The following is a 57,671-nucleotide window of genomic DNA, read 5'->3' as shown; positions in this document are numbered from 1 at the left end:
AATCTCACGCTGAGCGGCGACACACGATTTGATCGTGTGGCTGAGCTTGCAGATACGGCAGCGCAAATTCCTCTTGCAGCGCGTTTCTCTATGGGGCAACCTGTACTCGTTGCCGGAAGCACCTGGGAGGCCGATGAAAACCTGCTCTTCGAACTGGTTCAGGCATACCCCTTATGGAAATTCATTATTGCGCCGCATGAGGTAGGAGCGGCTAATATCGGGCGACTGTTAAAACAGTTTCCGGACAGCAAAACCTTTACCCAGCTTCAAGCAGAAGAATCTGTCGCGGAAAAACTGGACACGCAAGTACTTATTATTGATAGCATCGGTATGCTGTCGTCACTCTACCGCTATGGAAATATTGCCTATATCGGGGGGGGCTTTGGCGCTGGTATTCACAATACGCTTGAAGCCGCAGCTTTCGGTCTCCCAATAATATTCGGACCTAAATACCAGAAATTTCAGGAAGCAAAAGACCTGATCAAGGCCGGGGCAGCCGTAAGCATTCATGATGCAAGCGACCTTAAATTGGCCTTTGAACACTTTATTCAGACGCCCGAAGTTGGCGATATAGCAAAAACTTATGTAGAAGATAATACCGGTTCAACCAGACAAATCACCGGTCACCTGAAAACGCTGCTCAAGCCTTAACCATTCCGATCAGCGCATCCACAAAGCGCGGATCGTCGTTCAGGCTCTCCACAAGCTGCACATGCTCTCCGCCCAGGGCCTTGAATTCTTCGTGATATTCTACAGTGATCTCATAAATCGTCTCGAGGCAGTCGGCCACAAAAGCGGGACTAAACACCAGCAGACGTTTCTTGCCTTCAGCGGCCAGTCGCTTTAAAACATCGGTGGTATAAGGCTGAACCCAGGGCTCCTTGCCCAAGCGCGACTGGAAGCAGACGGTATAACCGCTGCGCGGAATACCCAGCTTAGCCGCAATCAGACGGGCGGTAGCATAGCCTTGTGCTGAGTAACAAAACTTATTCACCTCGGTGATCGTATCGCAGCAGTCCTCTTTCTTCAGGCAGTGCGAACCGGTGATATCGCATTTCAGCAACTGACGTTCCGGGAGTCCGTGAAAACTGAACAAAACATGGTCGTAAGTTTCCGGCTGATACTTTCGGGCGTTGTCGGCAAAGGTCTCAATAACCAGATCATTATCGTAAAAAGAATTCACGAAAGATATCTCCGGTATCGTTGGCCACACACTCACCTGCTCCATCACATTCTGAATCACTGATCCCGTACTTGCCGAAGCATATTGTGGAAACAAAGGAATAACCTTAATACTATCCACCAGGCCAGCCCTCAGCTTTTCAAGCGCAGCGCCAATGGAAGGGTTCTGGTACCGCATGGCGAGTTCAACCTGGTACTCATCGCCCAGCTTTTGCTGAACCAGATCGGCCTGTATTTTACTGTAATAAAGAAGCGGAGAACCGTTCTCGTCCCATATCTCCCGGTAAAGCTTGGCTGTTTTCGGGCTTCTGAAAGGAACGATAATGCCCTTTACCAGCAGCGTCCTTTTAAAAGCGTTGATATCAATAACCCGACCGTCCATCAAAAATTGGTCGAGATATTTACGCACGTCGCTCACTTCCGGACTGTCCGGAGTCCCCAGGTTCACCAACAAAACACCCTTTTTTCCCATAATTGCGTGCGAATTTAAATTTTAAAGGCTATAAGAAGCTGTGTTAAAACAATAATTACTTTTTAATGATCGAGCAGGTAAGTTTTTACCTCCTCCATGAGCCACATCGGTGTGGAAGTAGCCCCGCAGATACCCACCTTGTCATGCGGATTGAACCAGGACATATCTATTTCTTCCCTATTCGAGATGAAATAAGTATTGGGATTGTATTTTTTGCAAACGTCGAAAAGCACCTTACCATTAGAAGACTTCTTTCCGGACACGAATATGATCTTATCATAGTTCACCACAAACTTCTCCAGATCCGAATAACGGTTAGACACCTGTCTGCATATCGTGTCATTCGCTTTCACCTCATATCCGCGGTTTTGCAATTCCTCCTTGATCTGATAAAATTTATCCGTGCTCTTGGTGGTCTGGCTATAAAGTGTAAACCGCTGAGGCAACTCCATCTGGTCCAGTTCGGCAATGTCCTGGAAAACAATGGCCTTTCCGTCTGTCTGGCCCTGCAGACCGATCACTTCGGCATGCCCGTGCTTGCCAAAAATAAGGATCTGCTCCTCCTCATCATGGGAGTTTTTGATACGGTTCTGAAGCTTCAGCACTACCGGACAAGACGCATCAATCAGCGTAAGCTCATTCTCCAGGGCCAGCCTGTACGTATCCGGAGCCTCCCCATGCGCCCTTATAAGTACCTTTTCCCGGCGAAGCTCTTTCAGCTTATCATGATCAATGATCCGCAAACCTTTGTCGGTCAGACGTTTTACCTCCTCATCGTTGTGCACGATATCGCCCAGGCAATACAAATGATCTTCATGATCCAGGATATCCTCTGCCATATCAATAGCATAAACCACCCCAAAGCAGAAACCTGAACCTTTATCAATGGTAACCGTCAAATCGTATTTCATGTGCAAATCAGCTGATGCTAACTACAAAAATAAAGAAAAAGAGTTTGATATCATTGAATACAGCATCATAACCTGCGGATATCTACATAAATACGACGAAGCAGTCGCCCTGCAAGCAAAAGCATCTGCAAAGGATGCAGCACCAGATTGAGCAGCGGGTTCTGCCTGGTCATAAACGACACCATGATCCTGCTGAGGAAGATCAACCCGAACGGCAAGGCCAGCAAGTTAAGATCCGATACAAGGCCCAACGCCACCGGTCCGCCAATGAGCAGCACCACATAGATAAGCGCTGCAAGCATATTATGACTCAGAAAACCATACATCCGCTCCCCTTGCTTCCCAGCATCGGCAAGCGGGGCTGAGTATGCGAACTTATTTGCGAGGAGTACTTCCGAGCGCTCGCCCTTACTGCTGGTCATGACCACACTGCGTTCCAGACCCGGCGAAATAGGCAGCCTTACGTACCTGGCCAAACGAAGCGGGACGAGATTGAGCAGCATAAAATCACTTAACGGATCATATAAGTAGTCGCGCCAACGCCTTAACGACCGGCGGGGAACTAAGGACAGAGAACCTAAACCGAACAATTTCATGCGGTACAGCATGTTGTTGATCAAGCCTTTCTGAATCAGGATATCTGCGTCGAGGGTAAGCGTATAGCCGGCCCGCCTTTGCGGCTCCACCTGCTCGTCCGGAGCGTTGCGCACCACCACCTCTATATGCTGATAGTCCTGCTCACGGATAGAAGCCAGCAGCTTTTCCGGCGAGGCAGCCGAACCATAATTACGTATCACGATAAGCACATGGTCGGTAAAGTGCCGGCCGTAATAGCCTAGTCTGGGGTTCGACAAAAAATTAAATAGCGTTACTGAGAATCTCAGCACGAGGAATAATAATGCGATATATAGGAAAAGGATCAACTCAGATACACTCTATCCTCCTCGCCTTCCACATCCATAACCACATCCACATGTTCTTTAAGTACGGTAGCCAGCTGCAGGCCAACGTAATCAGTAGCAATAGGAAATATTTTATGGCTACGGTCTACCAGCACTACCGTACGGATCTTCTTATGAGGCGTATTCAGAAAAACACCTAAGCCATAGGCCAGCGTCTTGCCGCTGTTCAGCACATCATCCACCAGGATGATGACCTTGTCCTTCCATTGCGTTTCATCCAGGTCGGTCGCCGCTACAAGCTTGCTGTTGTACCGGTCCAGATCAATTTTCAGCAAAGTAATTTTTAAAGAAGATATCTCAGAAAGCACCTTTTGCAGGCGCTGCGCCAACTTGTACCCGCGTTCCCAGATACCCGCAAGCACTACTTCTTCCTCCTCCAGGTTATCTTCCAGGATCTGATAAGCAATGCGGTTAATTTTTTGCTGTATCTGCGTTTTATTAAGAATCAGTAATTGAGAATCTGCCATGCTTTTTACGTTTATGCGCAGTACAAAAGAACGATTTTCGGCAGTATTATCAAACACCCCGGCAACGAATTGAGAGGCCTCAGCCTTTATTTCGTTTTATAAGGATAGAAGATAAAGTTTGCACCCTCAGGTACGATCACAAAAACACACATAAAAGCCTTTGGATCCTTATAGTTTTTCAAAAACAACGCTTTTTTGTCGGCCGCGATAATGCCCTTCTCTACAAACTCCTCAAAAGTAGAAGCCTGTATGGTCCAGCCTGTGTTCAGTTCCGTGCGGTCCAGGATCACCTCACCAATACTCACGGTATGCTGGTGCGCAATAAAGATCGGCTGTGCAGATATGCCTTCAACCATAATATCGACAGCCACTTCGCGGATGGAAGGAGCATAAAACTCCAGATCCTTTTCCAGGCTTACCAAGGGACTCACCGGCTTAGCCTCCGGCTTGTTCTGTTCCGGCTGCTGCGGAAGTAATTCTTCTAAATCCATGTCTTAACCATTTACCGCTGCTCCCTTTAAACGAAGCAACACCACATTTTCTACATGCTGCGTATGCGGGAACATATCTACCGGCTTAATCCGCAGCACCTCATATTTCCCCGTCAGCAAGGCCAGGTCTCTCGCCTGGGTAGCTGCATTACAACTTACATATACGATCCTTTCCGCTTCCATCTCCAGCAGGCGCTCCACCACATCAGCATGCATACCCGCCCTCGGCGGATCCGTGATCACCACATCAGGCTTACCATGCTGCACAATAAAATCGCGCGTCAGGATATCTTTCATATCGCCTGCATAAAACAAGGTATTACCAATACCGTTCAGTTCCGAATTGAACTTCGCATCCTCAATGGCTGTTGGCACATACTCAATACCTACCACCTGCTTCACACTGCGTGCCACAAAGTTGGCTATCGTTCCGGCGCCGGTATACAGATCGTATACCAGCTCGTCGCCTTTAAAGCCGGCAAACTCCTTCGTGATTTTGTACAATTCAAAAGCCTGCTCAGAGTTGGTCTGGTAAAAAGACTTCGGCCCTATCTTAAATCGAAGTCCGTCCATCTCCTCAAAAATATAGTCGCGCCCAGCATAGGTGATCACCTCCTGATCGAAGATCGTGTCATTCCTTTTCTGATTGACGATATACAGCAGCGACGTGATCTCAGGGAAACGCGTCTGAAGGAAAGCCATCAGTGCCTCGATCTGTTCCTGCTCCACATAGGCAAACACCACGGCCACCATAATTTCTCCCGTAGAAGACGTACGGATAATCAGGTTACGCAGGTTGCCCTCATGATTGCGGAGGTCATAAAAACTAAGTTTATGCGTCAGCGCATAATCGCGCACCGCATTCCTGATATCATTTGAAGGCTCTGCCTGCAGATAGCAATGCTGAATATCCAGAATCTTATCAAAGCGCAACGGTACGTGAAAACCCAGGGCATTCATCTCCAGTTCAGGAGCGGGACCATCATAACCTTCGGTGCGCTCTGTCATGTCCTGTTTATCAAGCCAGCGCTTATTAGAAAATGTATACTCCAGCTTGTTGCGGTAATAGGTATTCTGCGCCGAGCCCAGAATAGGCTCCATGGCCGAAGTATCTATCTTGCCGAGGCGCTGCAAGGCAGCCTCTACATTCTTTTGCTTAAACTGTAGCTGCGCATCGTACCCCATATGCTGCCATTTGCAACCCCCGCAGGTACCGAAATGCAAACAGAAGGCAGGCATACGCAGATCCGAGGCTTTTGCCAACCGCTCAATAACACCCTCGGCAAAATTCTTTTTCTTTTTCGTCAGCCGTACATCAACCACATCGCCGGGAACAGCCCGTTCCACGAAAACCACCAGTTCATCAGCCTTTGCCACACCCTTACCTTCTTCCGCAATATCAATAATGCTAAGATTGGGAATGATGGTTACCGTTCCCGATTTTCTGTTTCTACTCATTATCCGGCAAATTTAGCCAAAACAACGGAGCAATTATGAAATAAAAATAAACTAGAGCGCGGCCTTGACCAGGAAGGGCAGCATCTCCTTCTGAAAGCTCACGAAATTCTTACGCACGTCGGCATCGCTCACCGAGGTAAAGGCGAAGGAGAACACGATGCTTTTGCTTGCCTTGAGCAAGAAAGCGAGCCCCTCTTTTCTCGAAGGATTATGTTTAAAATGGTCAAGTTCAAGATAAGCCGAAAGGAGAAGCGACTCCAACTGGTCGGAAAGATGTTTCAGAAACTCCTGCGAGTTGGCATTCTCCCGCACAAAGTCCCAGCCAATAAACTCATTGCACACCGTATAGGTCAGCCGGCAGGTCTTCATCACCAATGCCTTCAGATGCTCTTCCTCATTGGCAAACTGCACCTTGTTCTGCAAAATCTCCCGCAGGTTCAGGTCAAGATAGTTCATCAAAATGGCATCCAGGATCTGCACTTTGCTTTCGAAGTACTTATACATCGTTGCCTTGGCTATACGCGCCTTCCGTGCAATTTCGTTGACACTGGTTTTATGATAACCGTATTTCCTGAAAAGCTCTTTCGCAGCCCTGATAATACTTTCTTTAATTTTATCCGGTTCCATCAGTTACGCACGTTTATCATCTGTCCGCCCAGCAGCACGGTTCTGTATTTTTTTAAATATTTAACGGCTGGTGCCTTTTGCGGACTGCCGTCCGTCAGCAAAAACTTAGCCCCTGTACATGGGTCGGTAGCCGTCACGCCGCTTTCGTCGGGCGACACCTGGCAGCCCTCCTGCGGGTTCACAGAACTGCAGCGGTCGAACGCCACATACTCCCCGCCGATCGCTACGATCATCAGCCCCTTTACGCCCTGATTAGGCACCAGCACCACATTATTCACCTTTTTCAGGTTAAACTCCTGTATGGTAATATTGAAATTTACCGGAACCTCCGGAATATAGTTTTCTGCCTTTCCGCAACTGCACAGCAGCGCCAGACCTAAGAAAACCATACCCCATGCCCGGTTCATCAAATTAAAGCCGATTTATATTGCTTAAGGAAGCGCACGTCATTCTCAGAGAACAAGCGCAGGTCCTTAATCTCAAACTTCAGGTTCGAGATACGTTCTATACCCATGCCAAAAGCAAAACCGCTGTATTTCTTACTATCTATACCGCAGTTTTCCAGCACGTTGGGATCAACCATCCCGCAGCCCAATATCTCTACCCAGCCGCTCTGCTTACACATCTGACAGCCATCGCCTTTGCAGATTGTACAGGATATATCCATCTCCGCAGAAGGCTCCGTAAAAGGAAAATAAGAAGGGCGGAAACGTACCTTGGTACCTTCACCGTACAACTCCTGAACGAAATAGAACAAGGTCTGTTTCAGATCAGCGAACGACACGTTTTCGTCGACATACAACCCCTCCACCTGATGGAAAAAGCAATGTGCCCTGGCCGAAATAGCCTCGTTGCGATATACCCGCCCAGGCATAATAGCGCGGAAAGGTGGCTTGCCCGATTCCATCATACGCACCTGCACAGATGAGGTATGCGTACGCAAGGCGATATCCCCCTTGCCATCATCTTCTCCCGGCTTCGCTTTGCGGATAAAGAACGTATCCTGCATGTCGCGCGCCGGATGCTCCTCCGGAAAGTTCAACGCAGAGAAGTTATGCCAGTCGTCTTCGATCTCCGGCCCTTCGGCCACCACAAACCCAAGTTTGTTGAAGATCTCCACGATCTCCCGGCGTACCAGGGCCAGCGGGTGTCGCGTACCCAGTTCGAAACCCTCTCCGGGCAGTGTCAGGTCCATGTCGGCCGACTTCCCGGTATCCACCGCGCTGCTGCTGTCCTTAAGTTCCGCATACTTAGCCTCGGCAAGCTGTTTAAACTCATTTAAGACCTTACCAAGTGTACGCTTTTCTTCGGGTGAAACCGCTTTAAACGCATCGAACAAATCCTTAATGATCCCTTTCGTTCCCAAAAACCTGATCCGGAACTGCTCCAGTTCGTCTGCATTGTTCGTCGTAAAGGCCGAAACCTCCGAAGTATATTGTGTTATCTTATCTTGCAACATGGGGTCAAATATACGCTTTTACAATCCTATATCACGCCTAAAGCCTTACCAACCTTGGTAAAGGCAGCAATAGCCTTATCCAGGTGATGCTGCTCATGCGCTGCAGAAAGCTGCACCCTGATCCGGGCCTTGCCCTGCCCAACTACCGGATAGTAAAAACCGATGACATAAATGCCCTCTTCCAGCATCTTTGCGGCAAACTCCTGCGCCAGTTTGGCATCATAAAGCATCACGGGAACAATCGGGTGAACGCCCTCTTTAATATCAAAACCGGCAGCTTTCATGTTTTCGCGGAAATACTGTGTATTGCGCTCCAGCTTGTCGCGCAGATCAGTCGTCTCGCTCAGCAGGTCGAGCACCGCCACAGAAGCACCCGCAATAGCCGGAGCCAGGGTGTTTGAGAACAGGTACGGACGTGACCGCTGCCTGAGCATATCAATAATTTCCTTTTTCCCCGATGTGAAACCGCCTGAGGCACCACCTAATGCCTTACCCAGCGTACCGGTAATGATATCTACCCGGTCCATCACGTTGAAATGCTCGTGGGTACCGCGACCAGTCTTGCCAATAAAACCTGTACAGTGCGACTCATCGATCATGACCAGTGCCTCATATTTGTCGGCCAGGTCGCAGATCTTATCCAGCGGTGCAATAACACCGTCCATCGAAAAAGCACCATCGGTAACGATAATGCGGTGACGCGCATCCTTCGCTGCGATCAGCTGCTGCTCCAGGTCGGCCATGTCCGCATTCTTGTAACGGAACCGCTTTGCTTTACACAAACGCACACCGTCGATGATCGACGCGTGGTTCAGTTCATCAGAAATGATCGCGTCCTGATCGCCAAACAAAGGCTCAAATACCCCGCCGTTTGCGTCGAAAGCCGCAGCATATAAGATCGTATCTTCTGTACCCAGAAATTCCGAAAGTTTAGCCTCAAGCTGCTTATGCACATCCTGGGTTCCACAGATGAACCGCACGGACGACATACCGTAGCCATATTGATCGATCGCCTTCTTGGCAGCCTCGATCACAGCCGGGTGCGATGAAAGTCCCAGATAATTATTTGCACAAAAATTTACGACTTCCTGACCGGTACTGACCTTGATATCGGCGCCCTGAGGGGTTACAATAATACGCTCGCGCTTATATAGACCGTCTTTTTCTATTTGTTCAAGTTCCTGTTGCAGTGCAGGCTGTAAAGTTTTGTACATAATAAGTTGTTTTTTGTTGGCGGCAAAGTTATGAAATTATACCTTTAGGTGGTACTGTCAGCGCAGCGTCATCAAACTTTAATCAAATATTACTGTTACCTTGTTAATGAAACACATCTGTACCGCACTATTTTGCTTTTTTACTACCATTGGAGCGCTTGCCCAGCAGCTTAAACTTAGCGGATACATCACCGATGACGCCGGGAAACCCGTACCTTTTGCATCCGTGTACATCCGGAACACGACCAAAGGCACCTCCGCTAATGTCGACGGCTATTACAGTTTTACCATACCTGCAGGAACCAGCACCATCGTTTACAAAGCCATAGGCTATAAGCCTGTAGAAAAAGCGCTCAATCTGAGCGGCAACCATACCGAAAACACCGTACTGAAGGAAGAAAGTTACAGCCTTGCGGGGGTTACCATACGGAGCGATGGTCGCGATCCCGCCTACCGGATCATCAGGCAGGCCATCAGAAGACGGCTGGGGCATAAGACAGAGGTTAAAAGTTATACGGCCGATGTCTACATTAAAGGTGCCCAGAAGCTTGTAGGCGCTCCAAAAAAGTTCTTCGGCCGCGATATTCAGAAAACGCTCGACCTGGATACCAACCGCAAGGGCATTATCTACCTTTCGGAGTCGACCTCCAAACTGGCTTTTGAGCGACCAAACAAGATCCATGAAGAAATGATCTCTTCGAAGGTAGCGGGTCAGAACAATGCTTTCAGCTTTAACAAGGCTTCCGACCTGATGGTCAATTTCTACGAGAATGTGGTGATGGAGAACATCCTGAGCGCAAGAGGATTTGTATCGCCCATAGCCGAGGATGCCATGCTCTATTACCGGTATAAATTGTTGGGTACCACCACAGAAAATGGTGCCACGGTCAATAAGATCCAGATTATCCCCAGGCGTGAACACGACCCGGTTTTCAGGGGCGTTGTTTATATCCACGACGAAACCTACCACTTGCTCAGCGCCGATGTGTATCTGACAAAAAGCACCGGAATAAATCTGCTCGACACGCTCAACATCTCTCAGCAGTTCCTAAAGACCGGGGAGACTTATATGCCTTCCAGCATCAACCTGCAATTCAATGGCGATGTGCTCGGCTTCCAGTTCCAGGGCTATTATATCGGGGTGTACAGCAATTATGATATTGACCCGGAACTGCCCAAGGGGTATTTCAATGGAGAGCTGCTTCGCGTAACCAAGTCGGTCAACAAGAAAGATTCCTCCTTCTGGAACATGGCCCGGCCTATACCGCTTACCGCAGAAGAGCGGGCCGATTACCGGCGTAAGGACAGCATTGCGGCATATCGCAACTCCGACCACTACCTGGATTCTGTAGAACGGGCGGGCAACAAATTCAATGCACTTAAGTTTGTGGTGGCCGGCCATACCATCAGCAACCGCCGGAAGGAGTCTACCCTCCGGTTCGATCCGCTTTACAAGTCTATTTTCTATAATACAGTGGAGGGCGTTACGCTGCGGCATGGGGTTACGTATACCAAGCAGTTGGAAGACTGGCGCTATCTGACTTTACGGCCTGAGCTTCGCTATGGCTTTTCTAATGAAACCCTAACCGGGAGTCTCACAGCTACCTACCACTACAAGCCCGAGAAGCGTGCAAGTTTAAGTGTGAGCGCGGGAACCGGGATATACGACCTCAATAACTTTGGTTCCATGAGCCTGTTTGGCAACAGCATCAACTCCCTGTTCTTCGAGACCAACTTCTCTAAATTCTATAAAAAAGCCTTCGCGAATGTGTCGACCACCAGGGAATTGTTTAACGGTTTTCAAGCAACCTTAATGGCCGACTTCTCGGAAAACTACAACCTGGTGAATACCACACGCTTTAAGATCAAGGACCTGAAGGGGGAAACCTTTACCTCCAATAACCCCTTTACACCCGACTCAGAAACGCCGCTTTTTCCAACATATAACGCCTTTAACCTGAGCGCTACCTTAAGTTACACGATCGGACAAACCTATATCACCCACCCTGAAGGGAAGTTTTACCAGCCAGCAAGATATCCGGTTATCGACCTCCACTTCCGGAAAGCGGTAAAAGGCATATTGGACAGCGAGGTAGAGTACGACCTGCTGGCGCTGGAAGTTTCACAAAACCGGATCCGGACAGGCATGTTTGGCTATTCCTCTTTCGTTGTTGGCGTAGGAAAGTTCCTGAACCGGAACACCATCTACTACCCCGAGTTTAAGCATTTCAGGGGCAATAACAGCTTACTGGGACAACCCGATCTGCGCAAGTTTCTTTTCCTCGATTTTTACCTGTACAGCACCGATCAGCAGTATGCGGAACTGCATTACGAACATAATTTCAGCGGAATGCTCAGCAATAAAGTACCATTTCTGCGCAAACTTAAACTTGAGGAATTTATTGGCGCGAGCTACCTTACCCAGCCCGTGAAACGCAACTACACTGAGTTCTATTTTGGCTTGCAGCGACTCATCCTGCGTGTAGCCTATGGCTTTGCTTACGACGGCAATAAGAAAGTCGACCACGGCTTCAGGTTGTCGTATGGCTTCTAGCTAACCAGGCTTTAAAATAAAAAATCCCTTGCCTACCGTCAGACAAGGGATTTTTTACGTCTTATTGATAAGAACTCGTAACGCTTCTTAAATGCTTAGTTTCTTTTTGATATCAGCAGGGATACCTTTTTTATGCAGTAGAAACGCAGTGGTCTTATACTTTACGAAGTTCTTGGTAACGTACAAATAACCCTTATAGTCGTTTGTAGCGCCCCATGAGTTTTTCACCACGTAGTACTCTTTACCGTTCTGATCTTTCGCAATACCGGTAATCTGCATACCATGGTCGTCGGTCGTCTTATAGTTATCGAAAGCTTCCTGACGCATTTCCACGGTAATTTCCCTTTCAGGTTTTGGTCCGTTAAACAGGTTTCTCTGCTCTTCGCCGCTCATGTTTTCAAATTCCTTTTCAGGAACGAAAGCGATACCGTTCTTCCAGCTGAAATATTTTTCACTCACGTCTGTAGCCCATGCCACGGTGAATCCGCCTTTCAGTGCGTTATCTATGATTTTGGTGATATCATCCATAGGCACATTATATACCTGATCGAACGACCAGTTGTCCGGAACCATCAGAACAGCCTTGGTGTAATACGGCGAGGTATTGAAAGAAGAAAGCTCCACATAGTCGGCCGGATTGATGCCTACCACCTCTTTCGCAAAAGTCTGCGGCGTATACTCCTTACCTTCAAAAGTGAATTTCTCAGGAACTGCACCCATGCAAGAATCGATGGTGCGGATATATCTTGCTTTCCAGGTGGCGTCAAACTTACCGTCAGGTGCGTTAACCGCCTTTTCAAGGATCGCCTTGGTCAGCTTGTTCATACGGTCGGACGAGCCAGGGCTGCCATAATCATTACCATTATATACTTCCTGTGGCAATGCACCATATTTAGCAAACATGTTGATTACGTCGTGACAAGCACCGCCGTCGCCCAAAGTAAGCGCGCCGTGCATACGTACATAATTCATCCCTTTTTCGATGTAGGCGTTTCTTGCGGTAAACAAGTCGGCCAGATCCACAGGCTTTTTACCCATACGGATCATTTCCGATTCCAGGAAAGAGTTGGTGCTGTAGCTCCAGCAGGTACCTGATGATTTCTGGTTCTTTACCGAAGTAGCTTCTGTGCTCACCACCGGTGTAAAAGTAAAACTGTTCTTGCTGGCCTCGCTTTGGTTGTTTTTAAGCGAATTTACCAGGTTGTCTTGCGCAAAGCCCGAACCGGTGGCCAACAGCAATGCTGCGCCTACCCAGGCAGATTTCATAAAGTTTGTAGTCATTTGTATGTTTAACAGTTAGTTTGTTGATTTATAAACGCAGCAAACTTAATAATAATCTGGCACATCAAACAGATTTGCAATAATGTTACATCTGCCCTGAGTTACCACTGTCGCACTTGACCATTCTCTACCAGCAGCACCGCAGAAAACACCCGGTCGGGGTCTAATGCTGCTGCCGTCTGCGTTATGACCTTTTTATCGCGCTTTACCCGCTTGTTGAACAGCGTTTTTCCCTGATATGTCACTTTCACCTTTTTATCGAGGTTTAGCAGTTCATCGTTCAGGTAGATCAGCAAAGCCGGGTGTGTATTGTGTTCGATCTGTACCGTATTCCCCGAAACAGAAACCGTAGCCAGAGCGCCGGCCTGTCCCTTTCCGCGCGGTGCGCCCAGCCAGTAAAACTGATCGCGAAGCACATCATCCTGCTGCCAGGACACCCGCGAAGGCAAAGCTTTTCTGCGGAAAGAAGCCAGCCATGGCATGGCAACTGTATCCTTTCTGTTCATCCAATGCGGCATATCCGGATAAATCTGCACCTCATGGACAAAATCTCCCGGATTGGCCGCAGCCAGGCTATCCAGTTTTTTGCCCCATACCGCGGCCAGCTCATTACGCTTGTAAGCCGCGTCTTTACCACCCATGTAGATGGCAAAAGGAAGGTTGCGGAGATTAATGGCCGCCGCATCGCCGGGGTGACCCGCCATCATGGCTGCAGCAGCCCAGTAGGGCGCTAAGCGAGGGGCAAGCTGAAAAGTGCCGTCGCCCCCCGCCGAATAACCCGTAATATATATCTTATTCGGATTTACGTCCTCCATCAGCATCGCCGCCTTAATCACTTCCGTAAACAGGGTGTCGATATGCTCCTGATGCCACAGGTTCCAGGTATCTGTAGGTGCCCTTGGTGCCAGATAGATACCCTCTTTCGGGGTATACAGCCCAATTTGATTCTTCCACTGCTGATCATTGGCCGCAGCGGTTGTGCCCCCGCCCCCATGCATGGAGATGTAAAGGCTCCGCCCATCCGCAGGCTTCTCGCCCAATACCCGGTACTGAAACTTAAGGGTATATTCACCATTGCGTGCCACCTTCTGTTGCCACACAGATGCCAGATGCGCCTTCTGAAGCGCCTTTTGCTTCTCCAGTTCCGCCGTGGCGAACTGCTCCGCCTCTCTTTTTTTAAGTTGGGCGTGCAGGCTTATCGGAGACAGCAAAAACAACATCACTATGGCCACGCACAGGCACGGCAAGGTGTAAATACGGAAAGACATCATACGAGCTAGAGTTTAACAGCCTAAAATAAACAATTAAAGCCCGTATTATAAAATCAAAGCACCGGCATATACCGTGTCGCCCGTCCTTCTGCCGTCCGCGGAATCAAAGTTCATGTAACAATGCAGGGTAACGCCCGCAAGGTACCGTGGCACCAATACATCGCAGATGCAAGCACGACGGCTTACCACATGAACACTGCTGACTCCTGCATTCTTTTCCGGAGAATAAATCAGGAAAGTACCCCGGTCGGCATACTGGCAGTTGGGCGACTGCGGCTGCTCTGCCCAGGTAAACCTGAGCTTATGCATCCCACCGGTACCCTCATCGGCCAGGCGCGTAACCTGCACCCCGCAAGGCATGGACACCGGTCCGCGACTGTAAACCAGCCGTGTATAATCCAGATAGTCTTCCTTGAAAACCCGCGGGTAATTGTAAGAAAACGCCGTGCCTAGTATCTCTTTGCCCTTGGCGGCCGACTTAAACCCCGCCGCAATAAGGTCAGCGTTTCTATGAAGAAAACGGCCTAATTCCGCGAAACGTTCCTGCTGTTCAAGTTGTGTTTCTGTTGCTTTCGCTTTACTCCGCTTATGCAGCCCGGTCATAACATTTCTGCGCTTGCCACGGCGACCGATCACGACTCCGGCCTTTTTAAAAAAAGTGCCGAGCAATCCATTATTTACAATAGCCATGTGCTTACAGATTAAAGTTACCCAGATACGTGCTATTGGCCGTTGCCTTGCGGTCGGCCGACACGAACGAAATATACACTTCCATATAGCTTCCCTGAAGCGCATCCGGTATCACCAGCAGATCTCTGCCCGCTTCGCGCCTGTTTCCGAAGAAACTAAGATAGCTATCCCCTGTTTCAGGAAAGTACGCCAGCATCATGACCTGGTCAGAACTTCGCTCCCAGGAGAGTTCCGTATCTACAGCCCAGCTGAATTCCAGTCCGGCAGACACCTGCGTCACTGCCGGATCCTGCGCAGGTAAAAGCGTTCCCTGACTGACCCTCAGCCGATCATAAGCGACCGTAGCATTCGGATAACCGCCCTGAAGAGCATGCCTGCGGTTATAGCTCATCGCTTCATTAAAACAATTTAAATCTTTCCCTAAAATCTCCGGCGCAAAGCCGACATTAATAAACGGAAGCAGTTTGCTCAGTAGCGGACTCATTAGCTCTACCTGCTGTCGCGATGCCAACTGCTTTTCCGTCGGCGGATTTAAATTCACCCCTATCGTCCGTGCAACATTTTTTCCCTTCCTGGTATAGTAGACCAAATTGCCTACCTTCCCGGTTACCTCCCCGTGGAGGCCGTTTTTAATAATACCCATGTTTTTTTAATAGATTGTTAATTACCCAGGATACTGGGATTTTTGGTAAATATAACTAAAAAGCGTTTAACTGGCCAAGTGAATGTTCGGGAAAATTAAAAATAATATTCTGATAATCAACAATAAAACCTCCGGCCTACATGACCATTGCGTTATGTTTGGGAGGGGTTTGGAATACCCCCTGGGGTATATCAAACCCCTCCCAAACCCCAGCCAATCATAATTCAATTCTCCTGATATAAGAAGCTTTATAAATAGTTACGATATAAAATTGCCGTGCTTATCCCAAACAAGGAGAGCACTGTGGTAAATGCAATGAAATTCCTACATTCGGGTACGATGAAGAAACTGGTGGTATTAACGGGCGCTGGCATCAGCGCAGAAAGCGGATTAAAAACGTTCAGAGACTCTGACGGGCTGTGGGAAGGCTACGACATTGAAGAAGTAGCTACGCCCGAAGGCTGGAGGCGAAATCCGGAACTGGTACAGCGTTTTTATAACGAACGGCGCAAATCGGTACTGGATGCGCAGCCAAATGCCGCGCATCTGGCCCTGGCCGCAATGCAGGAGCATTTTGAGGTACAGATTATTACACAGAATATTGACGACCTGCACGAACGTGCGGGCTCAAAAAATGTCTTGCATCTTCACGGACTCATCACCATGTCGCAGTCGGACGCCGATGCCAGCCTGACCTACCCTATTGATGGCTGGGAAATTAAGATGACCGACCTGTGTGAACACGGTAAGCCCTTGCGCCCGCATGTCGTTTGGTTTGGCGAAAACGTCCCTAACCTCCTGCCTGCAGCGGAACTATGCGCCGGGGCCGACGTGTTTGCTGTGATCGGCACATCACTGGCCGTGTACCCGGCAGCGGGGCTTACCGACTATGTGCCTTACGATATCCCGAAATATGTGGTCGACCGCAAAGTACCTTACATTAGCGGCGACTATATCAAGATTGAAGCTCCGGCGACCGTCGGTGTTCCGCGACTGGCGGAGTTGCTCCGTACCTTACCAGCTTAGACTCACGCGCACGCCCTCCGGACTATTATCAAAACCCAAATGCAATGTACGGGAAGCCGCATGCCAGTTATGTTTTGCACCGGAAAGTTCCGCGCCCGATGCGTCGGTAACCTTCACACTACGTGGTTCGGCTGGTAACAGCACACGCATGCTGTTGATGGTGTTGGCGGGACTCTTACAGGTAAAGGTGTAGGTCTTATTGCCTATCACCTCATCATATACACGTGCCGCAGCAGCAAGTACCTGGGGCTTGTTCTTATCTGCGATCCTGTTCAGATTATATAAGAATGCCTGCTCTCCTGGTTTCACTACCTTTTCGGTAAGCACAGGAAGCTCTGGATCAAAAAGATCGATGATGAGCCCCTTGACGGTATGAGGATCTGTGTTTACGCTTTCGTCCATCACGGCAACGATATCATAGGGTCCTCTTTGCAGGAAAAGGTTGTTCTTAAAGTTCAGTTTACCGGCGCTGGCTTCCTGTTCAAATGCCTGCTTCACGGTATTCAGAAAGATAGCGTCGCCATTGGCTTCCATAGCAAATTCCTTAGGGTTCTTTCTGATCACGTACACCGCGCCTTTGCCTGCTTTGAAATATTGTGCGCTATTGTCGTCAGCTGCCGCAGCGCCGGTCTGTGCAGGCTGAATGCCGAGCAGCTTAAAGAGGTGGTCGGACGGCGCCTTGAAAGCATTTCCCTTGATATTCCACCATTCCATGACGCTTTGGTAGGGGTCGTTATCGCGACCGCAGTACACGAGTACACCACCCGCTTTAACCCATTCGGCTAAATGTTCATGTGCCGCCGCAGCATCGGGCTTCATGTTGGCATAGCTCATGATAAGCACTTTAATGTCTTTAAGGGTGTTCCTGAAGGCCAGGTTTTCCATGTGTACGGTTTGTACCGGCACACCATTTTTGAGCAGCGGCAAGGTCTGTCCGTAGAAGTTAGAGAAGCGCGGATCGCTGTACCCTGCGTGTTCAGGAAACTGCTGGAACATAAGGCTGTTGCCCATCAATACACCAATGGCATTGGTACCGTTGACGCGGTTGGCCGACAAAGGCATATGGTTTAGCGCGTTGACCATCACCTGCATCTGGGTAGAATAGTATTTGGGGATCAGCACTTCCTCTTCGCTGTTGGCCAGCCGGTACGGGCGGGTATAAATGCGCTCGGGCCATGGCATCACCTCATAATCGGCCACCATAGGATATAGCAGTTTGGCGGTGAAAGTGGCCTGGTAGTTCAGTTTATAGTCTAACCAGTCCTTCGGCCTGTCTTCAATAGGATCGGTAAGAAAAAAGACTTTACGCCCGGTTGGCGCGGTCATGGACACCATAGAACCATACTCCAGAAATGCATTTTCGAAGACCCGCTCCCTGACCTTGCCTTTATAAAAATTCGGTTCGCGCGAAGTACCGGTCCACACCTGTGCAATATACCCATCTATGCTCTTTAATGAAGCCAGGCTGGCTTCGGGACTGACGATTCGCCAGGAGGCGTAGTTGACCAGCGAGTGTGTGGGAATATAGACTTTGACGTCGAGCCCTTTGCTTTTGCCGTAGGACTTAGCATATTCTGACACCTCTTTAATGGCGTTATAGTAAAGCTGATATTTGAGCTTTTGCGACAAATAGGTGTTTTCGGGTGATTCATGCTGCGGGCGCCAGTCGAAGCCATAAAACTTTTTCCATTCCTGTTTGAAGACCTCACTGTATCCGGCCCTTGCCCAAAACTCAGGCTCCTCGAGATGAATGGCCGTGATGCCGGCATCGATCACCTTTTTTACAACCGCAGTTTTCATATAGTCGATATAGGAGGCCACAGGTACGATGTAAGGCACCACATCCTTATCGTGCCAAATGATTTCGCCGTTGCGTTCTACCTGCCCAATGTCCTGGTGGTTCTTGCCATCCCATTTGCCGAGGAAGTAATCCTGATAACCGCCCCAGGCTATGCCTGTCATAAAATGCGTCTGATAGCCCCGGTCGCGCCACGATTTAACACGCTCTTCAAAAGTCATTCCCCGGCGGTCGCCCGCCCCATACACAATGGCAATGTCCGACCGGACATCTATTTCTGGTCGCCAGGCACTGCCGGTTTGAAACGCGGTTTTTTCAGCAGGTTTCGGATCGGTTTGAGCCACAGCATGCCTCATTAGGGCGGGCATGGATGCAGCAAGGCATAAAGAAAAGAGTTTGGTGTTCATGGTTTATCTGGTTACAGTTGTGTTGCCTAAAAATAGTATTTAAAAATAGGATTGCTATTTTTTTTATATTTGCAGCGCATTAAACGCCGTATGCAACGGTATCAATGATTTTATGACAACTTATCAGACTTTACTTTACTACTGCTATACGCCTATAGCAGATGCGGAGCAGTTCGCCGCAGATCACCTTGCTTTTTGTAAATCATTAAACCTTACGGGCCGTATTATTGTGGCCGATGAGGGGCTGAACGGTACCGTTTCGGGTACACGTGAGGCTTGCGAGGCTTATATGGCCGCCGTTAAGACCGATGAGCGTTTTTCAAAGATCGACTTCAAGGTTGATGACGTGGCTGAGCCTTCTTTTATTAAAATGCACTGCCGCTACAAAGCGGAGATTGTGCATTCGGGCCTGCGCGATCCGAATATTATTGACCCGAACAAGCAGACCGGCAAACATCTGGAGCCTGCGGAGTTCCGGGATATGATAGACCGCGACGATGTGGTGGTGTTGGATGTGCGTTCCAATTATGAGCACAATCTGGGTCGGTTTAAGAACGCGGTAACGCTGGATATCGAGAACTTCAGGGATTTCCCGGAAAAGATCAATGAGCTGGCGCAGTATAAAGACAAAAAGGTGCTTACTTACTGCACCGGCGGTATTAAATGCGAAAAAGCTTCTGCCCTGCTTCTTCACCATGGCTTTAAAGATGTGTACCAGTTGCACGGCGGCATCATTAAATATGGCAAGGAAGTAGGTGGACAGGATTTTGAAGGCAAATGTTATGTTTTCGACAACCGCGTGGCGGTAGACGTAAATACGGTAAACCCAACTGTGGTATCGCAGTGCTACAACTGCGGCAAGACGACGCCTAAGATGATCAACTGCGCCAACCCGGAGTGTAATAAACACATTACCCAATGTGATGAGTGCGGCGAGGCCTTGCAGGGCTGCTGCTCTGAAGCTTGCACCACGCATCCGCGCAAGAGAAAATATGATGGAACGGGTTATTATGTAAAAGTGCCGCAGCCGGTTGCTGCCGCCAAATAATACGTGACTGAACAGGTATTAACCGACCTGTTTTTTTGAAACAACTCCTCATTTCGGCTGTTTATAGTTAGCGGGCATTTGGCCGGGCTTGCCCCGGTCTGTCCGTCTATTTTTTTACTAAAACTAACTTAAACAGCATGAAAAGAATCCCTACTAAGCTTTCTGTTTTTGTATTCCTTTTACTTTTGTTTGCCGGAACTGCCTCAGCGCAGAACATCACCATTACCGGTACGGTGATTGATGCGGCCGATAAGAGTCCGCTGCCCGGTGTAGGCGTATTGGTAAAGGGAACACAGATCGGAACTACGACAAGTTCATCGGGTGCATACAGCATTAACGCACCTGCAGACGCAACGCTCGTTTTTACTTACATCGGTTTTACCACGCAGGAAGTGGCTGTGGGCAACCGAACAACGATCAATATCACGCTGGCCGAATCGGCCCAGGACCTGGAGGCCGTGGTGGTTGTGGGTTACGGTACGCAGAGAAGGCGCGACGTGACAGGGTCTATTTCGACGGTGAGCGGTGAGACCATCGCCAGGCAACCCAACGTAAACCCGCTCTCCTCCCTGCAAGGCCAGGTAGCAGGTCTTACCATTGTAAACAGCGGTAGCCCGGGCGCCTCTCCTACAGTGCGGATCAGGGGCATTAACAGTGTGAACGGCGCTGCACCCCTTTACGTGGTTGACGGAGTTCACCAAAGCAATATAGATTACCTTAACCCGGCCGACATCGAAAGTATAGAAGTACTTAGAGATCCTTCTTCGATAGCCATATTCGGTCTACAGGCAGGTAACGGGGTGATTGTAGTTACCACGAAAAGAGCCGCAAGGGGCGAAACGAGGGTAACGTTACAGAGTTCCGCTGGAATACAAAAAGTTCAGAAACTGATTGATGTAACGAATGCTTCTGAATTTCGCAAGCTATACGATCAACTTTTGGCTGCAACACCTAATGCGACTCCATTCGATTATAGTAATTATACCGGGGACACCGACTGGCAAAAGGAGATACTCCAATCTGCTTTTCAAAGCAACAACAGTTTGACGATCTCTAATAATGGTGAGAAGACGTCTACACTTATAAACCTGGGATACAATACCCAGGAAGGCGTTATTAAGTTCGGGCGGTTTCAGCGTTTTGTGGCTCGTGTAAACGAGGAGATAAACGTTACAGACAAGATCAAGGTAGGTGCCGATATCACAGGTACACATTGGATTCTGAATGCTTCTAGCGGAAACCTGAACAATGCGCTTTGGGCTGCGCCAATAGTTGGCATACGGGAGAGCGAAACAGCATACTATGCAATGCCTTCATTTCAGCGTGCCCAGGTTGGTAATCCTGTAGCGACGATTTACCAGAATGACCGGAACAGTATCAATAAGGGCTACCGCGCTGTGGGAAGTTTATTCGCAGAAATCGGCTTTTTGGATAAGTTCAAATGGCGCTCACAGGTGTATACCGACCTCGGGTTTAATAACAGCAGAGGCTATACTCCGCTTCCTTTTACCATGATATATCTGGGTGAAAATGGCGAACCAACAGAGTATTTCAATAACCCGCAATCCCGAACCAGCGTGAGGCAGGCCGCAAATGAGTACAGGAAGTTTCAACAGGACCATACCCTTACGTACGATAATACTTTCAATGAATCGCACAAAGTTACCGCTGTAGCGGGTATGACTTCTATAGTAGAAAGCAGCACACTTTTGTCGGGCAGCCGGACAGACGTAGGCCTTAACATTCCCGACGATCAATCGTTTTGGTACGTAGGACTTCCCGAGTCCACTAATCCTACAAACTTAGATGGCAGCGGGACCGAGCGAGCTTCTTTAGGTTTTTTTGCGCGGGTGAATTATGCTTACAACAACAAGTACCTTATCAACGCAACATTCAGACGGGATGGAATTTCAAGGCTTGCGCCTCAAAACAGGTGGGGCAACTTTGGCGGCATCGGACTGGGCTGGGTAGTTTCTGAAGAGAACTTCTTTAAGATTAATGGAATAGATTTCCTGAAAATCCGTGGTGCCTGGGGTACTGTGGGCAACGCTCAAGGCATCAGCGACGCCATATTCCTACCAGGGCTTACCACTTCGAATTCAGGTGTTTTCGGCGATAACGTTTATCCGGGCGTGGCTCCCGCCTATATCCCCGACCCAAGGTTAAGGTGGGAAGTGGTAAGAGGTGCCGATATAGGATTGGATATCCGTGCGCTCGACAACAGGCTGACGAGTGAGATTAACGTATATGATAAAACTTCCAAAGACATCATCACAGATATCACGCTTCCAAGTGCTAACGGAAGTTACCGTTACAGAACAAATCTCGGAACCATCACCAACCGTGGTGTGGAAGTAAATATTGGCTGGAATGATAAGCTAGGTGAGAATTTTACTTACGGTATTTCCCCAAATTTTAGTTACAATAAAAATAAGGTGGTATCAATTGGCAATAACATAAATTATTTGCTGATAGGAAATGGCGGCGCTAACCGGACTATCACCGGCGAATCGATTGGTCATTTCTATGGTTACAGGCAGGTCGGTATATATCAGTCGACCGCTGATCTGGACCGGATGCCGCGGATGAATAGTTCACTTCCGGGTGATATTGCTTATGCAGACTTAGATGGAGATGGTAGGATCACCGAAGCCGACCGGGAAAATCTGGGTTCCCCCTTCCCTGCCTGGAACTATGGGATCAATCTGAATATGGGCTATAAAGGGTTTGATCTCGTACTACAGGGCCAGGGTGTTGCAGGTAACCATGTTTATGTCCAACGCCGCAATGTGCAGTTTACAGACATTAATTTTGAACGTAACAGGTTAAATGCCTGGAATGGTCCTGGAACCAGCAACGTAGAACCTGCGCTTGTTAAGGGACGTGGAAATAACTATTTGATGAGCACCTATTTCCTGGAACCTGGCGACTATTTCAGGCTGCGTACGGTTCAACTTGGGTATACGATGAACGCAGACGCCCTTAAGTCAACAGGTTTAAAAAGTGTAAGATTTTACTTAAGCGGACAAAATTTACAGACATGGAGCAGGACAACGGGTTATACTCCAGAAGCGCCGATTGAGAGTATCCTAGGAGGGGGAGCAGACAATGGAACATACCCTGTACCAGCTGTCTACACCTTCGGAATCAACGCAACATTTTAAAACAATTAATGATCGACCATGAAAACTAACATATTCAATTTTAAAGGTGCCCACATGCTGCTGATGCTTACAACAGTACTGTTTGCATCCAGCTGTAAAAAGGATTTTCTGGATCGGGATCCTCAGGGCGAATATACATCTGATACCTACCCCTACCCTAAGGGCTCAGGACCATTCGATGGAGAGATATTTGCGGCTTACGACATTCTTAGATCGTATGATGCCTCTGGAAGCGGATTTATCGCGGCAACAAGTATACGCAGTGATGATGCGGACAAAGGCAGTTCGGCGACTGACGGCCCTACCTCCCTGGAGATGGACAACTTCACCATTACTCCCAACAACGTACTCGTAAACGATTTGTGGCGGGGCTATTTTAATTTGGTGAACCGGGCTAATATTGTTCTGGACAAAGTTGCCAACGACCAGGATCCGGGAACACCGCCTGAATCGAAGGTATATGCAGAGGCTGAAGCGAAATTCCTGAGGGGATACGCTTACTTTATGCTGGTGCGTTTTTTCGGACGTGTACCACTGATCGACAGGCTGTTTGAAGATCCGGTTGCTCAAGCCAACGTTCCGCAGAGTGAGCCAGGAGCTATCTATGCATTGATTGAAACCGACCTGCAGTTTGCTGCGGCTAACTTGCCGCCCAGTTGGGATCCGTCAAAGTTTCCCGGAAGAGCAACTTCCGGTGCAGCCAATGGCATTTTAGCTAAAGTATATCTTACTCGTCAAAACTGGTCGATGGCTATGAGCAGAGCTCAGATGGTTATGAACTCCGGACAGTATGACCTTTCGGTTCCGTACGATGAGATTTTTAAAGAAAGCGGGGAGAATAGCAAGGAATCTGTTTTTGAAATACAGGCTACGGCTAATCTTCAGGAAAAGCGCGCATATGGCAGTCAGTTTGCGAGTATACAGGGAGTGAGGGGCACAGGGAACTGGAACCTTGGCTGGGGGTTCAACGTTCCTAGCACGCGTCTTGAGGCCGCTTTCGAACAAGGCGACCCGAGACGGGGAAGAACAATACTTTACACTGGAGGTACTTCTGTGTATGGTGAGGCTGTGCCTACCGGCCTACCCAATCCAAGATATAATCATAAAGTGCACAGTAATCCGGCGACCCGGGCAGCGTTACTTGATAACTTCAGCTATTGGATGAATATACGCATACTACGTTATGCTGATGTGGTACTGATGTACGCAGAAGCAGCAAACGAACTTGGCGGTCCGGCAAACACCACAGCGGCTTTAAATGCGTTGAATAGCGTAAGGGCCAGAGCGAGGGCGGGGCGGGCAGATGTGCTGCCGGACGTTACCACTACAGATCAGGGCGAACTAAGGGATGCGATAAGGCATGAGCGGCGTATTGAATTGGCTATGGAGCACGACAGATTTTTCGATCTGGTTAGATGGGGCATAGCTGCAGAGGTTTTTCAACAGGCTGGAAAACCATTTGTACCTGGTAAACACGAAGTCCTGCCTATCCCTTTCACCCAGATCGACATTAGTAAGGGAGTTCTGACTCAAAACCCGTTTTATAACTAAAGATAATCACTATGAAAAATTTTAATATATATATGGTTGGGAGTTTGATAGCAATGGCTAGCGTGCTTGTGGTCTCCTGCAAAGAAACTGATAATCCCAATAATTTGCCAGAAGTTGATCCTCGTGACTATGAGGGAAAAATCGAAGGGTACAATAACGCAGATGAGGTTTACCCGAGAAATCTTAAAGCACACTGGACATTCGACGATATTAACACCGAGGTTAAGACGGGAACCGCGCCCACACAAACCGCCAATGCAAGTTATGTGGCTGGCGTAAAGGGAAAAGCCATCCGACTGGAGAACGGATATCTATATTATGCTACGCAGTTACCTGCTTTCAAAACGGATTCTCTTAAGAGTTTCACCATAAGTACCTGGGTTCAGATACTAAACAACGGAAGCAAAAGAACTATGCTTTTCCAGCTTGCAAGACCAGGTCAGTTTAATGGGAGCATCAACTTTATTTTGAACACAAATGCCTTTCCTGCCTCAAATACCAATGAACTCAAGATCAATCCGACATTTGTTACCGTCACGGGCGGAACGCAGGATAATGTTAATACTGAACGGGATAAGCCAGGCCAACCGAATTATTTTCCGTACTTAACTCCTAAAATAGGGGCGAACAAGTGGACTCATATCGCGCTGACCTACGAAAGTGCAACCGGGCTCTTTTACATTTGGGCCGACGGGAGACAAGTGGGGGCGTTTTCTAGCCGGGGCGTAGGCAATAGCCTTTTCAAGGCCTATGAGCCGAGCGAGATAATTATTGGAGGCAACTATAATGTGATCCCAGGAAAGGCCGTGAACGCCGACACGAATTTTGCTGCAATGACTGGTAATATAGATGAGATCAGGATCTATAACCTGGCACTATCGGAAGCCCATATCACGGCATTATACAAGCTTGGTCTTGCCGGAAAGTAGCTTTGGATTTGGTGCGCAGCGTGGCTTTTAATACTTTTATGTTTGTGAAGAGATTTATTACTGTTACTTGTATATGCCTTAGCCTCGCTTTTTCATTAATTGCATGTGCGCAGAAGAAGGATGGCTTAAAGCCGGAAACAAAGATTAATAAAAACCTGACGGACGAACAACTGCTTGACTTGGTTCAGCGGCAGACGTTCAGGTATTTCTGGGATTTTGCGCATCCGGTGAGCAATATGGCGCGCGAGCGCAGCAATAAGTCGTTCAGTTACGGACATGAAGTGGTAACTACCGGCGGGACGGGCTTTGGGGTGATGGCTGTTGTTGTGGCTACCGAACGGCAATGGATTGCCCGGGATACGGCCGCGCGGTTTTTGCTGAAGATGGTAAAGTTTCTGGGCAAGGCGGATGCGTATCACGGTGTGTTTGCGCATTGGCTGGATGGGGCCACCGGAAAGACGATCCCGTTTAGCCGTAAAGATGACGGGGCGGATCTGGTGGAGAGTTCTTTCCTGTTCCAGGGCCTGCTTACGGCTCAGCGTTATTTTAATGCCAATACGCCCGTGGAAAATGAACTCCGCGGCCGTATCAATTCCTTGTGGAACGATATTGAGTGGGATTGGTTTACACGCGAGGGCCAGGACGTTTTATACTGGCACTGGAGTCCGAATAACGGCTGGGCGATGAATTTCCCGCTAAGGGGCTTTAATGAAGCATTGATTACCTATGTGCTTGCGGCTTCTTCTACGCGTTATCCGGTCCCTGCTTCGGTGTATCATAACGGCTGGGCGCAGAGTAATTTCTTTAAGAATGGCCGGGAGTTTTACGGGCATAAGCTGCCGCTTGGGTTTGATTATGGGGGACCGCTTTTCTTTTCTCATTACTCATTTCTGGGATTGGATCCACGCGGGCTCAAGGACAGGTATGCCGACTATTGGGAGCAGAACAGGAACCATACACTGATAAACCGTGCGTACGTACTGGAAAATCCGAAGAAGTATAAGGGCTATGGGGCCAACAGTTGGGGATTGACGGCCAGCGACAGCTGGCAGGGTTATGCTGCGCACTCCCCTACTGAAGATCATGGGGTGATCACACCCACGGCGGCATTGTCTGCCTTCCCTTACACGCCGGAATATTCTATGCAGGCGCTGAAACATTTTTATTTTGATCTGGGCGATAAGCTCTGGACTGAGTACGGTTTTGTGGATGCCTTCAGCGAGCATCATAACTGGTATGCGAAATCGCACCTGGCTATAGATCAGGGACCGATCATTGTGATGATAGAAAATTACCGGACGGGGCTGCTGTGGAAGCTTTTCATGAGTCACCCCGATGTGCAGGGCGGATTAAAGAAACTTGGCTTTACGAGTCCGGCGCTGAAATAATTGATATATTGGGTATCTAAATTTTGAATATGCATATGAAACTAAAACTTGCAGCGCTGTTTGTGCTGTTTACCACGGGCCTTTTTGCCCAAAACAAACCCTTTTGGAATGAAATCCAGCAGTTCCGGAAATCAGACAGTGTGTCGATGCCCGCGCCAAATGGTATCGTGTTCGTTGGAAGTTCTTCGCTCCGGATGTGGACAGATCTGGAGTCGGTTTATAAGGATTATCAAGCCATCAACCGGGGCTTCGGAGGTTCAACGCTTCAGCAGGCCAATATGTATATAGACGATCTTGTACTTAAGTATAAACCTCGGCAGGTGGTGATTTATAGCGGTGAGAACGATATCGCAGAGGGCGCTACGGGCGAAGAGACCTACGAGAGGTTTGTGACATTTTATGAGAACCTGCGTGCGGGCTTGCCTAAGGCGCATATCCTGTATGTTTCGATGAAGCTTAGTCCTTCGCGTACTAAGTTTGCCGACGAGATGATCAAGGGCAATGACATGATTAAAGCTTATCTGAAGAAACAGAAAAATGCTAAGTATGTGGATATTAACCCTGCCATGAAGGACAAGGCGGGCAACCTGCGGCCTGAACTTTTTAAGTCGGACATGCTTCATATGCAGCAGGCCGGATATGATATTTGGATTAAAGAAATTACGCCTTATTTGAAAAAGAAATAATCGCAGCTATGAAAAATACACGCCTGTACCTTCCGATTTTGCTTTTGGCCGGCCTGACCAGCACGGCCCAGATGAAAAAGCCATCTGCCACGGATGCTAAGATGAACGCATTCATAAACGGCCTGATGTCTAAAATGACCATAGATGAAAAGATTGGTCAGCTAAACCTGCTCACTGGTGGTGAGGCTACCACAGGTTCGGTGGTGAGTACAGGGGTGGAAGAAAAGATCAGAAAAGGTCAGGTGGGCGGCATGTTCAGTATGACGACACCGGCGCGTATACGCCGGGTACAGGAAATTGCGGTAACGCAGACCCGGATGAAGATCCCGATCATTTTCGGTCAGGATGTGATCCATGGGTACAAAACGACTTTTCCTATTCCGCTTGCACTGTCCTGCACATGGAACTTACCTATGATTCAGCAGACGGCACGCATTGCTGCCGTGGAGGCGACGGCGGATGGGTTGAACTGGACGTTCTCGCCTATGGTCGACATTTCCAGGGATCCGCGTTGGGGCAGGATTTCTGAAGGCTCGGGGGAGGACACGTACCTGGGTTCGCAGATCGCTAAAGCCATAGTTCGGGGCTATCAGGGTGATGACCTTACGAAGTATAATACGATGATGGCTTGCGTGAAGCATTTCGCACTATACGGGGCCGCTGAAGCGGGACGGGACTACAATGTAACGGACATGAGTCTGGACCGGATGTATAACGAGTATCTTCCGCCGTACAGGGCGGCCATCAATGCGGGTGCGGGTAGTGTGATGACGTCGTTCAACGATATCAATGGTGTGCCTGCTACGGCCAACAAATGGCTGATGACAGACGTGCTGAGAAAACAATGGGGCTTTAAAGGTTTTGTGGTAACGGATTATACGGCAGTGAATGAGTTGATTGAACACGGACTGGGTGATTTGCAAACGGTATCTGCCCTTTCATTGAAAGCCGGTGTAGAAATGGATATGGTTGGAGAAGGATTTCTGACCACCTTGAAGAAGTCGCTCAACGAAGGAAAGGTGACCAGGCAGCAGATAGACAATGCATGCAGACTGGTGCTGGAGGCTAAATATAAGCTTGGGTTGTTTGATGACCCTTTCCGTTATTGTAATGAAGAGCGTGCAAAAACTGAGATATTGAAACCTGAACATCTGAGATTTGCGCGCGAGGTGGCTGCGGAATCTTTTGTATTGTTGAAAAACGATAACCAGCTGCTGCCTTTGAAAAAAAGCGGTACGATCGCTTTGATTGGCCCGCTGGCCAACACAGGTGCAAACATGCCGGGTACATGGAGTGTAAACAGTGACCTGGCCAATACCAAATCGCTGCTGCAGGGTATGCAGGATGTTTTGGGCGATCAGGTGAAGATATTGCACAGCATGGGCGCCAATCTGTTGTCTGATGCGGAGTATCAGAAACGTGCGACCATGTTTGGAAGGGACATCGCAAGGGATGAGCGCCCGGAACAGGAGATTATAAATGATGCGCTTTCAGTAGCGAAAAAAGCTGATGTGATCGTTGCCGCACTTGGAGAGAGTTCTGAGATGAGCGGTGAATCTTCGAGCAGGACGAACCTGGATATACCCGATACGCAGAAACGCCTGCTGGAAGCTTTAGTGAAGACCGGCAAACCGGCGGTGCTGGTGCTCTTTGCCGGAAGACCGCTTACGCTGACCTGGGAGCAAAAGCATGTGCCTGCCATCCTTAATGTGTGGTTTGGAGGTACGGAGACGGGACATGCGGTCGCAGATGTGTTGTTTGGCGATGTCAATCCTTCGGGCAAACTGACCGCAACCTTCCCTCAGAACGTAGGACAAATACCGCTTTATTACAGCCATAAGAATACGGGCAGACCACTGCCTGAAGGTGGCTGGTTTTCTAAGTTCAGATCGAACTATCTGGATGTGACCAATGAGCCTCTGTATCCTTTTGGTTATGGGTTAAGTTATACAAGTTTTGCGTACAGTGACCTCGTGCTGAATGGGAAATCTTTTAAACGGGGTGGCGCACTAACCGCCAGCGTAACAGTCAAGAACACCGGTGCCAGGGAAGGCAAGGAAGTGGTGCAGCTTTATCTCCGGGATATGGTGGGCAGTTCGACCCGGCCGGTTAAGGAGCTGAAAGGTTTTCAGAAGATCAGTCTGAAACCGGGCGAATCTAAGCAAGTCAGCTTCCGTATTACCGAAGAAGATCTGAAGTTTTATAATAAAGATCTGAAGTTTGCTGCAGAGCCGGGTGCGTTTAAGGTATTCATTGGCAGCAGTTCGAAAGACAACCTGCAGGCTGACTTCAATTTCGTGCTTTAAACTGATTGCTGTTCTTTTTATATTAGTTGTATGATAAGATCTAAATTATTGACAGCGCTCGTGATAGCTTTGACTGGTTTTGCCGCGAAGGCACAGGATTTTAATAAGTACGACCGAGGCAGCTTCGTGAAACGCAAAGACACCATTCAGTATCGTATTCTCTTTCCAGAGCAGTTTGATGCACAAAAGCAATATCCTATCGTGTTTTTCCTTCACGGCTCGGGAGAACGGGGCAGCGATAATCAGAAGCAGCTGACGCATGGCGGGAAACTTTTCCTGCAGGATAAAGTGAGAAAGGAATTTCCGGCAATTGTGGTATTTCCGCAATGCAGTAGTGACAGCTTTTGGGCAAACGCAGATTTCAGTACAGATGCTAAAGGCAAAAGGCAGCGTATTTTTAAGACGGGCGGCAAGCCAACAAAATCAATGCGGGCGCTGCTTGGCATGATTGACAATTTGCTTGATAAGCCTTACGTAAACCGGGATCAAGTGTATGTAGGCGGCTTATCGATGGGCGGAATGGGCACGTATGAATTACTAAGAAGAAAACGTAAGACTTTTACAGCGGCTTTTGCGATATGCGGAGGCGACAATGTGGCGAATGTTCGAAAATACAAGCATACACCGTTATGGATATTTCATGGCGAGAAGGATGATGTGGTACCTGTGGCTCTTTCTACTGCAATTGCGGATCAGTTGAGGGTGTTGGGTGTGGAACCGAAGATTACTTTATATCCGAACGATAATCATAACAGCTGGGATTCCGCATTTGCAGAACCCGAGCTGTTGCCATGGTTGTTTTCAAACAAAAAATAAAGTGTTTTTGCCTGTTAGGCTGTTGGCTACTCGGCCATGTTATGGTATACGGCCTGAACGTCATCGTCCTCCTCAAGCTTGTCGATAAGCTTAAATACATCGGCTGCCTGTTCTTCAGTAACTTCGTGATGTGATAATGCGATTCGTTCCAGCTTAGCGCTTTTTACTTCTACGCCTTTTTCTTCAAGGGCCTTTTGCAGCGAGCCGAAACTTTCGAATGATCCTTGTGCTACTGCAATGTCGTTTCCTTCTTCGTCGGCCTCTACATATAGTTCTTCCAAGCCGGCATCAATTAACTCGAATTCGAGCTCTTCCAGATCGATATTGTCTGAGGGCACGAAACGGAATACAGACTTGCGGCTGAAGACGAAATCGAGTGAGCCGGTCTTACCTAGTGTTCCGTTTGTTTTATTGAAATAGCTCCGCACATTGGCTACGGTACGGTTGGTATTGTCGGTCGCAGTTTCAATAAGTATGGCAACACCGTGCGGCGCATAGCCTTCATAAACAATCTCTTCGTAGTTGGCCATGCTCTTGTCGGACGCCCTTTTGATTGCGGCATCTACCCGATCCTTGGGCATGTTTACCGCCTTAGCGTTCTGTATGGCCGTACGCAGCCGGGAGTTGGTTTCGGGGTGAGGTCCACCCTCTTTTACCGCGATAACGATGTCTTTACCTATACGCGTGAACTGCACGGCCATTTTGGCCCAGCGTTTAAATTTTCTTTCTTTTCTAAACTCAAATGCTCTTCCCATTGTACTTTATTTCTTTAAATTCTTTAACATCTCTGTGGTCATAGCCGCCAGGTCGAACTGTGGTTTCCAACCCCAGTCGGCCGCCGCATAGCTATCGTCTATAGACTTGGGCCAGCTGTTGGCAATCTGCTGACGCGGATCATTTTCGGTGTAAGTTAGCTGAAATTGCGGAATGTGTTTCCTGATTTCGGCAGCCAGCGTTTCCGGTGTGAAACTGACGCCCGTGAAGTTATAGCTTGACCGGATACTGATTTTACTGGCTTCTGCATCCATCAGTTCAATGGTTCCTCTAATGGCATCGTCCATATACATCATAGGCAGTTCAGTTTCGGCATTAAGGAATGAGGCGTACCCCCCCTTTTTCAGCGCATCATGAAAAATATGGATGGCGTAATCTGTTGTACCGCCACCGGGGGCTGCTTTCCAACTGATGAGTCCGGGGTAGCGAATGCTCCGGACATCGAGGCCAAATTTCTGATTGTAGTATTCGCACCAGCGTTCACCTGCCAGTTTACTGATCCCGTACACGGTGTTTGGATCCATAACGCAGTATTGTGGTGTGTTGTCTTTAGGTGAAGTTGGCCCGAATACAGCGATAGAACTGGGCCAGTACACTTTGGCTGTTTTGTATTCTATGGCAAGCTCAAGAATGTGAAGCAGGCCGTTCATATTTAAGTCCCATGCCAGCTTAGGGTTTTGCTCGCCGGTTGCTGAGAGCAGCGCGGCCAGCAGGTATACCTGCGTGGGTTTATACTTTTTGAAGAGGAGGTGTAAGGTGTCTCTTTCCAGTACGTTTACAAACTCAAAAGGTCCGGAATTTTTGATGTCATAATCCGGCCTCCTTATATCACAGGCAACAACATTTTGTTCTCCGTAGATTTTACGCAATGCCATTACCAGCTCGGTTCCGATCTGTCCGTTGGAACCTAGTACGATTATTTTTTCCATTAGCTTGTCTCGATTTGGGCAAAAGTAAATAAAATATTGGCATGCGGGTAATACGCCAATGTTGGTTGAATTGATTTAGTAACAAAAACATTATATATTTACCTTAATTGTGTATCAAAGACACTAACTAAGGTTTTTTTGCCTAATATTACCGCAAAAAACAGATGCTTAAAAGCTTTAGCAAAAGCTCCTGACACACAAAAGTTATACTTACGACATACATGAAGACTAGAAAAATTAGAATGGGCATGATTGGCGGTGGTAAAGATGCGTTTATCGGCGCAGTACACCGCATTGCTGCAAACATGGACGGACAAATCGAATTCTGCTGCGGTGCGCTTAGCATCAATCCGGAGATCGCGAAAGAGTCGGGCGAAATGCTGTTCCTTCCTGAAGACAGGATTTACATGAATTTCGAAGAGATGATTGAAAAGGAGAGCAAACTGCCTGCTGATCAGAAGATCGATTTTGTGACGATCGTTACGCCCAACTTTGCGCATTTTGCCCCTGCGATGATGGCTCTTGATCATGGTTTTAATGTGGTGATTGAAAAGCCGATTGCGCTTTCGCTGGATGAAGCAAGGCAATTGCAGAAGAAGGTGGAAGAAACAGGTCTTATCTTGTGCCTTACGCATACTTACTCTGGCTACCCTATGGTGAAGCAAGCCAGGCAAATGGTTAAAGAAGGGAAACTCGGCGCCATCAGGAAGGTTATGGTGGAGTACCCGCAGGGATGGCTGAGCACCCTGACCGAACGTGAAGGTAATGCGGGGGCTGCCTGGAGAACGGATCCGAAGAAAAGTGGAAAGAGCGGTTGTATGGGTGATATTGGTACTCACGCGGCGCAGCTGGCCGAATATATTTCAGGCTTACAGATCACTAAGGTTTGTGCTGACCTGAACGTTGTGGTTCCGGGTCGGGGACTTGACGACGACGGAAACGTGCTGCTGAAGTTTAACAACGGTGCAAACGGTGTACTGATCGCCTCGCAGGTGGCGGCAGGTGAAGAAAATGCTTTGAAAATAAAAGTTTACGGTGAAAAAGGAGGCCTTGAATGGCATCAGATGGAACCAAATACGCTGATGGTGAAATGGCTCAACGAGCCTGCACAGGTGTATCGTGCCGGACAGGCATATTTGTCGGACGCAGCAAAACATAACACACGTGTACCTGGCGGCCACCCGGAAGGTTATCTGGAAGCTTTTGCCAATATATACCGGAATTTTGCGTTAACTGTATCAGCTAAAATACATGGAACGGAGCCCACTGAAGCTATGCTCGACTTCCCTAGAGTTGAGGATGGTGTTAGAGGTATGACGTTCATTGAAACTGTGGTGGAATCGAGCGGTTCTGATCAGAAATGGTTTGATTTTAAGGTATAACGTATGACAACGATTAAAGGACCTGCGGTATTCCTGGCGCAGTTTATCAGTGATGAAGCCCCGTTTAACAGCCTCGATGCTATATGTGAATGGGCTGCGGGCTTAGGATTTAAAGGAATTCAGATGCCAACGCTTGATCCACGCTTTATTGATCTGCAAAAAGCGGCGGAAAGCAAAACCTATGCGGATGAGCTAAAAGGCAAGGTGGCTGCTCACGGCCTTGAGATATCTGAGTTATCTACCCATCTTCAGGGCCAGCTTGTTGCTGTAAATCCGGCATATGATCTGGCCTTTGATGCCTTCGCACCGGATCAATATAAGAATAACCCTAAAGCGAGGACAGAATGGGCCGTGCAGCAGTTGAAGTATGCAGCAAAAGCTTCGGAAAATCTTGGCTTGAAAGCACACGCTACCTTTAGCGGCTCACTGTTATGGCACATGTTTCACCCCTGGCCGCAACGCCCTGAGGGATTGGTTGAGGCAGGTTTTACAGAACTTGCCAAACGCTGGACACCGATCCTGAATGCTTTTGACGAAAGTGGGGTTGACGTTTGCTATGAAATTCACCCGGGCGAAGACCTCTTTGACGGTATCACTTATGAGATGTTCCTGGAGAAGGTAAACAACCATCCCAGAGCGTGTCTGCTTTATGATCCATCGCATTTTGTATTGCAGCAATTGGATTATATTGAATACATCGATCTGTACCATGAGCGGATCAGGGCCTTCCACGTGAAGGATTCTGAATTCAATCCCTCAGGCCGACAAGGCACTTTTGGCGGCTACCAGAGCTGGGCTAACCGCGCAGGCCGGTACCGTTCTCCGGGCGATGGGCAGGTAGACTTTAAGACAATTTTTAGTAAATTGGCACAGTATGACTACAAAGGCTGGGCGGTGATGGAGTGGGAATGCAGCATTAAGGATGCACAGGTTGGTGCACAGGAAGGTGCTGAGTTCATTAAGAAACACATCATTAAAGTAACTGACCGGGCATTTGACGATTTTGCGGCTTCTGGAGGTGATGAGAGCTTTAACAGAATGATACTGGGGCTGGATAAATAATAATAGTTAGCTAAATATAATAAACAATATACACATGAAAAACCAATTATTTTTCGCTGCATGCCTGGCTATAGGTATGGCGTCGTGTCAAAGTCCGGAACAACGGGCAAATGGTGGGGATACTGCAGAAGTTAAGACGCTTGACAGCGCGAAAAGCATAACAACTGACGCAAATACACAGGACGCCGATTCGAGCGGTGCGGCACCTGTAAGCGGACAGGATGAGGCTGCGCCTGCACCTGTTAATGCGGCTACTGCTCAGGCACCGGCACCTGAAAAACCAAAGAAAGATATGCCTGGAAAGGGGCTCATCGCTAAATCTGACTGTCTGGCTTGCCACCATGAGACCAAAAAACTTGTGGGTCCGGCTTACGTGAACGTGGCTAAAAGATATCCAAACACTGACGAGAATGTGAATATGCTGGCCGGAAAGATCATTGAAGGCGGTTCTGGCGTTTGGGGCGCAGTGCCTATGAGCCCGCACCCTGACCTGAGCAAGGAAGATGCTAAGGAAATGGCGAAATATATCCTTTCTTTGAAACAATAACACAACCTAACCAAAGACTTGAACCATGAATGAGACAGAAAAAAATCAGGAGACTACGTCGAGACGGAGTTTTCTGAAAACGGGCGCTATTGCCGCTTCAGCCTTTATGATCGTGCCGAGGCACGTGCTCGGCGGAAGGGGTTTTATTGCACCTAGTGATAAACTGATTGTTGCTGGAATCGGCGTGGGCGGAAAAGGGCAGTCTGATATTGCTTCTTTCGCCAAAAGTGGAAAAGCGGAGATCGGATTTTTATGTGATGTGCATGATTCGCGCGCAGCGGCCAGTGTGAAAGCGTTTCCTAAGGCTAAGTATTATCGCGACTGGCGTGAGATGATGGATAAAGAGTCCAAAAATTTCGATGCCGTTTCTGTCTCAACACCCGACCATAACCATGCAATTCAGGCGTTGGCGGCAATGCAGCGTGGAAAGCATGTTTACGTGCAGAAACCGCTAACACATGACATCTACGAAGCAAGAGCGCTGACTGCTGCTGCGAAGAAGTATAAGGTGGTAACCCAGATGGGTAACCAGGGCGCATCTAACGATGGCCCGCGTATTATGAAGGAATGGTACGATGCTGGCTTGATTGGAGATGTGCATACGATTTATGCCTGGACAGACCGGCCGGTTTGGCCTCAGGGTATCCCGTGGCCTTCTACCAAGGCACCTGTGCCATCTGATCTGGACTGGGACCTTTGGCTGGGAACTGCTCCTTACCGTGAGTATGTTCCAAAACTTGTTCCTTTCAACTGGCGGGGCTGGTGGGATTATGGCACTGGCGCTTTGGGCGACATGGGCTGCCACCTGCTTGAGGCTCCTTTCAGCGTGCTTAACCTTAAGTATGCAAGTGAGGTGCAGGCTAGTGTTGGCTCAGTGTATGTAGACGAGTTCAGACGGGGGTATTTCCCTGACAGCTGTCCGCCATCAAGCCATGTAACCTTGAAATTCCCTAAAACAAACAAGACTAAGGGAGAGGTAACGGTACATTGGATGGACGGCGGAATACAACCGGAGAGACCTGAGGAACTGCAGGCCAATGAGACCTTTGGGGACGGAGGAAACGGAACGCTGTTCATTGGAACGAAGGGTAAGATGATGTGCGAAACGTACAGCCATAATCCTAAGCTTCTTCCACTAAGCAAAAATAAAGACATCAAGGTTGCTCAGAAGTTTGCACGTGTACCTGGTGGGGCTAACGGACACTATGCGCAGTGGGTTGAGGCTGCTATTGCCGGTTATGGTAAGCAGGAGGTTAGTTCTCCTTTTGAGATTGCAGGCCCTCTAACCGAAGCTTTGCTTATGGCTAACCTGGCTATCAGGGGTGTGGACGTTCAACGCAAGGAAGGCGACAGGGTTACTTATCCCGGGCGCAACATCAAACTTCTTTGGGATAACGATGCAATGAAAGTGACAAACCTTGACGATGTAAATCAATTTGTAAAACGCGAATACCGCAGCGGATGGACGCTTGGCGCATAAATTAACAATACAACACATAAATGAAGCAATACATTTTTTCAGCGCTATCTGCTCTGGCAATTACAGCCATGATGGGATGCAGCAGCACAAAAAGCCAGACTAGCACAAAAGGTTTTACCCCCTTGTTTGACGGCAAAACCACGACCGGATGGCATACTTACGGCAAAACGACGGCAGGCAGCAAATGGGAAATCCAGGATGGTGCGCTGTACCTGAACTCTAAGGGTCCGCGCAATGGAGGCGGAGACCTGGTAACAGATAAAGAATACAGCAATTTCCATTTGAAATATGACTGGAAAGTTTCTCCAGGCGCTAATAGCGGACTTATTTATTATGTACACGAAGACAAGGCTAAATATGGTGCGACCTACAGCACAGGCTTGGAGATGCAGGTGATTGACAACGAGGGTCACCCTGATGGAAAGTACCCAAAGCACCGCGCCGGAGATCTTTATGATGTAATTAAGAGCAGCTCAGAACCTGTAAAACCTGTTGGACAATGGAATACCGCGGAGATCATCAGTAAGAACGGCAAGCTTGAGCATTATTTGAACGGTGTTAAAATCGTTTCCACTACGTTATGGGATGAAAACTGGAAACAACTGATCGCGCAAAGCAAGTTTAAAGGCTGGGAAAACTGGGGTACTTTTAAATCTGGTAAGATCGCACTTCAGGATCATGGTGATGATGTTTGGTACCGCAACATCATGATCAAGGAGTTGTAAAAGAAATTTAACCAAAAAACCAATATGAACTTAAACAACCGAATTAAATTATCGACCATGATGTTCCTGGAGTTTTTCATCTGGGGCTCCTGGTTTGTTACAATGGGTACATACCTTGGGAAGAACCTGTCTTCCGGGGGTGTTGATATCGGCTCCGCTTACAGCACGCAGTCGCTGGGCGCGATCATTGCTCCTTTTATCATAGGATTGATTGCCGATAAATTTTTTGCTGCTCAGCGCATACTTGGCGTATTGCACCTTATTGGTGCCGCATTATTATGGTTTGCTGCTGATGCACTGGATTTTGACAGTTTTTTCCCTTTCATCCTAGGATATATGATTGCGTATATGCCTACCCTGGCCTTGGTTAATTCTATCTCATTTAAGCAGATGACAGATCCGGGAAAAGAGTTCCCGTCTATCCGTGTATTTGGGACGATTGGATGGATAGTAGCCGGTTTGACTATTGGCTGGCTTAACTGGGAGCAGGACGGCAATTTAGTGCTTACCTTTAAAATGGCCGCAATAGCTTCGCTGATCCTGGGCCTTTTCAGTTTTGTATTACCACATACCCCTCCTGTTAAGAAGGGCGAGAAAACCAGCTTTGGCGATATCATCGGCCTGGATGCAATTGGCTTATTGAAAAACAGATCTTTCCTGATCTTTTTCCTTTCCTCCGTTGCGATCTGTGTACCACTGGCTTTCTACTATAATTTCACCAATCCTTTCCTTAATGAGGTTGGTATGAAAGGTGCCGCCGGCGTCCAATCGCTGGGACAGGTTTCAGAAACGTTGTTTATGCTTTTGATGCCCCTATTCTTTGTGCGGCTTGGCGTGAAAAAGATGCTGGCCATCGGTATGATCGCCTGGGTAGTGCGGTATCTTTTCTTTGCCTTCGGAAATGCTGATGCGAATTACTGGATGCTGATTGGAGGGATTGTTCTGCATGGTATCTGCTATGACTTTTTCTTTGTAACCGGACAGATTTATACAGACAGGCTGGCGGGGGATCGCTTCAAGAGTGCAGCACAGGGCTTTATCACCCTGGCTACGTACGGTGTGGGTATGCTTATTGGGTCTATCATTTCAGGTATGGTGGTAGATGATCATGTCGTTGGCAGCGGTCACGACTGGTATAGCATATGGATTGTTCCTGCGGCCATTTCTGCCGGAGTAGCCCTGTTGTTCCTGCTCCTTTTTAAAGACAATAACAAAGCTGAAACAACTACGGTGTCTTAATAATACCAAGATGAATCCAGAGAACAGCAGAAGAACTGCATTGAAAAATATTGTTGCCGGAACTGCCGCCTTAGGTGTTTCGGCAGCATTGCCAGCGCTGGCACTAGATTCAGAAACGAATATCTCGCGGGCTTTGAAAGGAAACGTAAATCATTCTGTATGTCGCTGGTGCTTTGGGGGCGTAGACCTTGACACATTGTGTATCGAAGCAAAAAGGATCGGCATTAAAGCTATCGATCTGGTTGGTCCGAACGATTGGGCGACGCTTAAAAAACATGGTCTTGATTCGTCCCTTTGCAATGGCGCAGAACTTAATCTGGACGACGGATGGAATGATACGAAGTTTCATGCGCAGCTTATTAAAAACTATTCAGAAATGATTCCGAAGGTTGCTGCTGCAGGCTACAAGCAGTTGATCTGTTTTAGCGGGCGCAGACGGGGTAAAGATAATGAGACCGGTTGGAAGAATTGCGTGGAGGGATTGAAGCAAGTATTACCCATTGCCGAAAAGCACAATGTGATCCTTGTGATGGAACTGCTGAACAGTAAAGTAGACCATAAAGACTATCAGTGCGACAATACACCCTGGGGCGTTGAATTGTGCAAACGCCTGGGTTCTGAGCACTTCAAGCTGTTGTACGATATCTATCATATGCAGATCGATGAGGGTAACGTGATCAGTACGATAAGGAATAACCATCAATACATATCCCACTACCACACCGCTGGTGTCCCGGGAAGAAATGAGCTGGATGAAACCCAGGAGTTAAACTACCCCGCAATCATCAAAGCCATTGTTGCGACGGGCTTTAAAGGATATCTGGCACAAGAGTTTCTGCCTAAAAAGCAAGACAAATTCCAGTCGCTCAAAGAAGCTGTTAATATTTGTGATGTTTAATCGATCTATGAACTCCAGAAGAACATTTATAAAGCAAAGCGCTATCGCTTTAGCAGGTGCGGCAATATTACCAGGATTCGCCTGCTCAGCTGCGAAAAATAACGTGGTTGGACTGCAACTCTATACCTTGAGGGATTTGCTGCCTAAAGACGTAAAAGGGGTTATTGAGAAAGTCGCCGCCGCCGGCTACCGGGAGGTAGAAACTTATGGCTACACCGCTGAATCGAAGTTCTGGGGGATGGACATTAAGTCTTTCAAATCGCTTCTGGAGGCAAACGGCTTAAAGGCGCCTAGCGGACACTTCGGGCTGGATAATTATATCAAAACGGGCGATACAGAAGAGCTGAAGACGCTGATAGAAGGGGCTGCAGGACTGGATATGTCTTATCTGACCTGTCCTTACCTGGATCAGTCTCTGCGATCGAACGCTGAAGACTACAAACGGGTTGCCGAACGTCTTAACGAGGCAGCAGCACTATGTAAACAGTCGGGCCTTCAGCTTGCTTACCATAACCATGACTTCGAATTTCAGAGGCATGGCGAAAGGACTGGCTATGATATTCTTCTTGAGGAAACAGACAAAGACCAGGTGCAGTTTGAGATGGATCTCTATTGGGTAGTACGTGCAGGACTGGATCCAAAGGACTTATTTGACAAGCATCCCGGACGTTTCGTCATGTGGCATGTGAAAGATATGGATAAGGCGGACAACACGCTTAATACGGAAGTTGGCGACGGAAAAGTGGACTTCAAAACCATTTTTAAACACGCTAAACTTGCAGGCTTGAAACACGCCATCGTTGAGCAGGAAAACTTCTCCATTGATCCTTATGTAAGTATTAAGAAGAGTTTTGATTATGTAGACCACCAACTGTTATAAAAACATTAAAACAGAGATAAACAAGGGAAGTGGTCGGAAAGGTCACTTCCCTTTTCGTTTATAATAAGCGCGTTAGGCCATTATATTAGAAAAAATGCTGATATTTGCCCACTTATTATTGAACACTATTCATTAAACTAAAAAACAACTAACCGGGTCATCTGCAAAAAGCCGAGGCCCAAACACAATTTAAACAATTATAAAAAAATCATGAAAATCGCAGTAGTAGGTGCAACCGGTCTGGTTGGTACCGTAATGTTAAAAGTATTGGAAGAGCGTAATTTTCCGTTGACCGAATTGATCCCTGTAGCTTCTGAGAAGAGCGTTGGCAAGGAAATTTCTTTCAAGGGTAAGAAGTATGCTGTTGTAAATATGGATACAGCTATTGCGATGAAACCGGACATTGCACTTTTTTCTGCTGGCGGAAGTACCTCTTTGCAGGAAGCGCCACGGTTTGCGGAGGTGGGAACTACAGTGATCGATAATTCATCGGCATGGCGTATGGACCCTGACAAAAAACTGGTTGTCCCTGAAGTAAACGCTGATGTACTTACAAAGGCCGACAAGATCATTGCAAACCCCAACTGTTCGACAATACAGATGGTGGTTGCTTTGAAGCCACTTCATGACAAATATAAAATCAGACGGGTTGTGGTATCTACCTATCAATCGGTGACAGGAACAGGCGTTAAGGCTGTAGACCAGTTGATGGATGAGCGTAATGGTGTTAAAGATGGCCCTAAAGCCTATGCATATGAAATCGACCTGAACGTTATTCCACATATTGACGTATTCCAGGATAATGGATACACCAAAGAGGAGATGAAGATGATATTGGAGACCAATAAGATTATGGGCGACGATAGCATCCGCGTAACCGCTACAACGGTACGCATTCCGGTAATGGGCGGACATTCGGAGTCGGTGAACATTGAGTTCGAGAACGATTTTGACCTTGCAGAGGTAAGAAACATCCTTGAAGAATCGGAAGGCATTATTGTGGTTGACGACATAGCCAATCTTAAGTATCCAATGCCTAAAGATGCGCATGAAAAGGATGAAGTTTTTGTGGGACGTATACGCCGGGATGAGTCTCAGCCTAAAACACTGAACATGTGGATTGTGGCAGACAATCTGCGCAAAGGCGCTGCCACAAATGCTGTACAGATCGCTGAATACCTGGTGAAGAATGACTTAATTTAATTAGAATCAGCGCCGGAATGGTGCGTTAATTGATGCAGGGCTGGAAAACCAGTCCTGCATTTTGTTTTTATAATCTTATGTTTGAAAAACTCCTGACCTCTATTCTTTTTATAGCAGTATTTAACGGTGCTCTTCTGGCGCAGGCTCCTTCGGAGCGCCTTAGGAAAGCTTTTGCTGACTTTGAAAACGACCCGCAAACCAGGCATGCGATCAGTTCGATCTGTATTCTTGATGCAAGTACCGGCGACAAAATCTTTGCGAAGAACGAGGACATCGGGCTGGCACCCGCATCGACACTAAAGACCATCACTTCAGCAACTGCCCTGGAACTGTTAGGCCCGGATTTCCGATACAGCACAAGTCTGGTTTATTCGGGAAGCATCAGCCCCGACGGCACATTGCAGGGCGACCTGATCATCAAAGGTGGTGGCGACCCGACCCTAGGCTCCTGGCGTTATCCGAACACGAAGGAAAAGAACGTTCTGGACCAGTGGGTAACGGCGGTGAGGCAAGCTGGGATCAGGAAAATAACCGGCCGCATCATCGGTGACGACCTGGTCTGGGGATCGCCACAGACGCCGGATGGCTGGATATGGCAAGATATTGGAAACTACTATGGAGCGGCTGCCTCGGGCCTGAGCTGGAGGGAAAATCAATTTGACATCCATCTGTCAACCATCGGCGGCAAAGTGTCGGTAACCCGCATTGTACCGGAAATGCCATACATCCGGATCGTCAATGAGATCTCAAGCGGAGCAAGGGGTTCCGGGGATCAGGTGTATGCCTATCTCCCACCGCTGTCGAATACCGCCTATTTGCGCGGTACCTGGGCTTCAGGGATCGCGAAGTCAGGAATTTCAGTGGCATTGCCCGAACCGGCTTATGATGCTGCGCTGCGGTTGCGGGACACCTTGAGCCGGTTGGGTATTCCGGCGACGGGGGATCCGAGTACCGGAAGGCGCCTCACTTTAGCAGGGGAAGAAATTCCGGCTGCTGGAAGAGCGCTGGTAACGTTGAACTCCCCTTCCTTAGCGGATATTGTTTATTTGTTCAATCAGAAAAGCATTAACCTGTACGGCGAGCATCTCATACGTACCCTAGCCTGGAAAGCCGGTAAAAAGGCTACAACGGCAGCTGGCGTTGACTTAATTGTAAATCACTGGGTCGGCCGAGGCGTGGCGCGCGGCTCGTTAAAGATGCTTGACGGAAGCGGCCTGAGTCCGGCTAACAGGGTGTCGACGGCCGCAATGGCTACGGTTCTGTACCGGGCGCAATCAGCGCCTTGGTTTACAGACTTTTTAAAATCGCTGCCTCTGAATAATGGCATGAGGTTGAAAAGTGGAACCATTAGCGATGTATTAGCTTATGCAGGATACCATACGAGCGGTGCCGGTCGCAAATACGTTGTCGTTATTAATGTAAACAACTACTCAGGATCTGGTATTAAAAGCAAACTATTTGCAGTTCTTGATGCATTGAAGTGAAGGGTTCGGAATTTATGACTATTTTTACGAATTACGTGACATTATGAAAAAACTCCTTATCCTTGCTTGTCTCTTAACGCTGGCTTTTCAAAGTAATGCACAGACAAAGCCAGAAATCGCCATTATACCTGAACCTGTATCTGTTACTAAGCTGGAAGGTTACTTTATATTGCCTGAAAACGTTGTGATACAGTCGCCCGCGCTCCCTGAACTAAAACAGGTGACGGCGTTTTTACAGGAGCGTTTTTCTAAACCAACGGGCAGTTTCGTTTCCGTGGTACAGCACGCAGAGCGACCGGTTATTGTGCTGGAACTGAATAACCGGGCCAGCCCGGCGCTGGGCGATGAAGGTTACCAGCTTAATGTGACGCCTGAAAAGGTTACCATCAAAGCCAATAAAGCGGCTGGATTATTTTATGGCGCGCAAAGCCTGATACAGCTTTTCCCAGCGGAAATTGAAAGCATGGAAAAAGTGACGAATGTGGACTGGCAGGCACCCTGCGCAGATATAACGGATTATCCGAGGCTAGGCTGGCGTGGACTTATGTTTGATGTTTCCCGTCATTTCTTCACGAAGGAAGAGGTTAAACAGTATATAGACGCGATGGTTAGGTATAAATACAATATCCTTCATTTGCATCTGGCCGACGACGAAGGATGGCGTATTGAAATTAAAGGGCTTCCCAAACTTACTGAAGTAGGTGCCTGGCGGGTTAAACGCGTTGGTGAGTTTGGTTATTTTGCTCCACCTGCGGCAGACGAGCCGAGAGATTACGGAGGCTTTTATACACAGGATGACATCCGGGAGCTGGTGCAGTACGCACAGGAGCGTTTTGTGAATATTTTGCCTGAAATCGATGTGCCTGGGCATAGTCTGGCAGCTATTGCAGCCTATCCGGAACTTTCCTGCACTCCGGAAGCCGTCAACTACCGTGTGCGGTCGGGTGAACAGATTATGGACTGGTCGAGGGGCGCGCCACCGATAGCGTTGGTAGACAATACACTATGTCCGGCAAACGAACGCGTTTACAGCTTCCTTGACACGGTGGTCACGCAGATCGCAGCGTTGTTTCCCTTCCAGTATATACATATGGGTGGCGACGAAGCGCCGATAAATTTCTGGCAGAAGAATGAACAGATCAAAGCGCTTATGAAACGTGAGGGCTTGCGCAACATGCATGAAGTTCAGGGATATTTCACGAAACGTGTTCAGAAGATCGTAGAATCAAAAGGGAAAAAATTCATCGGATGGGATGAAATACTGGACGGGGGTATGCCTCCCAGTGTAGCGGTAATGAGTTGGCGCGGCATGAAATACGGTTTGGATGCAGCGAAGAAGAAACACGAAGTAGTGATGAGTCCGACTACCTATGCTTATCTGGACTACATGCAGGCCGACCCGATTACAGAGCCTCGTGTGTATGCTTCACTCCGCCTGAGCAAATCCTATGAATTCGATCCGGTTCCCCCGGGTGCTGATATACGCTATATTAAAGGTGGTCAGGGTAACTTGTGGACCGAACAGGTTTATAATATTCGCCAGGCCGAATACATGACCTGGCCACGTGGATTTGCTATAGCTGAGTCTGTTTGGTCGCAGCCAGAGAAAAAAAACTGGAAGAATTTTTTTGGCCGGGTTGAGCAGCACTTTAAACGCCTGGACGTAGCTGAAACGAAATATGCGCCCAGTGTTTACGATCCGATCTTCAACGTAAGCAGGTCGGCTGATAAGCAATTAATGATTGAACTAAGTACCGAAGTGGAAGATCTCAGTATTCATTACAGCTTTGACAACTCTTTCCCTGACTACTTTTATCCGAAGTACACCGAGAAACTAACGGTTCCGAAAGAAGCTTCCACGCTTAAAGTGATTACTTACCGTGGCAAACAGCGCGTTGGACGCATGATGGTTATGCCTGTTGAGGAACTAAATAAGCGAGCTGGGAAGAAATAAGTGAGGTATTTTTTTCATATTGGCTATAACGGACTCCGTTATAGCGGATGGCAAAAACAGCCATGCCTGCCAAACATACAGGGCGTGATTGAACAAGCGCTTAGTGATATCTTTAAAACCAGGATTGAGGTAGTTGGTTGCGGACGTACTGATGCTCACGTACATGCCACCCAGTTCTTTTTTCACGTTGACCTGCCGCAATCCTGGGACTTTGACCTGGTATTTCGCATAAATAAAATATTGCCGGTAGGCATTGCGGTGTTCGACATTATCCCTGTGGCAGAAAACCGCCATGCGAGGTTTGATGCGGTACTCCGGTCTTACGACTACTTCATGCACTTCTACAAAGACCCTTTCCTGAATGGTTTGAGTTCTTTCTACCTGTTGGACAACCTGAAGTTTGACGAGATGAAAAGAGCCGTAGGATTGCTACCTTTCTATAAAGACTACCGATGTTTCTGTACTGGCCCGGACAAATATGAGCATACAATCTGCAATGTGATGTCTGCAACGCTCGCTATAGATCCGAGAGGCGACAAATTACGCTTTCATATCTCGTCTAACCGCTTTCTTGCAAAGATGATCAGGATTATTATGGGTCAGTTACTTAAGATTGGCCGGGGCTCGCTCAGTGTTGACGAATTTCAAAGCTATCTTGTGACCAGGAGCATACCTAAGTTTCTGGATCCTGCACATCCTCAGGGCCTATATCTTTCGAAGGTGACTTACCCGTATCTCAACCTCCCTGCTCGTACCGACTTTTCGCTTATCTCTGCCTCTTCTGAGTGGCGTTAAGGACGATTTGCTTACAATCCTGCACATCAAAATTGAGTCCGTTGAGGACAATCTCTGCCCGTTTATAAAATGGCTCGCGCTCAACTAGCTTTTGCTGGATAAAGCTTATCAGTTCTTGCTGACTTAGATTCCTGATCAGGGGCCGTTTGTCTTTGCCACGCTCTAATCGTTTTGCGAGGGCCGACGGCGTCATCTCAATATAAATGGTCAGCCCGTTTGATATCATCCAATTCATGTTGTCGGCATAGCATGGTGTGCCGCCACCCGTCGCTACTATCGCATTTGGCGGGAAATCAAATGTTTTCAACAACATGCTTTCCAGTTCCCTGAAAGCATGTTCTCCGTGAGCATCGAAATACCCTGCGATAGATCCATTGGCAAGCTTTTCAATCTCTGCATCAAGATCAATAAATGCGTACTGCATCGCCGCGGCGAGCTTACGTCCGTTGGTGCTTTTGCCACACCCCATGAAGCCTGTCAGAAAAACAATCATTGTTTATACCAGTTTTACCCTTGGATCAGCAAAGGCATATAATATGTCGGATAAGATATTAATTACGATGAACACAAGAGAGATAAATAATATGGACCCCATGACCACCGGAAAGTCAGACATTTCAAGCGCGGTGACCGTCGTACGTCCTAGTCCATTGTATCCGAAGATGTATTCCACGAAAAACGAACCTGCGAGTAAGGATGCAAACCAGCCGGAAATTGCAGTGATCACCGGATTAATGGCATTGCGAAGTGCATGCTTCCAAATAATCGTTAGTCGACCGAGTCCCTTAGCCTTGGCTGTGCGTATATAATCCTGAGAAAGCACGTCGAGCATAGTACTTCTGGTAAGCTGTACAATAACTGCCAAAGGACGAAGGGCAAGTGTGATCATAGGAAGCCAGAGGTTGTGCAGCGTCATTATTTCCCCTTGGAAAGGATCGTAACTATATAGACTGCCCGACATGCTTAAACCGGTATACTCCCTTAGCACAAAACCAAAAAGCCAGGCAATGATAATACCGGCAAAAAAGGACGGAGAAGAAATACCTACGATGGCAAATCCGTTCGCTGATCTGTCTATCCAGGTGTCTTTATTAACTGCGGAAAGCACGCCCAAAAATACGCCTGTAACTGTAGCAAGTAACATTGCAGCTGAAGCCAGCACTATGGTATTGGGAACTGTTTCTGCAAGGATGGTGGTTACTTCACGTTTGGTTTGATAGGAGCGCCGAAGGTATGGAACTTTAATTACGAGTACCTTCCTGCCGACTTCCACGGATGCCAGGAGGGTATATTTCTGGATGTCGGCATGGCTGTTGTCGTGAACGCTAACTGGCGAAAGGTCGTTTATGTATAAAAGAAATTGGGTGCCGCGCGATTGGTCTAATCCGAATTCTTTACGCACTGCTTCCAGCGATTGGACATCGGCGCGCTGACCCATTGTCATCCGGGCCGGGTCGCCGGGCAAAATGTTAAAAAGTATAAAGACAATGATAACCACACCCGTCATCACGGCAAATCCATAGGAAATTTTATGGAGGGTATAACGTATCATCAGGACTATTTAGCAAAATACTCCCGTGAGAGCTCGTCGAACGATGGAACCGCACTATGATGCCATTTGTTTATAACTACACCGTTCTTAAGTAGCATCACTCCTGGATTTGCCCTAACCATGCTTTTCAGTGGTACCGCATCGGCATAAAACACCTCCATAAAGAGTTTCATTCGTTTGCTGTAAGCGTCTGCGGTCTGCGCGGCCGCTGAGGTTAGCATTACAGTACGAATATGAAACTGCTCTACTGCATTTAACGATAATGCGTTCAAGTTCCCCATGGCAGTTTCATTTGTTGCACTCAGATCGTATGCCACCACGACCAGGTTATAATAGGGGTTCTCGATCAATTCTTTTGTATAGTCTGTGCCCGAAGCATCAGTAATCATGAGGTCACGAATCTTCGGCTTGAAGCCCTCTTTAACTAACCGGCTTTCGGGATCGCCGACGATCTCCCAGTTTTCATCCTGCCATATCCCGGTTTTAAGGTAATCCTTGTCATTTATTACTTTCTCCTCACCGGTTGCTTTGTTTTTCATCTTGTAGGTAATCTCGTACTCGTCTGGTACGGCGCCCGCAGGAATTTTCATCAGTTCCGGTAGATTAGCACCGACCTTATAAGGGAGAAAGTCTATTACAGGCAGACGGTTATAGGTGTAAAGACTGAATCCGAGCGAAACGAGCAGAACAATAAGAAATGTTGCCTTCTGCGCAGAGGAATTGCTGGTGACAGGCCGAATAACATCAGCATAGCGGAACAGGTAAACGATAAGGACAAGCAACACAACATCTTTGGTAAAAGATTGCCAAGGCGTAAGAGGGATTGCGTCCCCGAAGCAGCCACAGGATGTCACTACTTTAAAGAAAGCGGAAACAAAGGTTAGAAATGTAAAAAAAATTATGACGAGCAATAGACCCAGGGTGACCTCCCTGCGCCAGAACCCAAGCAGCAGCAAAGCCCCTAGCACGACCTCGAACACACAAAGCATGATGGCAATTCCGGTTGCCCAGCCGCTAAGGAAAGGCATATGGAAAACCTCAAAATATTCTTGAAGTTTATATCCGAAGCCAAGCGGATCATTGGCCTTAATCAGGCCAGAGAATATAAATAGCGTTCCAACAAATATTCGTGAAAAATTAAGCGCGATTCTTTTCATGCTTTGATTTTATTTAAGTCCCAGCCTTATTAATGCAAATACTGCATAGTTGAGCATATCCTGATAGTTAGCGCTTACTCCCTCGGAAGCAAGCGTTTTACCTTGGTTGTCCTCAATCTGCTTGACCCGCAAGATTTTCATCAGGATCAAATCGGTGAGTGAACTGATGCGCATATCGCGCCAGGCCTCACCATAATCATGGTTCTTTGCGAACATTAAGGTTTTGGTTTCCCTTACTTTCTGGTCAAACAATTGTTCCACTAAGGCAGGTTCGAGTTCATACGGATCTTCCGGTCCCAGCTCAAGTTGCATCATTCCTATGATACAATAATTCACAATGCCAATGTATTCGTCTGTTACACCATCGCCAACCTTGGATACCCCTGTCTCTTCAAGCGTACGAATGCGCTGTGCTTTAATAAAAATCTGATCTGTGATTGACGCCGGCCGCAAAATGCGCCAGGCTGTCCCATAATCATAAGTCTTTTTTAAAAACAACGACCTGCAAACCGCTGTTACTGAATCATATTCCTGTGAAGTATTCGCCACGAAAACCAATTATAATATTAAATTTAAGCCAGTATATCGCTGTAACGCCTGTTACCAAGATATAGAACTATTTATATAAGTTTGTACAACGACAATGGCTAAAGATACATTTTTAAACGCAAAACGTACACTAAACATAAGAGGCAGGCTGGTGGATCTGAGTACCCCAGCGGTCATGGGAATTCTCAACCTGACACCAGATTCATTTTATGGTGAAAGCCGGGTAACTACCGTTGAACAAGCACTGCTCCGTACGGAAGCTTTTGTAAATGAAGGCGCAAGCTTCATTGACATCGGCGCCTACTCTTCCAGGCCTGGTGCTGTTGACGTGCATAGCGATGAGGAAGTAAGCCGGCTGACACCTGTTGTGGAAGCTATCGTTAAAAGATTTCCTGATGTTGTGATATCAGTGGATACGTTCCGTTCGAAGGTGGCCCGGGAAGCTGTGCAGGCCGGCGCACACCTGGTCAACGACATATCCGCCGGCGATCTTGATGAAGCTATGTTTGCTACGGTGGCAGACTTAAAGGTCCCATACATTATTATGCACATGCGTGGTAACCCCCAAACTATGCAAACGCTTACAGACTATAAAGATCTGAATCTTGAACTGATAGATTATTTTTCAGCACGCATTGCAAAACTGAAATCGCTCGGGGTGAACGATATCATGATTGATCCCGGGTTTGGATTTGCTAAGACTACAGACCAGAATTATGAACTTCTTAACCGCTTGGAAGACCTGCATATATTCGGCCTTCCGCTCCTTGTAGGCGTTTCACGAAAAGGCATGATATATAAACTGCTCGGAGGCTCGGCGGGAGAAGCGCTTAATGGCACAACCGTTGTAAACACTATCGCCCTATTGAAGGGAGCCACAATATTGCGGGTGCACGATGTAAAAGCCGCATCCGAATGTATCGCTATTGTTAAAAACATGAAGTAATAATTATTTTCACTAACTTGCATCGATGAACGGCTTTGACTTCGACTTTCTGAAGGTGACGGTAACTGATATCGTGGATATCATATTTGTAGCTCTGCTGATCTATTATTTATACAACCTGATCAAGAACACCATTGCCGTAAACCTGCTCTTGGGTATGTTTATCGTGGTGCTAATCTGGTTTGCCGTAAGGCAACTTGATATGAGGCTGCTTACTGCCATTATTGAGAAGTTTATGAGTGTAGGCATCATCGCGCTCATTGTGATTTTTCAGCCTGAAATTAGGAGATTCCTCCTTTTGATAGGAAAAAATACTTTTCTGCAACAAAATAAGGCTTGGTGGGGTTATCTGTTCGGAAGTAAGAACATTGAGCGCGACAACCTGATCCGAATTAAACCCATTATTGATGCGTGTAAGAGCATGAAAAAATCGAGGACTGGAGCACTGATGGTTTTTGTAAAATTTTATGATGATCAATTATTTGCCAATAGCTGCGAGGTAATCGATTCGAAGATATCAAAACGTTTACTGGAGAGCATATTTCAGAAGTACAGTCCGCTGCACGATGGTGCCGTTGTAATTGCCGAAAACAAGATCAAAAGCGCAAGTTGTATACTCCCGCTTACGGACAATGACAAATTACCTCCCCAGTTTGGGCTTAGGCACCGGGCAGGCATCGGAATTTCTGAAACAACGGATGCTGTTGCCGTTATTGTTTCTGAGGAGACCGGCGAAATTGCTTACGCTAAACAGGGCCGTGTACGCATGAATGTTTCCTTTGGTGAACTTGAGAAACTGCTCAATAAAGATTTTTAACATAATTACGCTAATCAAAACAGTGAAAAAGAACGAACACACGATCAGCCGCTATAGCCTTTCGGGGAAACTGCTCGAAACTTACCCAAGCGCAAAGGCGGCCGCACAGGCATTTAATGGCCTCCATCAGCACATCTCGGCGGCTGCGAGCGAATCAAAAAGAGCTTATACCGCTTATGGCTATTTATGGAGGCGCGGCAATGATGAGGAGATAGACCTGAAACCAATTCTCAAAGAAAAGTGGTTCGGCCCCTCACCACTATCCAGTCAACAACACACCGTGGGCCAGTACGACTTAGAAGGAAATCTGATCCGCACACACCTTAATTCCAAAGAGGCGGCCAAATCCGTGGGGGTCCATTACAATGGCATTCGTGATGTCATAAAGGGCCGCGGGCTTACCTATGGGGGATATGTGTGGAGCAAGGTCATTAAAAAGAAAATTAAGGTTAATCCTCAGATTGCGGCGAACAGTCGAGTGATATCTCAGTACGACCTTAACGGACGGTGGATCCGATCTTTTAAAAGCGGGCTGGAGGCTACCAAAGAAACGGGGATTGACAATGGTGCGATTTCCAATTCTATAAAGGGCGTTACGCTTTCTGCGGGAGGTTACCTCTGGCGCAAGGGCCAGCAATTACGCATCAATGTCAATGAGTTGCGCAGACATCCACATTTTGAAAGTTCAAGGCTACAGCGTCATATGCAAGCCAAAAAGTCGGCAATCACGCAAAGGACTAACAAGCGAATTGAAATGGCGGATACGGAACAGTGATAAAAAGAGAGGGGACAATCGGCTGGATCGTCCCCTCTCTTCTTTATTTTCCAAGCTTATCGTACAGCATTTTGATAAAAAACCCTCCGACAACACTCCTCGCAGTGAAGTTCTGCCGCCGCGCATCCTTGGTTTCGTGCCAATCACTGATCGGGACACGATCGGGTGTTTCAAGCGCGTATTTGTACACCGGCGCTACCAGCGCTTCAAAGTCCTGCCTGTTATCGGCCAGTGTGGCTGTCCATGTGATCCAGTCAGACTTGGTGTAAGTACGGCGGCTATCCAACGGCAATCCGTACTTCAATTGTTTACCTAAGTAAAAGCTGATCTCCTTCGTGTACACCTCTTTGGGGAAGAGGCCAAGACTCAATACCTTGTCCCAGACCAAATTGTACTTCTGGCTCCATGTGTTTTTATCATCGAAAGTCAACGCATAATGATCGCCTGCGTCTGCAAGCTGCATCCACTTCCCTGCCATCTCTTTGGCCATAGCTGTGTACTTCTGTCCAAGTGCCTTTTCGCCGAGCATTTCTGCCATCATACCGTACCCTCCAAGTGCGACAATAGCTTTTACAGATAAGTTTGCGTTTCGAGCCAGATGGCCCGCAAAATCGTCTGTCGACAATTGGTTCGCAGGATCAAGTCCTTTCTCGCTCAGGTATTCGGCCCAAGTGCTTAATGTTTTCCAATGCTTTCGTGCATATTCAGCGTTCCCTTCGGCTTTCGCGATGGCAGCGGTCAAAATTAACATGTTTCCTGATTCCTCTACAGGCATGTCTTCTCCGTAGGTCTGACCATTGGCCAGCGGATATGTCCCTAAATCATGTGCGGCGAAGGGCTTAGTCCATTTCCCGCTTTCACTATAATAAAAGATACCATTCAACATCCCTTTCAAAAGATCCGGGTTATACATCAAGAACAAGGGCGCCGACGGATAAGTCACATCCACGGTGCCGATTGATCCGTTGCTAAAGTTTTCCTTTGAAAGAAACAACAGTCCGTTTTCCGGCCCTTTAACCAGTTTATGTGCGGTGATGGCCTGGCGGTAGCCTATTTCACAAAGTTCTGCATATGCTTTGCCCCCGCTGTTCAGGGCATCAGCGTACATCTTCTTATCAAAGGCTGCACTATTACTCATCAAGGATTTATAATCTTTTGCAGCAATTGCCAGTTGGTTCTCGATTGTCTCCTTCCCGTCGCTATTCCACCAGGGGCGAAGGTTTTTCCCAAAATACTGCAATGAATAGACATCGTCGTAGCCAAGCATAATAAACTGTTCCTTAGCTGTAGCACCGACCTTCCCCATTGGGATTAAAGTGTTCAGCATCAGTTTTTCGCCAGTTAACGCATCGGGCGATGCAGCCGGCTTCGCCCGTAAGATATTCATGGCTTCTACAGCTGTACTTATGCTTTGAACACTTCTGTAAGCGGAGGGGACTGCGACATACATATAGCCCCAGTCTATCCGTACATCATCGCCAGCACGCTGAAGCATGGGCTGAGCAATTGTACCAGCGCTCAAAATATCGAGTTCAGCTTTCCGATATTTACGCGCGCGGACTTCCTGGGTTGGGCTATGCACGGCAACATTGGTTGACGCTCCAAAATATAGTTTCACCTGATGGTTCAAACCATCATTTGCCTTAACGCTTGCAGATATATAAGATACGGGCCGGGAAAGCAGATCCAAACGATCCATAAGCTGCGGCGATGTGAAGGTTAACTTAAGATCTATTTTACCGCAGACAAACTCATAAATCGTCTGCGTAGCATTCAGGTCAACGCTCTTAGGCGTGGCGTTAACAATTTTAAGTACGTCCTTTGCCGCTGGCTCTTCTACCAGACCGGCATCCAGGAAGGATGGCCCGCCGGTATTAACCGCATGGATAGCTATTATATTCTTTCCTTTTTTAAGCGTCTTCCTGATTGCATCGGCGATTGGTATGTATACAAACTTGCCTTCCAGTTCAGACTTACTGTAAATCTCCTTTCCGTTCAGATAAACTGTAGCTTTGTCGTCATGCCTGATCTGCAGAAACAGCTTATTCGATCCTACACTCGCAGCATCAAAGCTGCGTCTAATCCATATCTCGTCTTTCTTCCAGGGTGTTTTCGCCTGCGCACGCTCACTGCCTGCGGGGCTAAGGGCGGACTTCCACATATTATCGTCAAAGTCTACACTCATCCAGTTTTCGGCAGGCTTATCTTCCGTATATAGCTGCTGCATAGGGCGCTCGTCGGCAGACGGTAGTATGGCTTTATAAATTTTCTCTGGCTTGCCAAGAAAACTATAAAGTTTTCCGTCGACACTAAGTATCCCGGTTAGAGACTGTGTGGCGCCGGTCCAGTGCATAGTCGTACTGGCGTTAAGCGAATCGGAGGGTGACCAAATACTAAAATAGGGGTCGTGTGTAATGAGGGGGTAAGCCGGAGCCTTACGTTCCTGCGCAAATACGGTTCCGCAGAGCAACAGGGCCAGGAACAAAAATCTTTTCATATTGGGTTATTAATGCGTTCAATAACCCGCAAAATAAGAACTTTATCCGTGTTAAAGGCATTGACTCCGATTTATTCCCAATAAATCAGCGTTTCAAGGCGGCCCGGCTACTGACCAGGCCTGTAATTACGACGATAGATGTGATAATGAAAAAGAATGCCGCTATTACTGTACCTGATGGTTCAAATGCCGCGTCGAAAACATATACAGCCAGCGCCCAGCTTCCGCAAAGCGCTAGAAACATCCCTGCGCCGGTGGCTACGATACCGAGGAAAAGATATTCTACTGCCGTTATAGCAAGGATTTGTCTGCTGCTCGCTCCAAGCGTCCGAAGCAACAGGCTTTCCTTGGTACGCTGGGCTTTGCTTGTTAATACAGAAGATATCAGCACGATCCAACCAGTTGCCATGCTAAAACCTGCCATAAATCTTATCACAAAGCTGATCTTCGAAAGCAAATCATCAAGTACCTGCAGAATTAGCTTAAGATCGATAACGGAGACGTTCGGGAAAGCCCGAACAACAGCAGCCTGGTATGCTGCCGAGCGTTCGCTAGTGGGTACACGCGTCATCAGTACATGAAATTGAGGGGCATCTTCAAGTACCCCCTGTGGAAATACGACGCGAAAGTTAGTTTGCATCCTGGCCCAGTTTACCTCCCGAAGACTTCCCACGATCGTCCGCACGAGCACACCTTGTACATTAAATACGACTGTGTCACCAACATCGACCTGTATGCGTCTTGCATAGTTTTGTTCAAAAGAGACCCGCGGTATGCTGTCGGCAACACCGGCCCAAACGCCTTTAGTGATGCGTTCAGCTTCCGTTAGCTTCGACTGAAACGTCACGCGCAGTTCACTACTGAAGGCGCGCTCCGAAGGCTCTCGACCTCCAGGCTTTTTGTCAGGCAAACTATCTGAGACGGACAAATCGGCCGCGGTTTTTCCATTAATTTCATCGATTCTGAGGGTAACTATTGGTACCTGATTCATCAAGGGCAACCTATGGGTCCGGGTAAGTTGGGCCACAGGCTCTTTCTGTTCGCTCTGAATGTCAAACAATACCATGTTAGGCTGACTATCGCCAGCCGCGACTGTTACTCGCTTTATCAAAATAGCCTGAACCAAAAACAACAGACCAATAAATGCTGCAGATAATCCGATTGACACCGTTAACACCATAGTTTGATTCCCTGGGCGATATAGATTTGCAAATCCCTGCCGCCACAGATAGCTAAAACTTTGAGGCAATAACTTACGCAACAGCCACATTAACAGTTTGGATAACGTATACAAAAGCAAAAAGGCCAGGGATATTCCGAATGTAAAAATAACCGCCTCCAGCCAACCACCCATCTGCAGGTAGGTGAACCAGAAAATAAAGCCCAAAATAACAACGTAAACCAGCCAAACGAACGGATCTGCCCTGGGAGACTTGCGTTCATAAGACATCCGGATTGCGTTCAACGGGGATATATGACGCACCGCAAGTAGTGACGGCAAAGCAAAAAGTATAGAAACCATGGTACCTAAAAGCAGACCCTGCCAGATCGCCGGCCAGCTCAACTGCATATGTAGTTCCACCGGCAGAAAATCCTTCAAGACTGCCGGGAGTATAAACTGCAAAAGAGTACCAAGTAAACATCCGATTGCCGCACTGAGAACTCCTATAAAGCCAATTTGTATCAAAAATATCTGAAATGCCTCTGAAGACTTCACGCCCATACACCGTAAGGTAGCAATCGCACCCAGCTTCTCGCGGATGTAGACATGTACTGCACTTCCAACGCCGATACAACCTAACAAAAGGGCTACGAATCCGGACAAGGCCATGAAGCGGTTCACATCCTTGAAGGAACGCCCAGTCTCTGCTTTTCTTGAAGCTACCGTTTCAGCATCCAGGCCGTATTTATCCAGATCTGGCTTAAGCTCCTTAACGAGTTGTTCGGCTTCCTCCGGGTTGTCGAGTTTTATGTAGTATTTGTAGGTAATGCGACTTCCAATTTCAGTAAGCCCGGTGGCCTGTAAAAACCGAAGGGGTATATAAACTACAGGTGCTACTGTTGAAGACACGCCCGTCTGTCCCGGAACTTTCTCGAGGGCTCCCTTGATCACAAAGTTTAGTGCACCGACCTTTATGGAATCTCCAACAACAGCATTATACTGAAGCATCAGCGTTTTATCCACCAAAGCGCTTTTTGTTGAATCCTGAAAGTCTGCCGCCGCATGTGCGGGTATCGTTTCGATAGCCCCGTAATATGGGTACTTGCCTTCCAGGGCGCGAATCTGAACCAGGCGACTACCGCCATCTTTGATAAAATACACCATGGATGCAAAGCTGCGTTCGAAAGAACGATCTGAACCGAGCGTATCCATGAGTGCCTTTGTTCCCTTTCCCGGTGCTGCATTCCCATCCAGCACCAGATCGGCACCGGTAAGTTCCAGGGCTTGGCGCTCAATATCTTTGGTAAGGTTGTCCCTGAAGGAGTAGACTGCCACAAGCGCTGCGATACCAAGTACAATTGCAGCCACGAAAAGAAGGAGACGCGACCGGTTACGGCGACTGTCACGCCAGGCCATCGTCATTAGCCAGGCTATCCCAGCCGATTGCCGCTTTATGATTCTATCGGCCGGCATACACATCTGATTGGATGGTTCCGCTTTTCATCTTTATAATTCTGGAAGTCTTAGCCGCAAGTTCAAGGTCATGCGTCACGATAACCAATGTTGTTCCGGCCTCACGATTAAGGTCAAAAAGCATATCTTCTATCCTGGCCCCGGTCTCCCCGTCAAGATTACCCGTCGGCTCGTCGGCAAACAGTAAAGCGGGTTTGTTTGAAAAAGCCCTCGCAAGTGACACACGTTGCTGCTCGCCGCCCGACAATTGTACGGGGTAGTGATGGGAACGATCGGAGAGACCTACTTTGCCCAGCAATTCCATTGCACGTGTCCTGATATTCTTTTGTCGGCGCAATTCCATAGGCACCATTACGTTTTCTAAAGCAGTTAGCGTAGGCATAAGCTGAAAATTTTGAAAGATGAAACCAACGTATTGATTTCGTAATGTGGCGCGTTGGTCTTCGCTAAGACCATCAAGCAAAATGCCATTTAGGGTTACGCTTCCAGAGCTCGCCCTGTCCAGCCCCGCACACAGACCTAATAAGGTCGTTTTGCCACTACCAGAGGGGCCTGTAATAGCCACTGTAGTACCCCTTTCAATCTGAAAT

Annotated in this window: 50 protein-coding genes (2 of these 50 cut by a window edge); 26 read left to right on the top strand and 24 right to left on the bottom strand. The window is 47.8% G+C overall.

The window, feature by feature from the left end; all coding sequences use genetic code 11:
- On the top strand, positions 1-651 hold the 3' portion of the coding sequence (locus tag QEP07_RS13625) for a 3-deoxy-D-manno-octulosonic acid transferase (RefSeq protein WP_285010707.1). Its footprint begins 585 nt before the window's first position; the window shows 651 of its 1,236 coding nt (coding positions 586-1,236); its start codon lies off the left edge, out of view; it ends in the stop codon at positions 649-651.
- Here the strand turns inward: QEP07_RS13625 and hemH are convergent.
- From hemH to kbl, 10 genes are all read right to left on the bottom strand, one after another.
- Positions 641-1,654 carry a ferrochelatase gene (gene hemH, locus QEP07_RS13620; RefSeq protein ID WP_285010706.1) on the bottom strand — a complete coding sequence of 338 codons (1,014 nt, stop codon included), beginning with the start codon at positions 1,652-1,654 and terminating at the stop codon, positions 641-643. The genes QEP07_RS13625 and hemH overlap by 11 nt on opposite strands.
- Before the next feature lie 62 nt (positions 1,655-1,716).
- Positions 1,717-2,565: a 4-hydroxy-3-methylbut-2-enyl diphosphate reductase gene (locus QEP07_RS13615; protein WP_285010705.1), complete on the bottom strand. Its 849-nt coding sequence runs from the start codon at positions 2,563-2,565 to the stop codon at positions 1,717-1,719.
- Positions 2,566-2,630: 65 nt separating this feature from the next.
- Positions 2,631-3,452 carry a hypothetical protein gene (locus tag QEP07_RS13610; protein WP_285010704.1) on the bottom strand — a complete coding sequence of 274 codons (822 nt, stop codon included), beginning with the start codon at positions 3,450-3,452 and terminating at the stop codon, positions 2,631-2,633.
- Between the two features lie 32 nt (positions 3,453-3,484).
- Positions 3,485-3,994, bottom strand: a complete 510-nt coding sequence (locus QEP07_RS13605) for a phosphoribosyltransferase family protein (protein ID WP_256001812.1) — start codon at positions 3,992-3,994, stop codon at positions 3,485-3,487.
- Between the two features lie 86 nt (positions 3,995-4,080).
- Entirely contained in the window at positions 4,081-4,485 is a 405-nt protein-coding gene (locus QEP07_RS13600) for a hypothetical protein (protein WP_285010703.1), read from the bottom strand.
- Positions 4,486-4,488: 3 nt separating this feature from the next.
- A complete protein-coding gene (gene rlmD / locus QEP07_RS13595) occupies positions 4,489-5,943 on the bottom strand; it encodes a 23S rRNA (uracil(1939)-C(5))-methyltransferase RlmD (protein WP_285010702.1) in 1,455 nt (484 codons plus the stop codon).
- A 51-nt stretch (positions 5,944-5,994) separates the two neighbouring features.
- Complete coding sequence (locus QEP07_RS13590; protein ID WP_256001815.1) at positions 5,995-6,570, bottom strand: TetR/AcrR family transcriptional regulator; 576 nt, start codon at positions 6,568-6,570, stop codon at positions 5,995-5,997.
- Entirely contained in the window at positions 6,570-6,980 is a 411-nt protein-coding gene (locus QEP07_RS13585) for a Rieske (2Fe-2S) protein (RefSeq protein WP_285010701.1), read from the bottom strand. Before QEP07_RS13585 ends, QEP07_RS13590 begins: the two co-directional genes overlap by 1 nt.
- Positions 6,977-8,029 (bottom strand): phenylalanine--tRNA ligase subunit alpha, encoded by a 1,053-nt coding sequence (gene pheS, locus QEP07_RS13580; protein WP_285010700.1) that lies wholly within the window; start codon positions 8,027-8,029, stop codon positions 6,977-6,979. Before pheS ends, QEP07_RS13585 begins: the two co-directional genes overlap by 4 nt.
- A gap of 26 nt (positions 8,030-8,055) precedes the next feature.
- Positions 8,056-9,243 carry a glycine C-acetyltransferase gene (gene kbl, locus QEP07_RS13575; RefSeq protein ID WP_285010699.1) on the bottom strand — a complete coding sequence of 396 codons (1,188 nt, stop codon included), beginning with the start codon at positions 9,241-9,243 and terminating at the stop codon, positions 8,056-8,058.
- 106 nt (positions 9,244-9,349) lie between these two features.
- On the opposite strand from kbl, the gene QEP07_RS13570 reads away from it, so the two are divergent.
- Positions 9,350-11,797 carry a DUF5686 and carboxypeptidase regulatory-like domain-containing protein gene (locus tag QEP07_RS13570; protein ID WP_285010698.1) on the top strand — a complete coding sequence of 816 codons (2,448 nt, stop codon included), beginning with the start codon at positions 9,350-9,352 and terminating at the stop codon, positions 11,795-11,797.
- A gap of 87 nt (positions 11,798-11,884) precedes the next feature.
- On the opposite strand, the gene QEP07_RS13565 is transcribed toward QEP07_RS13570, so the two are convergent.
- From QEP07_RS13565 to QEP07_RS13550, 4 genes are all read right to left on the bottom strand, one after another.
- The gene (locus QEP07_RS13565) at positions 11,885-13,078 is read right to left on the bottom strand and encodes a C1 family peptidase (protein ID WP_285010697.1); all 1,194 of its coding nucleotides are present in this window, start codon (positions 13,076-13,078) and stop codon (positions 11,885-11,887) included.
- A gap of 101 nt (positions 13,079-13,179) precedes the next feature.
- Entirely contained in the window at positions 13,180-14,349 is a 1,170-nt protein-coding gene (locus tag QEP07_RS13560; protein ID WP_285010696.1) for a dienelactone hydrolase family protein, read from the bottom strand.
- 45 nt (positions 14,350-14,394) lie between these two features.
- Entirely contained in the window at positions 14,395-15,039 is a 645-nt protein-coding gene (locus QEP07_RS13555) for a DUF6266 family protein (protein WP_285010695.1), read from the bottom strand.
- 4 nt (positions 15,040-15,043) lie between these two features.
- Positions 15,044-15,682: a DUF6266 family protein gene (locus QEP07_RS13550; RefSeq protein ID WP_285010694.1), complete on the bottom strand. Its 639-nt coding sequence runs from the start codon at positions 15,680-15,682 to the stop codon at positions 15,044-15,046.
- A gap of 315 nt (positions 15,683-15,997) precedes the next feature.
- Here QEP07_RS13550 and QEP07_RS13545 point away from each other — a divergent pair, with 315 nt between their 5' ends.
- Positions 15,998-16,708 (top strand): SIR2 family NAD-dependent protein deacylase, encoded by a 711-nt coding sequence (locus tag QEP07_RS13545; protein ID WP_285010693.1) that lies wholly within the window; start codon positions 15,998-16,000, stop codon positions 16,706-16,708.
- Here QEP07_RS13545 and QEP07_RS13540 read toward each other — a convergent pair.
- Complete coding sequence (locus tag QEP07_RS13540; protein ID WP_285010692.1) at positions 16,697-18,913, bottom strand: hypothetical protein; 2,217 nt, start codon at positions 18,911-18,913, stop codon at positions 16,697-16,699. The genes QEP07_RS13545 and QEP07_RS13540 overlap by 12 nt on opposite strands.
- A 112-nt stretch (positions 18,914-19,025) precedes the next feature.
- Here QEP07_RS13540 and trhO point away from each other — a divergent pair, with 112 nt between their 5' ends.
- The 8 genes from trhO to QEP07_RS13500 all read left to right on the top strand — a co-directional run bounded on the left by trhO (position 19,026) and on the right by QEP07_RS13500 (position 30,801).
- The gene (gene trhO, locus QEP07_RS13535; RefSeq protein WP_285010691.1) at positions 19,026-19,961 is read left to right on the top strand and encodes an oxygen-dependent tRNA uridine(34) hydroxylase TrhO; all 936 of its coding nucleotides are present in this window, start codon (positions 19,026-19,028) and stop codon (positions 19,959-19,961) included.
- Positions 19,962-20,098: 137 nt separating this feature from the next.
- The gene (locus QEP07_RS13530) at positions 20,099-23,125 is read left to right on the top strand and encodes a SusC/RagA family TonB-linked outer membrane protein (protein WP_285010690.1); all 3,027 of its coding nucleotides are present in this window, start codon (positions 20,099-20,101) and stop codon (positions 23,123-23,125) included.
- Between the two features lie 18 nt (positions 23,126-23,143).
- Positions 23,144-24,676: a RagB/SusD family nutrient uptake outer membrane protein gene (locus QEP07_RS13525; protein ID WP_285010689.1), complete on the top strand. Its 1,533-nt coding sequence runs from the start codon at positions 23,144-23,146 to the stop codon at positions 24,674-24,676.
- Between the two features lie 11 nt (positions 24,677-24,687).
- Positions 24,688-25,605: a LamG domain-containing protein gene (locus tag QEP07_RS13520; RefSeq protein WP_285010688.1), complete on the top strand. Its 918-nt coding sequence runs from the start codon at positions 24,688-24,690 to the stop codon at positions 25,603-25,605.
- A 38-nt stretch (positions 25,606-25,643) separates the two neighbouring features.
- The gene (locus QEP07_RS13515; RefSeq protein WP_285010687.1) at positions 25,644-26,993 is read left to right on the top strand and encodes a glucoamylase family protein; all 1,350 of its coding nucleotides are present in this window, start codon (positions 25,644-25,646) and stop codon (positions 26,991-26,993) included.
- Positions 26,994-27,028: 35 nt separating this feature from the next.
- The gene (locus tag QEP07_RS13510; protein WP_285010686.1) at positions 27,029-27,679 is read left to right on the top strand and encodes a GDSL-type esterase/lipase family protein; all 651 of its coding nucleotides are present in this window, start codon (positions 27,029-27,031) and stop codon (positions 27,677-27,679) included.
- 8 nt (positions 27,680-27,687) lie between these two features.
- A complete protein-coding gene (gene bglX / locus QEP07_RS13505; RefSeq protein WP_285010685.1) occupies positions 27,688-29,985 on the top strand; it encodes a beta-glucosidase BglX in 2,298 nt (765 codons plus the stop codon).
- Positions 29,986-30,015: 30 nt separating this feature from the next.
- Positions 30,016-30,801, top strand: coding sequence for a carboxylesterase family protein (locus QEP07_RS13500; protein ID WP_285010684.1), 786 nt, complete (start codon positions 30,016-30,018; stop codon positions 30,799-30,801).
- Between the two features lie 26 nt (positions 30,802-30,827).
- Here QEP07_RS13500 and QEP07_RS13495 read toward each other — a convergent pair whose 3' ends face one another.
- Entirely contained in the window at positions 30,828-31,556 is a 729-nt protein-coding gene (locus tag QEP07_RS13495) for a YebC/PmpR family DNA-binding transcriptional regulator (RefSeq protein ID WP_256001840.1), read from the bottom strand.
- Between the two features lie 6 nt (positions 31,557-31,562).
- Complete coding sequence (locus tag QEP07_RS13490) at positions 31,563-32,504, bottom strand: NAD-dependent epimerase/dehydratase family protein (protein WP_256001841.1); 942 nt, start codon at positions 32,502-32,504, stop codon at positions 31,563-31,565.
- A 221-nt stretch (positions 32,505-32,725) separates the two neighbouring features.
- Here QEP07_RS13490 and QEP07_RS13485 point away from each other — a divergent pair, with 221 nt between their 5' ends.
- The 12 genes from QEP07_RS13485 to QEP07_RS13430 all read left to right on the top strand — a co-directional run bounded on the left by QEP07_RS13485 (position 32,726) and on the right by QEP07_RS13430 (position 46,153).
- Positions 32,726-33,886: a Gfo/Idh/MocA family protein gene (locus QEP07_RS13485; RefSeq protein ID WP_285010683.1), complete on the top strand. Its 1,161-nt coding sequence runs from the start codon at positions 32,726-32,728 to the stop codon at positions 33,884-33,886.
- Between the two features lie 3 nt (positions 33,887-33,889).
- On the top strand, positions 33,890-34,948 hold the full coding sequence (locus QEP07_RS13480) for a sugar phosphate isomerase/epimerase family protein (protein ID WP_256001843.1): 1,059 nt from the start codon (positions 33,890-33,892) through the stop codon (positions 34,946-34,948).
- Between the two features lie 34 nt (positions 34,949-34,982).
- The gene (locus tag QEP07_RS13475; protein WP_285010682.1) at positions 34,983-35,495 is read left to right on the top strand and encodes a c-type cytochrome; all 513 of its coding nucleotides are present in this window, start codon (positions 34,983-34,985) and stop codon (positions 35,493-35,495) included.
- Between the two features lie 25 nt (positions 35,496-35,520).
- The gene (locus tag QEP07_RS13470) at positions 35,521-36,975 is read left to right on the top strand and encodes a Gfo/Idh/MocA family protein (RefSeq protein WP_285010681.1); all 1,455 of its coding nucleotides are present in this window, start codon (positions 35,521-35,523) and stop codon (positions 36,973-36,975) included.
- Positions 36,976-36,995: 20 nt separating this feature from the next.
- Entirely contained in the window at positions 36,996-37,700 is a 705-nt protein-coding gene (locus tag QEP07_RS13465) for a 3-keto-disaccharide hydrolase (protein ID WP_285010680.1), read from the top strand.
- Positions 37,701-37,724: 24 nt separating this feature from the next.
- Entirely contained in the window at positions 37,725-38,939 is a 1,215-nt protein-coding gene (locus QEP07_RS13460; protein ID WP_285010679.1) for a nucleoside permease, read from the top strand.
- A 10-nt stretch (positions 38,940-38,949) separates the two neighbouring features.
- Complete coding sequence (locus QEP07_RS13455; protein ID WP_285010678.1) at positions 38,950-39,837, top strand: hydroxypyruvate isomerase family protein; 888 nt, start codon at positions 38,950-38,952, stop codon at positions 39,835-39,837.
- Between the two features lie 7 nt (positions 39,838-39,844).
- Positions 39,845-40,717: a sugar phosphate isomerase/epimerase family protein gene (locus QEP07_RS13450; RefSeq protein WP_285010677.1), complete on the top strand. Its 873-nt coding sequence runs from the start codon at positions 39,845-39,847 to the stop codon at positions 40,715-40,717.
- Positions 40,718-40,927: 210 nt separating this feature from the next.
- Complete coding sequence (locus QEP07_RS13445) at positions 40,928-41,920, top strand: aspartate-semialdehyde dehydrogenase (protein WP_285010676.1); 993 nt, start codon at positions 40,928-40,930, stop codon at positions 41,918-41,920.
- 77 nt (positions 41,921-41,997) lie between these two features.
- Positions 41,998-43,404, top strand: coding sequence for a D-alanyl-D-alanine carboxypeptidase/D-alanyl-D-alanine endopeptidase (gene dacB / locus QEP07_RS13440; RefSeq protein WP_285010675.1), 1,407 nt, complete (start codon positions 41,998-42,000; stop codon positions 43,402-43,404).
- A gap of 43 nt (positions 43,405-43,447) precedes the next feature.
- Positions 43,448-45,358, top strand: coding sequence for a beta-N-acetylhexosaminidase (locus QEP07_RS13435; RefSeq protein WP_285010674.1), 1,911 nt, complete (start codon positions 43,448-43,450; stop codon positions 45,356-45,358).
- Positions 45,359-46,153, top strand: a complete 795-nt coding sequence (locus tag QEP07_RS13430; RefSeq protein WP_285010673.1) for a tRNA pseudouridine synthase A — start codon at positions 45,359-45,361, stop codon at positions 46,151-46,153.
- Here QEP07_RS13430 and QEP07_RS13425 read toward each other — a convergent pair.
- From QEP07_RS13425 to QEP07_RS13410, 4 genes are read right to left on the bottom strand one after another with little or no spacing between them, the layout of a single operon-like run.
- Positions 46,125-46,646, bottom strand: coding sequence for a shikimate kinase (locus QEP07_RS13425; RefSeq protein ID WP_285010672.1), 522 nt, complete (start codon positions 46,644-46,646; stop codon positions 46,125-46,127). The two genes, QEP07_RS13430 and QEP07_RS13425, sit on opposite strands and share 29 nt — an antisense overlap.
- Before the next feature lie 3 nt (positions 46,647-46,649).
- On the bottom strand, positions 46,650-47,705 hold the full coding sequence (locus QEP07_RS13420) for an ABC transporter permease (protein ID WP_285010671.1): 1,056 nt from the start codon (positions 47,703-47,705) through the stop codon (positions 46,650-46,652).
- A gap of 5 nt (positions 47,706-47,710) precedes the next feature.
- Entirely contained in the window at positions 47,711-48,862 is a 1,152-nt protein-coding gene (locus QEP07_RS13415; protein ID WP_285010670.1) for a BT_3928 family protein, read from the bottom strand.
- 9 nt (positions 48,863-48,871) lie between these two features.
- Entirely contained in the window at positions 48,872-49,411 is a 540-nt protein-coding gene (locus tag QEP07_RS13410; protein ID WP_285010669.1) for a DUF1599 domain-containing protein, read from the bottom strand.
- 94 nt (positions 49,412-49,505) lie between these two features.
- On the opposite strand from QEP07_RS13410, the gene folP reads away from it, so the two are divergent.
- Genes folP through QEP07_RS13395 form a run of 3 tightly spaced genes read left to right on the top strand, consistent with a single transcriptional unit; the run spans position 49,506 to position 51,949 of the window.
- Positions 49,506-50,357, top strand: coding sequence for a dihydropteroate synthase (gene folP, locus QEP07_RS13405; protein WP_285010668.1), 852 nt, complete (start codon positions 49,506-49,508; stop codon positions 50,355-50,357).
- A 25-nt stretch (positions 50,358-50,382) separates the two neighbouring features.
- Positions 50,383-51,174 carry a diadenylate cyclase CdaA gene (gene cdaA / locus QEP07_RS13400; protein WP_256001859.1) on the top strand — a complete coding sequence of 264 codons (792 nt, stop codon included), beginning with the start codon at positions 50,383-50,385 and terminating at the stop codon, positions 51,172-51,174.
- Positions 51,175-51,196: 22 nt separating this feature from the next.
- Positions 51,197-51,949, top strand: a complete 753-nt coding sequence (locus tag QEP07_RS13395; RefSeq protein WP_285010667.1) for an NUMOD1 domain-containing DNA-binding protein — start codon at positions 51,197-51,199, stop codon at positions 51,947-51,949.
- A 43-nt stretch (positions 51,950-51,992) separates the two neighbouring features.
- Here QEP07_RS13395 and QEP07_RS13390 read toward each other — a convergent pair whose 3' ends face one another.
- From QEP07_RS13390 to QEP07_RS13380, 3 genes are all read right to left on the bottom strand, one after another.
- The gene (locus tag QEP07_RS13390) at positions 51,993-54,446 is read right to left on the bottom strand and encodes a glutaminase family protein (RefSeq protein WP_285010666.1); all 2,454 of its coding nucleotides are present in this window, start codon (positions 54,444-54,446) and stop codon (positions 51,993-51,995) included.
- Positions 54,447-54,531: 85 nt separating this feature from the next.
- The gene (locus tag QEP07_RS13385) at positions 54,532-57,081 is read right to left on the bottom strand and encodes an ABC transporter permease (protein ID WP_285010665.1); all 2,550 of its coding nucleotides are present in this window, start codon (positions 57,079-57,081) and stop codon (positions 54,532-54,534) included.
- On the bottom strand, positions 57,068-57,671 hold the 3' portion of the coding sequence (locus QEP07_RS13380; protein WP_256001863.1) for an ABC transporter ATP-binding protein. Its footprint extends 89 nt past the window's final position; the window shows 604 of its 693 coding nt (coding positions 90-693); its start codon lies off the right edge, out of view; it ends in the stop codon at positions 57,068-57,070. Before QEP07_RS13380 ends, QEP07_RS13385 begins: the two co-directional genes overlap by 14 nt.

The organism is Pedobacter faecalis (genome assembly GCF_030182585.1).
Taxonomy (GTDB): domain Bacteria; phylum Bacteroidota; class Bacteroidia; order Sphingobacteriales; family Sphingobacteriaceae; genus Pedobacter; species Pedobacter faecalis.
Note: the sequence above shows the minus strand (reverse complement) of the source record. Positions and strands in the feature narration are given on the sequence as shown.

Coding starts and splice junctions, on each gene's coding strand:
- QEP07_RS13515 (WP_285010687.1), top strand. CDS start 25,644: ATGTTTGTGAAGAGATTTATTACTGTTACTTGTATATGCCTTAGCCTC.
- cdaA (WP_256001859.1), top strand. CDS start 50,383: ATGAACGGCTTTGACTTCGACTTTCTGAAGGTGACGGTAACTGATATC.
- QEP07_RS13605 (WP_256001812.1), bottom strand. CDS start 3,994: ATGGCAGATTCTCAATTACTGATTCTTAATAAAACGCAGATACAGCAA.
- QEP07_RS13565 (WP_285010697.1), bottom strand. CDS start 13,078: ATGACTACAAACTTTATGAAATCTGCCTGGGTAGGCGCAGCATTGCTG.
- trhO (WP_285010691.1), top strand. CDS start 19,026: ATGACAACTTATCAGACTTTACTTTACTACTGCTATACGCCTATAGCA.
- QEP07_RS13600 (WP_285010703.1), bottom strand. CDS start 4,485: ATGGATTTAGAAGAATTACTTCCGCAGCAGCCGGAACAGAACAAGCCG.
- QEP07_RS13570 (WP_285010698.1), top strand. CDS start 9,350: ATGAAACACATCTGTACCGCACTATTTTGCTTTTTTACTACCATTGGA.
- folP (WP_285010668.1), top strand. CDS start 49,506: ATGGCTAAAGATACATTTTTAAACGCAAAACGTACACTAAACATAAGA.
- QEP07_RS13420 (WP_285010671.1), bottom strand. CDS start 47,705: ATGATACGTTATACCCTCCATAAAATTTCCTATGGATTTGCCGTGATG.
- QEP07_RS13390 (WP_285010666.1), bottom strand. CDS start 54,446: ATGAAAAGATTTTTGTTCCTGGCCCTGTTGCTCTGCGGAACCGTATTT.
- hemH (WP_285010706.1), bottom strand. CDS start 1,654: ATGGGAAAAAAGGGTGTTTTGTTGGTGAACCTGGGGACTCCGGACAGT.
- QEP07_RS13550 (WP_285010694.1), bottom strand. CDS start 15,682: ATGGGTATTATTAAAAACGGCCTCCACGGGGAGGTAACCGGGAAGGTA.
- kbl (WP_285010699.1), bottom strand. CDS start 9,243: ATGTACAAAACTTTACAGCCTGCACTGCAACAGGAACTTGAACAAATA.
- pheS (WP_285010700.1), bottom strand. CDS start 8,029: ATGTTGCAAGATAAGATAACACAATATACTTCGGAGGTTTCGGCCTTT.
- QEP07_RS13485 (WP_285010683.1), top strand. CDS start 32,726: ATGAAGACTAGAAAAATTAGAATGGGCATGATTGGCGGTGGTAAAGAT.
- dacB (WP_285010675.1), top strand. CDS start 41,998: ATGTTTGAAAAACTCCTGACCTCTATTCTTTTTATAGCAGTATTTAAC.
- QEP07_RS13530 (WP_285010690.1), top strand. CDS start 20,099: ATGAAAAGAATCCCTACTAAGCTTTCTGTTTTTGTATTCCTTTTACTT.
- QEP07_RS13520 (WP_285010688.1), top strand. CDS start 24,688: ATGAAAAATTTTAATATATATATGGTTGGGAGTTTGATAGCAATGGCT.
- QEP07_RS13590 (WP_256001815.1), bottom strand. CDS start 6,570: ATGGAACCGGATAAAATTAAAGAAAGTATTATCAGGGCTGCGAAAGAG.
- QEP07_RS13425 (WP_285010672.1), bottom strand. CDS start 46,646: ATGATTGTTTTTCTGACAGGCTTCATGGGGTGTGGCAAAAGCACCAAC.
- QEP07_RS13480 (WP_256001843.1), top strand. CDS start 33,890: ATGACAACGATTAAAGGACCTGCGGTATTCCTGGCGCAGTTTATCAGT.
- rlmD (WP_285010702.1), bottom strand. CDS start 5,943: ATGAGTAGAAACAGAAAATCGGGAACGGTAACCATCATTCCCAATCTT.
- QEP07_RS13615 (WP_285010705.1), bottom strand. CDS start 2,565: ATGAAATACGATTTGACGGTTACCATTGATAAAGGTTCAGGTTTCTGC.
- QEP07_RS13525 (WP_285010689.1), top strand. CDS start 23,144: ATGAAAACTAACATATTCAATTTTAAAGGTGCCCACATGCTGCTGATG.
- QEP07_RS13455 (WP_285010678.1), top strand. CDS start 38,950: ATGAATCCAGAGAACAGCAGAAGAACTGCATTGAAAAATATTGTTGCC.
- QEP07_RS13490 (WP_256001841.1), bottom strand. CDS start 32,504: ATGGAAAAAATAATCGTACTAGGTTCCAACGGACAGATCGGAACCGAG.
- QEP07_RS13555 (WP_285010695.1), bottom strand. CDS start 15,039: ATGGCTATTGTAAATAATGGATTGCTCGGCACTTTTTTTAAAAAGGCC.
- QEP07_RS13500 (WP_285010684.1), top strand. CDS start 30,016: ATGATAAGATCTAAATTATTGACAGCGCTCGTGATAGCTTTGACTGGT.
- QEP07_RS13540 (WP_285010692.1), bottom strand. CDS start 18,913: ATGAACACCAAACTCTTTTCTTTATGCCTTGCTGCATCCATGCCCGCC.
- bglX (WP_285010685.1), top strand. CDS start 27,688: ATGAAAAATACACGCCTGTACCTTCCGATTTTGCTTTTGGCCGGCCTG.
- QEP07_RS13470 (WP_285010681.1), top strand. CDS start 35,521: ATGAATGAGACAGAAAAAAATCAGGAGACTACGTCGAGACGGAGTTTT.
- QEP07_RS13510 (WP_285010686.1), top strand. CDS start 27,029: ATGAAACTAAAACTTGCAGCGCTGTTTGTGCTGTTTACCACGGGCCTT.
- QEP07_RS13450 (WP_285010677.1), top strand. CDS start 39,845: ATGAACTCCAGAAGAACATTTATAAAGCAAAGCGCTATCGCTTTAGCA.
- QEP07_RS13475 (WP_285010682.1), top strand. CDS start 34,983: ATGAAAAACCAATTATTTTTCGCTGCATGCCTGGCTATAGGTATGGCG.
- QEP07_RS13560 (WP_285010696.1), bottom strand. CDS start 14,349: ATGATGTCTTTCCGTATTTACACCTTGCCGTGCCTGTGCGTGGCCATA.
- QEP07_RS13465 (WP_285010680.1), top strand. CDS start 36,996: ATGAAGCAATACATTTTTTCAGCGCTATCTGCTCTGGCAATTACAGCC.
- QEP07_RS13385 (WP_285010665.1), bottom strand. CDS start 57,081: ATGCCGGCCGATAGAATCATAAAGCGGCAATCGGCTGGGATAGCCTGG.
- QEP07_RS13435 (WP_285010674.1), top strand. CDS start 43,448: ATGAAAAAACTCCTTATCCTTGCTTGTCTCTTAACGCTGGCTTTTCAA.
- QEP07_RS13460 (WP_285010679.1), top strand. CDS start 37,725: ATGAACTTAAACAACCGAATTAAATTATCGACCATGATGTTCCTGGAG.
- QEP07_RS13415 (WP_285010670.1), bottom strand. CDS start 48,862: ATGAAAAGAATCGCGCTTAATTTTTCACGAATATTTGTTGGAACGCTA.
- QEP07_RS13495 (WP_256001840.1), bottom strand. CDS start 31,556: ATGGGAAGAGCATTTGAGTTTAGAAAAGAAAGAAAATTTAAACGCTGG.
- QEP07_RS13445 (WP_285010676.1), top strand. CDS start 40,928: ATGAAAATCGCAGTAGTAGGTGCAACCGGTCTGGTTGGTACCGTAATG.
- QEP07_RS13545 (WP_285010693.1), top strand. CDS start 15,998: ATGAAATTCCTACATTCGGGTACGATGAAGAAACTGGTGGTATTAACG.